Origin of the sequence: Synechococcus sp. UW69 (assembly GCF_900474185.1) — a bacterium.
Classification (GTDB): Bacteria; Cyanobacteriota; Cyanobacteriia; order PCC-6307; family Cyanobiaceae; genus Parasynechococcus.
The window spans coordinates 167,032-221,738 of the sequence record NZ_UCNW01000004.1 but is presented as its reverse complement, the minus strand read 5'-3'; the positions used below and the strand labels follow the sequence as shown (position 1 = coordinate 221,738).

Annotated in this window: 63 protein-coding genes (2 of these 63 only partly in view); 36 read left to right on the top strand and 27 right to left on the bottom strand. The window is 59.2% G+C overall.

Annotation, left to right across the window (positions count from 1 at the left end; translation table 11 throughout):
• On the top strand, positions 1–321 hold the 3' end of the coding sequence (locus DXY29_RS12935) for a hypothetical protein (protein ID WP_136987702.1). 465 nt of this gene lie to the left of the window's left edge; only the last 321 of its 786 coding nucleotides appear in the window; its start codon lies beyond the left edge, outside the window; its stop codon occupies positions 319–321.
• Between the two features lie 24 nt (positions 322–345).
• On the opposite strand, the gene DXY29_RS02125 is transcribed toward DXY29_RS12935, so the two are convergent.
• Positions 346–1,488, bottom strand: coding sequence for a class I SAM-dependent RNA methyltransferase (locus DXY29_RS02125; RefSeq protein ID WP_115022645.1), 1,143 nt, complete (start codon positions 1,486–1,488; stop codon positions 346–348).
• Between the two features lie 841 nt (positions 1,489–2,329).
• Here DXY29_RS02125 and DXY29_RS02115 point away from each other — a divergent pair.
• The gene (locus DXY29_RS02115) at positions 2,330–2,620 is read left to right on the top strand and encodes a DUF1651 domain-containing protein (protein ID WP_371411059.1); all 291 of its coding nucleotides are present in this window, start codon (positions 2,330–2,332) and stop codon (positions 2,618–2,620) included.
• Between the two features lies 1 nt (position 2,621).
• Here the strand turns inward: DXY29_RS02115 and DXY29_RS02110 are convergent, their stop codons facing one another.
• Together DXY29_RS02110 and DXY29_RS02105 are read right to left on the bottom strand one after the other, a co-directional pair.
• A complete protein-coding gene (locus DXY29_RS02110; RefSeq protein ID WP_115022642.1) occupies positions 2,622–2,963 on the bottom strand; it encodes a hypothetical protein in 342 nt (113 codons plus the stop codon).
• A gap of 215 nt (positions 2,964–3,178) precedes the next feature.
• Complete coding sequence (locus DXY29_RS02105; protein ID WP_115022482.1) at positions 3,179–3,448, bottom strand: hypothetical protein; 270 nt, start codon at positions 3,446–3,448, stop codon at positions 3,179–3,181.
• A 122-nt stretch (positions 3,449–3,570) separates the two neighbouring features.
• Here DXY29_RS02105 and DXY29_RS02100 point away from each other — a divergent pair, with 122 nt between their 5' ends.
• The 14 genes from DXY29_RS02100 to DXY29_RS02050 all read left to right on the top strand — a co-directional run bounded on the left by DXY29_RS02100 (position 3,571) and on the right by DXY29_RS02050 (position 14,764).
• Positions 3,571–3,789 (top strand): hypothetical protein, encoded by a 219-nt coding sequence (locus DXY29_RS02100; RefSeq protein WP_115022481.1) that lies wholly within the window; start codon positions 3,571–3,573, stop codon positions 3,787–3,789.
• Positions 3,790–4,739: 950 nt separating this feature from the next.
• Positions 4,740–4,874 carry a hypothetical protein gene (locus DXY29_RS13810; protein ID WP_256377591.1) on the top strand — a complete coding sequence of 45 codons (135 nt, stop codon included), beginning with the start codon at positions 4,740–4,742 and terminating at the stop codon, positions 4,872–4,874.
• A gap of 460 nt (positions 4,875–5,334) precedes the next feature.
• Positions 5,335–5,730 (top strand): hypothetical protein, encoded by a 396-nt coding sequence (locus DXY29_RS12930; RefSeq protein WP_136987701.1) that lies wholly within the window; start codon positions 5,335–5,337, stop codon positions 5,728–5,730.
• A 229-nt stretch (positions 5,731–5,959) separates the two neighbouring features.
• Positions 5,960–7,000, top strand: a complete 1,041-nt coding sequence (locus DXY29_RS02090) for a DUF1214 domain-containing protein (protein WP_244279286.1) — start codon at positions 5,960–5,962, stop codon at positions 6,998–7,000.
• A 189-nt stretch (positions 7,001–7,189) separates the two neighbouring features.
• A complete protein-coding gene (grrA, locus tag DXY29_RS02085; protein ID WP_115022476.1) occupies positions 7,190–7,552 on the top strand; it encodes a GrrA/OscA1 family cyclophane-containing rSAM-modified RiPP in 363 nt (120 codons plus the stop codon).
• 644 nt (positions 7,553–8,196) lie between these two features.
• The gene (locus DXY29_RS02080; RefSeq protein WP_115022474.1) at positions 8,197–8,775 is read left to right on the top strand and encodes a hypothetical protein; all 579 of its coding nucleotides are present in this window, start codon (positions 8,197–8,199) and stop codon (positions 8,773–8,775) included.
• A 362-nt stretch (positions 8,776–9,137) separates the two neighbouring features.
• Entirely contained in the window at positions 9,138–9,344 is a 207-nt protein-coding gene (locus DXY29_RS02075) for a hypothetical protein (protein WP_371411058.1), read from the top strand.
• 243 nt (positions 9,345–9,587) lie between these two features.
• Positions 9,588–9,890, top strand: coding sequence for a hypothetical protein (locus tag DXY29_RS02070; RefSeq protein WP_115022472.1), 303 nt, complete (start codon positions 9,588–9,590; stop codon positions 9,888–9,890).
• Between the two features lie 925 nt (positions 9,891–10,815).
• Entirely contained in the window at positions 10,816–10,962 is a 147-nt protein-coding gene (locus DXY29_RS13285; protein ID WP_170952083.1) for a hypothetical protein, read from the top strand.
• A gap of 54 nt (positions 10,963–11,016) precedes the next feature.
• The gene (locus DXY29_RS13280) at positions 11,017–11,160 is read left to right on the top strand and encodes a hypothetical protein (protein ID WP_170952082.1); all 144 of its coding nucleotides are present in this window, start codon (positions 11,017–11,019) and stop codon (positions 11,158–11,160) included.
• A gap of 61 nt (positions 11,161–11,221) precedes the next feature.
• Positions 11,222–11,359, top strand: a complete 138-nt coding sequence (locus DXY29_RS13275) for a hypothetical protein (protein WP_170952081.1) — start codon at positions 11,222–11,224, stop codon at positions 11,357–11,359.
• 1,294 nt (positions 11,360–12,653) lie between these two features.
• Entirely contained in the window at positions 12,654–12,926 is a 273-nt protein-coding gene (locus tag DXY29_RS02060; RefSeq protein WP_115022469.1) for a DUF3303 domain-containing protein, read from the top strand.
• 714 nt (positions 12,927–13,640) lie between these two features.
• Positions 13,641–14,159, top strand: a complete 519-nt coding sequence (locus DXY29_RS02055) for a hypothetical protein (RefSeq protein WP_115022467.1) — start codon at positions 13,641–13,643, stop codon at positions 14,157–14,159.
• A gap of 98 nt (positions 14,160–14,257) precedes the next feature.
• Positions 14,258–14,764 (top strand): DUF2808 domain-containing protein, encoded by a 507-nt coding sequence (locus DXY29_RS02050; RefSeq protein WP_115022466.1) that lies wholly within the window; start codon positions 14,258–14,260, stop codon positions 14,762–14,764.
• Positions 14,765–14,774: 10 nt separating this feature from the next.
• Here the strand turns inward: DXY29_RS02050 and DXY29_RS13805 are convergent, their stop codons facing one another.
• The 3 genes from DXY29_RS13805 to DXY29_RS02040 all read right to left on the bottom strand — a co-directional run bounded on the left by DXY29_RS13805 (position 14,775) and on the right by DXY29_RS02040 (position 15,757).
• Entirely contained in the window at positions 14,775–14,909 is a 135-nt protein-coding gene (locus DXY29_RS13805; protein WP_255453091.1) for a hypothetical protein, read from the bottom strand.
• A 68-nt stretch (positions 14,910–14,977) separates the two neighbouring features.
• The gene (locus DXY29_RS02045; protein WP_115022640.1) at positions 14,978–15,490 is read right to left on the bottom strand and encodes a PAP/fibrillin family protein; all 513 of its coding nucleotides are present in this window, start codon (positions 15,488–15,490) and stop codon (positions 14,978–14,980) included.
• A 51-nt stretch (positions 15,491–15,541) separates the two neighbouring features.
• Positions 15,542–15,757 carry a Nif11-like leader peptide family natural product precursor gene (locus tag DXY29_RS02040; protein ID WP_115022464.1) on the bottom strand — a complete coding sequence of 72 codons (216 nt, stop codon included), beginning with the start codon at positions 15,755–15,757 and terminating at the stop codon, positions 15,542–15,544.
• Between the two features lie 83 nt (positions 15,758–15,840).
• On the opposite strand from DXY29_RS02040, the gene DXY29_RS02035 reads away from it, so the two are divergent.
• A complete protein-coding gene (locus tag DXY29_RS02035) occupies positions 15,841–16,527 on the top strand; it encodes an SDR family oxidoreductase (RefSeq protein WP_115022462.1) in 687 nt (228 codons plus the stop codon).
• Positions 16,528–16,553: 26 nt separating this feature from the next.
• On the opposite strand, the gene DXY29_RS02030 is transcribed toward DXY29_RS02035, so the two are convergent.
• Genes DXY29_RS02030 through DXY29_RS01995 form a run of 8 tightly spaced genes read right to left on the bottom strand, consistent with a single transcriptional unit; the run spans position 16,554 to position 25,762 of the window.
• Positions 16,554–17,405 (bottom strand): sulfotransferase domain-containing protein, encoded by an 852-nt coding sequence (locus DXY29_RS02030; protein WP_115022461.1) that lies wholly within the window; start codon positions 17,403–17,405, stop codon positions 16,554–16,556.
• Positions 17,389–18,165, bottom strand: a complete 777-nt coding sequence (locus tag DXY29_RS02025; RefSeq protein ID WP_115022459.1) for a sulfotransferase family protein — start codon at positions 18,163–18,165, stop codon at positions 17,389–17,391. The genes DXY29_RS02030 and DXY29_RS02025 overlap by 17 nt, the downstream gene beginning before the upstream one ends.
• Before the next feature lie 3 nt (positions 18,166–18,168).
• Entirely contained in the window at positions 18,169–19,086 is a 918-nt protein-coding gene (locus DXY29_RS02020; RefSeq protein WP_115022457.1) for a hypothetical protein, read from the bottom strand.
• Positions 19,083–21,368: an N-acetylneuraminate synthase family protein gene (locus DXY29_RS02015; RefSeq protein ID WP_170952093.1), complete on the bottom strand. Its 2,286-nt coding sequence runs from the start codon at positions 21,366–21,368 to the stop codon at positions 19,083–19,085. Before DXY29_RS02015 ends, DXY29_RS02020 begins: the two co-directional genes overlap by 4 nt.
• 38 nt (positions 21,369–21,406) lie before the next feature.
• Positions 21,407–22,726, bottom strand: a complete 1,320-nt coding sequence (locus DXY29_RS02010; RefSeq protein ID WP_115022456.1) for a DUF6716 putative glycosyltransferase — start codon at positions 22,724–22,726, stop codon at positions 21,407–21,409.
• A complete protein-coding gene (locus tag DXY29_RS02005) occupies positions 22,723–23,751 on the bottom strand; it encodes a DUF6716 putative glycosyltransferase (protein WP_115022454.1) in 1,029 nt (342 codons plus the stop codon). Before DXY29_RS02005 ends, DXY29_RS02010 begins: the two co-directional genes overlap by 4 nt.
• Positions 23,748–25,055: a DUF6716 putative glycosyltransferase gene (locus DXY29_RS02000; protein ID WP_115022637.1), complete on the bottom strand. Its 1,308-nt coding sequence runs from the start codon at positions 25,053–25,055 to the stop codon at positions 23,748–23,750. The genes DXY29_RS02005 and DXY29_RS02000 overlap by 4 nt, the downstream gene beginning before the upstream one ends.
• Before the next feature lie 26 nt (positions 25,056–25,081).
• A complete protein-coding gene (locus tag DXY29_RS01995) occupies positions 25,082–25,762 on the bottom strand; it encodes a cytidylyltransferase domain-containing protein (protein ID WP_115022452.1) in 681 nt (226 codons plus the stop codon).
• Positions 25,763–25,794: 32 nt separating this feature from the next.
• On the opposite strand from DXY29_RS01995, the gene DXY29_RS01990 reads away from it, so the two are divergent.
• Positions 25,795–27,792, top strand: a complete 1,998-nt coding sequence (locus DXY29_RS01990) for a capsular polysaccharide biosynthesis protein (protein WP_115022450.1) — start codon at positions 25,795–25,797, stop codon at positions 27,790–27,792.
• Positions 27,793–27,832: 40 nt separating this feature from the next.
• Positions 27,833–29,851, top strand: coding sequence for a capsular biosynthesis protein (locus DXY29_RS01985; RefSeq protein WP_115022448.1), 2,019 nt, complete (start codon positions 27,833–27,835; stop codon positions 29,849–29,851).
• Here the strand turns inward: DXY29_RS01985 and DXY29_RS01980 are convergent.
• The 3 genes from DXY29_RS01980 to DXY29_RS01970 are packed head-to-tail and all read right to left on the bottom strand — an operon-like array spanning position 29,802 to position 32,353.
• Positions 29,802–31,082: a beta-ketoacyl-[acyl-carrier-protein] synthase family protein gene (locus DXY29_RS01980; protein ID WP_244279280.1), complete on the bottom strand. Its 1,281-nt coding sequence runs from the start codon at positions 31,080–31,082 to the stop codon at positions 29,802–29,804. The genes DXY29_RS01985 and DXY29_RS01980 overlap by 50 nt on opposite strands.
• A 2-nt stretch (positions 31,083–31,084) precedes the next feature.
• Positions 31,085–31,375, bottom strand: coding sequence for an acyl carrier protein (locus DXY29_RS01975; protein WP_244279279.1), 291 nt, complete (start codon positions 31,373–31,375; stop codon positions 31,085–31,087).
• A gap of 39 nt (positions 31,376–31,414) precedes the next feature.
• A complete protein-coding gene (locus DXY29_RS01970) occupies positions 31,415–32,353 on the bottom strand; it encodes a GNAT family N-acyltransferase (protein WP_115022446.1) in 939 nt (312 codons plus the stop codon).
• Between the two features lie 69 nt (positions 32,354–32,422).
• Here DXY29_RS01970 and DXY29_RS01965 point away from each other — a divergent pair, with 69 nt between their 5' ends.
• Positions 32,423–33,616, top strand: a complete 1,194-nt coding sequence (locus DXY29_RS01965) for a polysaccharide biosynthesis/export family protein (protein WP_115022444.1) — start codon at positions 32,423–32,425, stop codon at positions 33,614–33,616.
• Here DXY29_RS01965 and purB read toward each other — a convergent pair whose 3' ends face one another.
• Complete coding sequence (gene purB, locus DXY29_RS01960; RefSeq protein ID WP_115022443.1) at positions 33,617–34,912, bottom strand: adenylosuccinate lyase; 1,296 nt, start codon at positions 34,910–34,912, stop codon at positions 33,617–33,619.
• A gap of 300 nt (positions 34,913–35,212) precedes the next feature.
• Entirely contained in the window at positions 35,213–35,551 is a 339-nt protein-coding gene (locus DXY29_RS01955; RefSeq protein WP_006851285.1) for a P-II family nitrogen regulator, read from the bottom strand.
• A gap of 125 nt (positions 35,552–35,676) precedes the next feature.
• Between DXY29_RS01955 and queF the strand changes: the two genes are divergently transcribed.
• A complete protein-coding gene (queF, locus tag DXY29_RS01950) occupies positions 35,677–36,066 on the top strand; it encodes a preQ(1) synthase (protein ID WP_115022441.1) in 390 nt (129 codons plus the stop codon).
• Here the strand turns inward: queF and DXY29_RS01945 are convergent.
• The 4 genes from DXY29_RS01945 to DXY29_RS01930 form a co-directional block, all read right to left on the bottom strand.
• A complete protein-coding gene (locus tag DXY29_RS01945; protein WP_115022632.1) occupies positions 36,054–37,364 on the bottom strand; it encodes a cytochrome c biogenesis protein ResB in 1,311 nt (436 codons plus the stop codon). The two genes, queF and DXY29_RS01945, sit on opposite strands and share 13 nt — an antisense overlap.
• A gap of 5 nt (positions 37,365–37,369) precedes the next feature.
• The gene (locus tag DXY29_RS01940) at positions 37,370–38,083 is read right to left on the bottom strand and encodes a cytochrome c biogenesis CcdA family protein (RefSeq protein ID WP_115022440.1); all 714 of its coding nucleotides are present in this window, start codon (positions 38,081–38,083) and stop codon (positions 37,370–37,372) included.
• 54 nt (positions 38,084–38,137) lie between these two features.
• Positions 38,138–39,235, bottom strand: coding sequence for an FtsW/RodA/SpoVE family cell cycle protein (locus tag DXY29_RS01935; protein WP_255618122.1), 1,098 nt, complete (start codon positions 39,233–39,235; stop codon positions 38,138–38,140).
• Positions 39,236–39,438: 203 nt separating this feature from the next.
• Positions 39,439–39,639: a hypothetical protein gene (locus DXY29_RS01930; protein WP_115022436.1), complete on the bottom strand. Its 201-nt coding sequence runs from the start codon at positions 39,637–39,639 to the stop codon at positions 39,439–39,441.
• Positions 39,640–39,736: 97 nt separating this feature from the next.
• Between DXY29_RS01930 and DXY29_RS01925 the strand changes: the two genes are divergently transcribed.
• The gene (locus tag DXY29_RS01925; protein WP_115022435.1) at positions 39,737–40,543 is read left to right on the top strand and encodes a TlyA family RNA methyltransferase; all 807 of its coding nucleotides are present in this window, start codon (positions 39,737–39,739) and stop codon (positions 40,541–40,543) included.
• A 56-nt stretch (positions 40,544–40,599) separates the two neighbouring features.
• On the opposite strand, the gene DXY29_RS01920 is transcribed toward DXY29_RS01925, so the two are convergent.
• The 4 genes from DXY29_RS01920 to DXY29_RS01905 all read right to left on the bottom strand — a co-directional run bounded on the left by DXY29_RS01920 (position 40,600) and on the right by DXY29_RS01905 (position 45,177).
• Complete coding sequence (locus DXY29_RS01920) at positions 40,600–40,800, bottom strand: phycobilisome linker polypeptide (protein ID WP_006851140.1); 201 nt, start codon at positions 40,798–40,800, stop codon at positions 40,600–40,602.
• 5 nt (positions 40,801–40,805) lie between these two features.
• The gene (gene apcB, locus DXY29_RS01915; RefSeq protein WP_115022433.1) at positions 40,806–41,294 is read right to left on the bottom strand and encodes an allophycocyanin subunit beta; all 489 of its coding nucleotides are present in this window, start codon (positions 41,292–41,294) and stop codon (positions 40,806–40,808) included.
• Positions 41,295–41,333: 39 nt separating this feature from the next.
• Positions 41,334–41,819, bottom strand: a complete 486-nt coding sequence (locus DXY29_RS01910) for an allophycocyanin subunit alpha (RefSeq protein WP_006849995.1) — start codon at positions 41,817–41,819, stop codon at positions 41,334–41,336.
• Positions 41,820–42,225: 406 nt separating this feature from the next.
• A complete protein-coding gene (locus tag DXY29_RS01905) occupies positions 42,226–45,177 on the bottom strand; it encodes a phycobilisome rod-core linker polypeptide (protein WP_115022631.1) in 2,952 nt (983 codons plus the stop codon).
• A gap of 146 nt (positions 45,178–45,323) precedes the next feature.
• On the opposite strand from DXY29_RS01905, the gene DXY29_RS01900 reads away from it, so the two are divergent.
• The 14 genes from DXY29_RS01900 to DXY29_RS01835 all read left to right on the top strand — a co-directional run.
• A complete protein-coding gene (locus DXY29_RS01900; protein WP_115022431.1) occupies positions 45,324–46,493 on the top strand; it encodes a bifunctional 2-polyprenyl-6-hydroxyphenol methylase/3-demethylubiquinol 3-O-methyltransferase UbiG in 1,170 nt (389 codons plus the stop codon).
• A 43-nt stretch (positions 46,494–46,536) separates the two neighbouring features.
• Entirely contained in the window at positions 46,537–46,875 is a 339-nt protein-coding gene (locus tag DXY29_RS01895; RefSeq protein ID WP_115022430.1) for a hypothetical protein, read from the top strand.
• Between the two features lie 24 nt (positions 46,876–46,899).
• Positions 46,900–47,625 (top strand): F0F1 ATP synthase subunit A, encoded by a 726-nt coding sequence (gene atpB, locus DXY29_RS01890; protein ID WP_115022428.1) that lies wholly within the window; start codon positions 46,900–46,902, stop codon positions 47,623–47,625.
• A gap of 169 nt (positions 47,626–47,794) precedes the next feature.
• Positions 47,795–48,043: an ATP synthase F0 subunit C gene (gene atpE / locus DXY29_RS01885; RefSeq protein WP_006851467.1), complete on the top strand. Its 249-nt coding sequence runs from the start codon at positions 47,795–47,797 to the stop codon at positions 48,041–48,043.
• A 70-nt stretch (positions 48,044–48,113) separates the two neighbouring features.
• Positions 48,114–48,578 (top strand): F0F1 ATP synthase subunit B', encoded by a 465-nt coding sequence (locus DXY29_RS01880; RefSeq protein WP_115022426.1) that lies wholly within the window; start codon positions 48,114–48,116, stop codon positions 48,576–48,578.
• Entirely contained in the window at positions 48,578–49,060 is a 483-nt protein-coding gene (locus DXY29_RS01875; RefSeq protein WP_115022424.1) for a F0F1 ATP synthase subunit B, read from the top strand. The genes DXY29_RS01880 and DXY29_RS01875 overlap by 1 nt, the downstream gene beginning before the upstream one ends.
• Complete coding sequence (gene atpH, locus DXY29_RS01870) at positions 49,060–49,608, top strand: ATP synthase F1 subunit delta (protein ID WP_115022423.1); 549 nt, start codon at positions 49,060–49,062, stop codon at positions 49,606–49,608. Before DXY29_RS01875 ends, atpH begins: the two co-directional genes overlap by 1 nt.
• Positions 49,609–49,665: 57 nt before the next feature.
• Entirely contained in the window at positions 49,666–51,186 is a 1,521-nt protein-coding gene (atpA, locus tag DXY29_RS01865; protein ID WP_115022421.1) for a F0F1 ATP synthase subunit alpha, read from the top strand.
• Between the two features lie 13 nt (positions 51,187–51,199).
• Entirely contained in the window at positions 51,200–52,150 is a 951-nt protein-coding gene (locus tag DXY29_RS01860) for a F0F1 ATP synthase subunit gamma (RefSeq protein ID WP_115022419.1), read from the top strand.
• Between the two features lie 160 nt (positions 52,151–52,310).
• Positions 52,311–53,015 (top strand): TIGR02466 family protein, encoded by a 705-nt coding sequence (locus DXY29_RS01855; protein ID WP_115022418.1) that lies wholly within the window; start codon positions 52,311–52,313, stop codon positions 53,013–53,015.
• Positions 53,016–53,048: 33 nt separating this feature from the next.
• Positions 53,049–53,378, top strand: coding sequence for a 2Fe-2S iron-sulfur cluster-binding protein (locus DXY29_RS01850; RefSeq protein WP_115022416.1), 330 nt, complete (start codon positions 53,049–53,051; stop codon positions 53,376–53,378).
• Positions 53,375–53,560 carry a hypothetical protein gene (locus tag DXY29_RS01845; RefSeq protein ID WP_115022415.1) on the top strand — a complete coding sequence of 62 codons (186 nt, stop codon included), beginning with the start codon at positions 53,375–53,377 and terminating at the stop codon, positions 53,558–53,560. The genes DXY29_RS01850 and DXY29_RS01845 overlap by 4 nt, the downstream gene beginning before the upstream one ends.
• Positions 53,557–54,612 (top strand): DUF3326 domain-containing protein, encoded by a 1,056-nt coding sequence (locus DXY29_RS01840; RefSeq protein WP_115022413.1) that lies wholly within the window; start codon positions 53,557–53,559, stop codon positions 54,610–54,612. The genes DXY29_RS01845 and DXY29_RS01840 overlap by 4 nt, the downstream gene beginning before the upstream one ends.
• A protein-coding gene (locus DXY29_RS01835) for a YchJ family protein (RefSeq protein WP_115022411.1) crosses the window boundary here: on the top strand, positions 54,612–54,707 show its 5' portion. Its footprint extends 333 nt past the window's final position; only the first 96 of its 429 coding nucleotides appear in the window; its start codon is at positions 54,612–54,614; its stop codon lies beyond the right edge, outside the window. Before DXY29_RS01840 ends, DXY29_RS01835 begins: the two co-directional genes overlap by 1 nt.

The following is a 54,707-nucleotide window of genomic DNA, read 5'->3' as shown; positions in this document are numbered from 1 at the left end:
CCCCGTCAAAATGATTTGATGATGCAAGCTTTTCTGGCCAAAAAACTGTTCCAACGTTTCAGGCAGGTTGCTGTAGCAACGGTTCATTGCAGCTTCGAGCGAAATGCCTCTCAGTTGGCGGCTCGCAAGCGTCGTTCAAGCGGCAAATGGATGAAATATTTTTCTGCCCCTGATCACATCGCTCGAGCGATTCATGCTGAGATTTATCGCTGCTGGGACAGCGCGTTGGTTCAGATGTCACCAGTCGCCAATGTTTCGATCAATGTTGACTCCGATGATGGATTTTCTGTGAATGGAAGCTTTGTCTCCTACGACGACTGAAACCTGTGGGCTCGTGTTGTCGCATCAGCGAATGTCGTATTGCAACCAGCGGCAATCAATTCCGCCGTTGCTCACAGGAATCCGTCGCGATGCTTTGAGCCGTAGTGCACCCGTGAGCTTCGGATTGCCACTCAACAGCCAAAGCTGCCAGCCGGAGGCTTCTCGGCGTACAAATTGCCCCAGAGCGCTGTAGAGCGCATCGAGCTCCTGTTCGTCACCGATGCGTTGGCCATAGGGCGGATTGCACACCAGAACTCCCGGACCATCGGGCAGTGTTTCGTCTTCAAACGGGCTGGTGGAGATGCGGATGATTCCGCTCAGGCCTGCAGCCTCCACGTTGGCGCGGGCCTGATCAGCGATGGCGGGATCCGCTTCGATTCCAAGCAGGAGGGGGACTGTGAGGTCTCGCCGCCTGCGCTGCCTGGCGCGATCGACTTCTTTCTCCCAGAGTTCGGGCTGGAAATCGGCCCAGCCCTCAAGGGCAAAACGACGCTCCAATCCCGGCGCTTGCTGCAGTGCTGCCAGTGCCGCTTCGATCAAGAGCACTCCCGATCCGCAGCAGGGATCCACCAGGGGGCTGCTTCCGTCCCAGCCCGTCAGGCGAATCAGGCCGGCGGCCAGATTCTCTTTCAAGGGTGCGGCCCCCATGGCTGCCCTGTAGCCGCGGCGGTGCAGGCTTCCGCCACTGCCGTCGAGGCTCAGCTGGGCCACTCCGCGGCCAAGGTGGAGATGTAGGGAGAGGTCGGGGTCGTCGAGATCAATGGAGGAGCGTTCTCCCCACAGATCCCGTTGCGCATCCACAAGGGCGTTTTTGACCTGCAAGGCCGTGAAATGGCTGTGGTTCAGCCCAGGTGCTGTTCCGGTTACATCCACCCGGAAGGTCATGGAGGGATGCAGCCAGCGTTCCCAGTCGAGGGCCAGGCGGATGCCGTCATAGAGGTCGTCCCGGCCTTGGCAAGGGAAGCTCGCCACCTGACGCAATAAGCGGAAGGGCAGCCGAGCCTGCAGGTGCATCCTGTAAAGACAGGCCATGTCTGCTTCGAAGCTGATGGCACGTCTGCCGGGCTTCACGGAATGCGCCCCGAGGTTGGTCAGTTCTTCGCTGCCGGCCGCCTCCAGGCCTTGGGGAACAACTGCAACAGCAGATAGCCGGTTTGTTCGACCCAAGGGCGTTGTGCTCCAGGCCACCACTCCTGTCAGAATGACAGGGTCCGGCTTTGTCGGACTAGGTGATCCACACCAGTGTTTCGGACAGCGGTTCGATTCCGCTCAGCTCCATTCCCCCTTCCTGGGGCTGCAATGGTTTCGACGGGGCATAAGGAGGGTGACTGAAGCCTGCTCGGTGAGAGCAAACCCGTAACTGCGAACAACATCGTTCGTTTCTCCCGTCAAGCAGCCCCTGTTGCTGCCTGACCCTTAGGGGAGATGGGGTGAAGTCAGCCTTATCACCCAAATGACTCATGGGGGCTGGAAGGCCCCCTCAAACATTTCAGGGCAATGGATCTTAGAAATTGAGTCCGTGAACGGTTAATAACTTCGCACACCGAATCACTAAATAGTCATTAGTTCGGAATAGAGATAGGCGGTAAGTCCACCTTTGAATGATCCAGATTCTTTGATAGTCCTTCTTTGATTTTGTCCCTGCCTAGGAGGATTGAGCGACGAGCATTTTCTATATCTTTTGCGTCTGCGACAGTGAGAGATATTGATATCTCATCGGATCTATATGACACTTCGTACCCGGTGTCACAGACAGATGCAACCCATTCGCCTTCGCTTGGCATTGATCTTGTCTATTTGATCTTGTCCTGTTTTTAGCTTACTAAGCAACAGCACGGGAGGTGTTTCATGCCAGAAGCCTGCTGCGCAATGAGGACAGTTAACGCCTGCGCCTTGTTTTGACTTTTAAGGATCGCTTGTTGCGCCATACGGCGAGATAACCGCCGAGCCCTAAGCCAACCAGCAGCAGAAGAGGGCTCATCTCACAAGGCTCGCTACGCCACCCAGTGTGGCTAGAAACAGGGGCATGCCCAACAAAGACCGCAGCTTTCACGAAGCGCCAGAAAAGGCTGGTGGTGAGGGGTGGCTGTACTCCGAGCAGCAGCAGAAGCTCTGTCACTTCAAGCCCGACATGGCGACCGTGCATGCGCAGTGGGTAGCGATCAGGACCTACAGCTACGTTCCGCCGCGTCCGCCTGTGCCGATGACACGTCGGCGGTTGCTGCGGCACAACGCCATAGAGGCGCGGGACAAGATGCTGAAAACAGGCTGGCGACGATGTTCGCCGCCGGTGCGGTGATTCAGAACTTTCTTGGGTAAGGGGGTTTTCCTGCCATCTCAACGTTGATCTCCCTGCAGATGTTCATCCATGCCCCCAATCCAAAATTCACGCCATTAGGGCCATCGATGAATTCCTGAAACTCCTCCGCTGTGATTCCTTCGCGGACTTCCCAGATGCAGAAGGCAGGGCCTTCGGGGCCAACGGGACAGAACGAATGGTTGTAGAACCCCGCTTCTAGGTTTTTGGCGACGGCCTCATCCCAGCCGCCACCTGGAGCCATGGCGGCTTGGGCCGTCTTCCACCACTGCTGCGCTTTGCCTGCGCGGAACTCGTGATGAACGTGGAAAAACTTGGATGCCATGAAGCGGAAGGCTTTCGGCACATCCTGGGTTGAGAAGCCAGCCTTTGTTGTCGCTTGCAGTACTCCACGGGAACTGACTATTGCTTGGTTAGGTGTAGGCCGCCCGTTCGATAAATACAAAAAAGCCGGGTCATCACACCCGGCTCATGCGCAGATGAACTTGCCTATCGGCTGATGTTTACAGCGCAAGAGAGCAGCAATATCGATTCCTCAAGTCAGGACGACTGATCGATCTCAGTAATCCAGCTGGACAAGCGCTCATTGATTCCGTCGTGGAGATCATCTCCAGTGTTTTTCGCTGAGTTCAGAAACTCGGCTAGCTTGCCTTTTAAGGCTTGGTTCTTTTTGTCGAGTGCATCCGATTGCTCGTCGGCAAATACCTGAGCAGTTCTGATCTTGTCAGCAATAGCGTCAACACCCCCATCCAGAGATCCCTTCAGGCTGTTCGCAAGCTTTTGGATTCGGTCCTGCTTCTGAAAGGCCATACCAACGACGCAATGCCCTCTCTAATAGCAGCAGAACTACGACCCGTGCCATTTCGAGTCCCTCCTGGGTTTGTTTTTGCCTGCCAAAAGCGGCGAACACTCAAGGCAGTCAAGCCTGACCGTTGCCTCACGACACCGGCATTGCCTTGTTCCTGATGGGGGAACTAGTTTCTGCCCTACGCGCCAATGACCCTGATGCCTTCAGGTGTTGGCTATCTGGTGGGGTGCAAGACCTAGGGGAGCCAGTGGTGGAGGAACTTCTGCTTGACTGGCTTGACCCGTTCCTGACGGTGGAAGAGCAGGACAGGCTGCTGGGTTGGCACCTGGGAGTAAGCCTCTAGTCCTTTTGGGGGATGAAGCCCGCTGAATAAATCACTAGATCGGGGGCAGTTGCTATTGGCAGACGGAGTAAAAGCCACTTCTCCCGCCGTATTCATCCAATAAGTAGTCCCGCGTTTCTTGGCACTGCTTCAGGTTTCGCATTTCGACTTTTTCGGTCTCTCCACCTCTTCTTATGAGCAGTAACCAGACGCTGTTCGAGCGTGCAGCAGGTGCCATCAGTAATAGAAGCAGCAGAGGTATCAGTGTCTTCACAGGGAACTAATCAGTATTGGCAGGTTGACCCAGATAGCTACTGCGCCACATCCCTCGATTGGTGCCACTTACCCCTGAAATCGGGCAAAAAAATGGTCCTTTTGGGGGAGTTGATTCACAGCTTGAACAGCGATGGTGTGTTCAAGGGGTGAGTGACCCACACATCACATAAATCAAATGAACCTCAAATTTGAAAAACTTCTGACTGCTGGTATTGCTGCAGCACTTGGTGCATCATTTATTGCTGCTAATCCTGGCAATGCATCCAGTCAAAACTGCAGGTCAGACGGCATTGGTGGTTATCGATGTTCCGGAGGCATGCGAATCAAAGATAATGGGTTTGGCGGCTACAGGATTCGAAGTAACGACCCGAGTACACGCTGTAGAGCCTCGAGTGATGGGTTCGGTGGAGTCCGGACAACTTGCTATTGATCAGGGTTAACCGTTGGGAAGCCTGATGCCTGGTCTCAAGGGCTGAAAGCTATACAAAACCTGCAAGGGAAAAGCAGGGGGCGCTGATGTTGTCGCTATCCATCTCCCGACAAAACCTTATTCACTATCTAAACAGTCATGATCTCCATTGCCGTTATTGCAGCAGTGATTGGGATAACAGAACTGCTCTTCGAACTTCTTGATAACTACGAACGAAAACACCATGACAGGAACAACAGCAAAAGCCCATCTTTATGACCGACTGATGGAACCCCTCCGAGGCTGCAGAGGGCTCAATGCCTACCGACACAGTCTGATGAAGCGGGTGATGGCGATGCCAGACCTAGAGGTTCGAGAACGACTGGACCACATGGAACAGCTCCGACAGGCACACCATTGATCAGCACCCCTTCAGCAAGACGGGGCTCTGGATTTTCACTAAACACTTGGCTCACAATGGCTAAAAATAATGACATCCATCCAGCACTAATAATTTCCTGCTTTGTAATGCTCGGAATCACTATTAGTACTGCGGTGGCAATGGAAAAGTTCCCTTTCTCCACAAGCCTAGAAACTACAGAACTCGAAGCAGAAGATTTGGTGTACCGAGGCTCATCATCAGGTTCACTACGTCCTGGAATTGAGGTTAAGTAGGAGACAGCGATTGTCGCTACCCATCTCCCGATAAAATCTTACACATTCCACCCGGTCAGCAATGGCGGGTTATTTATGGCCTGCTCCTGCGTGTGACCAGGATCACATGTGCAGATGACTGGGGTCATCATTTGGGTCGTTGATTGCGGAGATGGTGTGTGCATCGAGAGGGAACCACCACCTCACCACCAATCACTCACCGAACCATGACCAACGCCATGTCTCGCCTGATTAAGTCTTTGCAGAAAGGCCTTCTTGGAGGATTCACTGCTACGGCACTTGTTCATGGCGTAGCGATCGCTCACCCCGGTCCAGGCCCGCACTCACTTGTGCTGCAAACAAAGTCTGCCGCTTTCCTCCGCGACTGCGGCTTTAAGACACCAGCTTCCGTTCAGTCGGTGAGCAGGGAATGTCGAAATATTGAACAAGGGCTAGTGGGAACCGGTTCTTCGGTAGAAATTCTTCATACCGTCGACCGTAAGAGTTCCGGGCTGAGAGGGATTTGGTACGAGGTACGCATCGTCCATAACCCAGCAAGCGGGACGGCCTCAGTCAATGCACACCGCGGCATTATTGGCTGGATGCGGGCTGGTGCATTCTGAAGGTCTCAGCCAGCCGATTGGAGCGCTGAACAGCTCTGGCGGTCACTCGTGAACCAGGGTTGGAAGCGCCTGGAGGAGCTGGCGTGGTGGTCAGCCTTAAATCGATAATTATTCTTTAAAAGTATGGTACGGATATAACGCTTTTGCTGCAAGCATCAAGGCAGCAATTTACCGTGAAGATGGTTAATAACTGACAATGAATTCCAAATCTATCGCATCTCTGCTCTTGGTGGGTTCGCTTGGTTTTTTCTCGACAAGTTGCAGTGGCAATAATGGCGATTTTTCAAATTCAGCAAACAAAGAAGCTGGCGTTATTAATGCCAGCCAGGAGAAAGAACAGGCTTCAAAATCATCTCCAATAGTTGTTACAGAAGAAAATTTCCCGCAGGCATACACGAACTTGCGATTTGACGCAATCTTACAGCAAGCCGGGGGTATTAATAAGTTTAAAGAAATGGGTAAAGCGCCCAGCGATCCTTCTAAGCAATTTGTTGTACGGATGAATCGAGACACTCATTACTCAACGGGTGTTTTTGACATGGAAGGAGATGTATACCTGACAATACCTGAAACAGACAAATATATTTCTATACAAGTCGTGGATGAGAATCATGAAACCCATCCAATGATATACGGGCCTGGCAAGCACAAGTTAACAGCTAAGACAAAATATGCATTTATTGCTGTAAGATCATTAGACGACGAGGCGCGCAAGAACCTGGAGGCCGAAACAAATAGTTCGGATGATTTTATTGTTAAAGAGTGGGACAAGGAATCCTTTGACAAGGTAGCTGCTTCTGGTAATAAAATTTTTACTGACGGATATGATCAATCGAAAGCGTTTAGCAATAAAGAAAGCGGGCAAACCCCCTACTGGAACTATGTTGGTGCAGCTGGGGGATGGGGAGGCGCAATGGTTGTAGATAATATTTATCAAACAAGTAAATACATGAGTTCTGAAGGGTGCTATGAGATGAATTTTGTAGACCCTCAGGCAAGAGATTTTTGGTCTGCCACTGTCTACAATGGTGACGGTTACATGTTTAATGACGTTGCCAATATATCGAGCGAAATGAATCCCGAAAAGAACACTGATGGAACCTATACTCTTAGGTTCGGTTGCGATGGCGAGCCCAATAATATTCCTATCCGCGAAGGAAATGAAACAGGTAAATTCAATGTGCTAATGAGGCATTATGGGCCTAGCGATATGGTAAGCAATAAGGAGAAAGGGTACAATCCAGTAGAGGGTATTGGGAAGGTTAGGTGAAATAATCTGCTTCGCCTTGAGTGTGCATTAGCTGGTCATCCCTCAACAAAATATTTGCCCCGTCAGCAATGGCGGGGATTTTTATTGCTTGAGCAAACAGGGGAACACTTCAAGCAGTCACGTCTGACCCATGACCAGCCGCTTGCATCGTGGCTAGTACTTCAGAAGTTCACCTGCTCAATGGCCCTAATGAAGCCAACCACCCTTCTTGGAACACTGATCCTGCTCAGCACGTGGAGCAGTGTTGGCGCCACTGAGGCTGGAACATATTCCGTTCAAAAAGCTGACAACAGCATCGAGCAACGCATTGCTGCTGCACGGAGTGACGACGGCTGGGCACAGCTGTTGAAGGCAAAGCTGCACAAACCGGTGGAGATCGCTGCTTGGGGTAACGGTCGCGGCCGTGGCTGGGCCAACGGCGGTGGCTGGCGCAATGGTGGCGGTTTCGCTAATGCCGGTGGCGGCTTTGCTAATGCCGGTGGTGGTGGCTGGCGCAACGGTTCAGGTGCCTGGGGTAACGGTGGCGGGCGACGTGGCTTTGTGAATTGGTAAAGCTGCAAGCCAACTTCACCCCGCCAGTCATGGCGGGGTTTTTCAGTGCCTATATGGGCGTGTGAACAAGATCACAGCTGCAGATGAGTCAGGTCATCACTTGGGTCGTTGATTGCGGCGATGTTGTGTGTGTCGGAGGGGCGTAAAAGCTTCAATGACAGCTCTCTCACTACTCAAACAAATGGAACAGCAGGAATTTTCTATCGACTCGGAATTGAAACTGGAAGTTTTGAGGAACATAAGCGGTAGTGGTAATCCATTGGGCAAAGAAGCTTATTGCTATTGGCGTGAAAAGATTACAGATGCAGCAGCAGAAGTCTTAGATGCTCTCTGTTCATTGAATCCCTCTTCAAGTGAATCGACAGAATCAGTTGTTATTGATCATATGGCCGACTGTAATGCATGTGGCTGCAGTCCAAAAGCAAAATCCAAAAGTGGATCTACTAGTCGGTCAGAGAGATCTAGTAAATGCTAATTTGTTTGTTAATTTGTGATCAAGGCCTCGCATTGCGGGGTTTTTTATTGCCTGCTTTCATCTGTGACCAACATCACAACGTTGGGTGTTTCAGGTCAATGAGTCGATCTCTGAATTTAGAGATGGTGTGTGCATCGAGAGGGAATAACCCTCCACCGCATTTAGATCCATGCCTCATTACAGAGACTGGTTTGCTGCCTCTGCCAGCAAGGCAAAAACTTATGTCGACGAGAATGTCGATGGCTACATGAAGCTCGGCGACATCAGGGGTGAATTCTCACCTTCCCGCGAAGCCGATGGCGTGAGCGATCAAGTTGCCCAATTCACAACGGGTGGGGGTGGCGACAGTCTCACTGACGCAGGCTTGGGGAACCACTCGTTCAATCAATTTGCAGGCATCTGGACCAATGGTGGTGCTTCGACCTTCAAAGCTGACGCCCTAACCAACTATCGCCCCGAGAGTTTCTCCGAAGTTGAAATGCACTTCGCTACCCCACTGGTTGATGAACCCTCCAAATTCGAGCTAGATAAAAGTTCTACCAAGTACAACCCTGGGAAAGGTGCTTCTTTCGGTACCGAGCAGGCAGAAGGCTGGATCATTATTGAGTCCATGGTGAATCAGGACAACGTCCAAGGGCTTGATGCTGGCGGCATGAACTATGCCGAAGCTGTGGGTCTTGATTCCTCACCACTGGAACTGATCAACAAAATCGGCGGCAGCGCAATCCCTGGTAGTGACGACATCTAGAGCAATACCAGCTCTTCATCACCCCGTCAGCAATGGCGGGGTTTTTTGTTGCCTGCTCCTGCGTGTGACCAAGGTCACAGCTGCAGATGACTGGGGTCACCGCTTGGGGCGTTGATTGTGGAGATGGTGTGTGCATCGAAAGGTCTCAAGCAATGAATGATTTCTTCAGAGGGTTAGGCCGTGTTTGTCTCGGTACTTTTGCTGGTGCTGGTCTGGGTGCGGCGTCGTTTTCGCCATCGAAGCGGTCTTGCCGAAACAAGCCGACGCGGCGCCTGCGCACACCGTTGCCAAAACCCTCAAGCATGAGCCGAAGCTCAGTGCCAGGCAGACCATCCTTGAGGCGAACCGCTACCTGATCGCCAATGGCTGGCGTCCCGCGCCGGAAAAAACCAACGCCGGAGGAGCGGCGCTTGGCCTCTGTAGCGCTCGCAAGCCTTTCGGCCTGTTCCGGCACGGGCGTTGGCTTCTGCCGCTTTGATTATCGCCGAGATCTGCAGCGCCTGTCGGTGGTGACGGTGCCCAGTGAGCCGGGCCGTCCGTCCGTTGCTCGCGTTGACCGTTGGTGGTGATCAAGGATTCAACGGCTGCTCCGTCAGGAATGGCGGGGCTTTTTATTGCCTCCCCAGATGGGGGATGCGAAGCCCTGCAATTGGGCAAAACAACCACTCGGTTGGGGGAGGTGGTTTCCCGGGGGAAACGGCGAGGGTTGGTTCAGAGACAAGACAACCCATGTTTGGTTTTGAACTGGTTATTGCCGCCGCCATTTGGACGCCACTAACCGTGGCCGCCTGCAAGTGGATTGCTGACGCCTGATGACTGACCCCAAAAAGGACATCGACCGCCTGCCAAGACAAATCGATGACGCGCGTTCCGATGCAGATCGTGCGTTCAAGGGAGAACCACCCAAGCCAGTTCTCTACAGACAGCCAAGCCTCGGTCTGGATGCAGTGCTCACAGGCGCGGGAATGCTCGTGGTTCTGGGGCTGTCGGTAAGCCTGGCCAGCGAACTCACCAAGGATCAGGTGACTGCACTAACGGCCGGGAGTGTTGGAGCTGCGGGCGGCCTGGTCATTGGATACAGCGTTGGCCGTAAGAGGCGTAGCTCGTGGAGGTAAGCCGCAGAAGGCTCGTTGATGGGCTCGATTCCGATTCCAAGTCGCCTTGGTTCAGTGGCTAAGGAGTGGGGTCTTCTTTTTGCTTCTTCCCGTCGACCTTGTTCTTCGAGCTTGCGAAATCCGTATGTATGGCGACTTCATACCTTGATGAAACGGCTCTAGTTCCTCTTCTCCACTGGATCCAGCTCGAACAGGACTGCTCCATACTTGCTAAGCACCCTGGTTTTCCTGCCGATCATCCTGGCGATCCTCGTTGCTGATTCAGAGGCAAGCTCCAGAGAAGCTTCAGTCGTGTTGAGGTGCCATTCCAAAAAAGGGTTCAGTTCTTCGACTCGGAACTGTCTTTCTGACATGCCCGTCAGTCGCCCTTATCAGGACTCTTGTAAGGGCTCCCCCTGGGAGATGGAACTGGAGTTGAGAGTCGTTTCGTCGACTCCCTCGGACTTCTGCTCTGCTCTTGTCAGTCTCTCCACCAGGCTGAGGGTGTCATTGGGAGACAACTCGCCGTCATTCCCCCACTTGAGACTCGACAGGTCTGGTGGGCACATGAGGAAAAGACAACTGTTTTAAGGAAGCTATGGGTGCTGAGATGCCTATTGCGGCAATGCTCCCCGAAGATTCACGGAAGAAATTCTGAATTGAGTGCCTTGGCGATACCAAGGGCGCGTCAGCATCAGTGTCGACGAGCGGGAGCTTTAGGGATGGAAGGGAGGAGTGGTCTGCAAGCTCTGGTCATCGATCTGGCCGATGCCCATGGGCTGGCCCCTGAGGGGAGTCAACCCATGTGTTGCAAGACGATGACGTAAGCACTTTTGCTCCCTAGACGTGGGGTGCTGAGCGACTAGGTTTCGTCGGTCCTCAGATCTGTAGGCGCCCTCTCGATCGCATAAGGCCCTGTGTCTGCCGCCGTCGGGAACGCCAATCGATGACTGACCGCACCCTCAGTATTTCTGGCGCACTGCGCGAAGCGCAGCTGCAGCGCTTGGAAGCCTCTCTGGCCTCCAAGGCGGCCGCCAAGCCTCAGGCGAAGACAGAGGCACCCAAAGACAAGGACGTGAACACACGCGACTGATCGCAACAGTCCGAACGCATCGCTTGATCAGAACGGCATATTGAGGGGCATCCGGTGCTTGCCGGTGTCCTCAATAGAAGTGCTTTGGCGACACTGCTCTCGATCGTGTTGGGTGTTGCACTGGCGTGGGGGATCACGCGGGTGATCATTGGCCTGAGCGATCGTGCTCGCCGTCGCAAGCGTTCTGCAGAGGATTGAAGCTGCTCATCAGAGCCCGCAGCAAAAAGGGCGCATGATGTGTGGGAACCAGATGAGCCTTGTGACGACCAAGACGAAATCCTTGTTCAGCTGGAAGTACGCGGGGATCCTGGTGGGGATGAAGCTGGGGATCGTTGCAGTTGTTCTGGGGCTATCCCGTGTGGGTCTTGTCCCCGAGTGGTTTCCGCATTGGGGCTAGTTACAAACAACCCCGGTTGGTATCGAATTTCGCTGAATCGTCTGGCCTCACTGGCTTATTTGTGTTGCGTCCCGGACTCATGCACCTAGCTCGGGACGCGGACCCATGTCAGCGGCAACTGCTGGGTCCGCCTGTCTAGCGCGATTGGCTGGGCTTAGGGAGTTCGCTCCCGTCTGCGGAAGAATTCAGTGATCCAGTCGTCCAAGGGCTCAAAAGTGAGTTCTGATCATCCTCTGGGGAAGCAGGGAGAACTGACGTCGCCATCCATTCATGAATGGCCTGACACTTTGGTTACGGCGGCTCAACAAGAATGCCGACCAAGATCGAGTTGATGGAATCGATTTTGGAGCCAATCAAAAACCTGAAAAGTTGAGTAAGAATTTCACGCACGCCGTTGTGATGACATTCTCTTGTTGGTTGGCTCGTGTCGTTATCTTTTTCACCAAGGGCATAGTTGTTACAGGCTGTCTTCTTGGGTCTCTTGGCTGGCTTGATCGTTGTTGATCTCGAATTTGGATCAGAGAATCGTTGATGTTTTGTTTGAGTGGGGTAGAGCCTTCAGGGTTGAAAAAGAATGAATTGCTACGGCTGATGGTTCAGCAGTGGGTGGAGGGGCTGGCTCATTTCTGAAAGCTTGGTTTATTGGGGCAGCAGCTCAGGCACCGTGGTTCGCACCCTAAAAGACCAATGGTTTGCTTTGGCAGTTGGCGCCACCGCCCTAACCGCATTGTTTTGGCTTGAGTTGATCGCGTCATAACAACGCTTCCGTCAAATATGCGAAGAGTGAGAACGTCAGATCGCCATGTCTGAACCCTGGCCCTTGATGCCCCTGTGTTCACTTGTCATCTCTCCAATTCAGTCAATTGAGTCTTAGGTACCCAACAGGCCGCTTTTCTTAATCAGGACGTAATCAGGCCTTGAATTTCAATCCGTAGAACAGCCTCGCTGAGTTCAAAAAGCAGCTTTGCAAGACCTTCTCGTGAAATCTCCCTTTTGGTCATGGCTGTTTGCAGCGGGGGTCGTATGGGGACCAGGTTTCGTGGCACTCCACTTACAACAGAACGGCATGATGCCGATGCCCACCGATCAAGCTTCGTCTGTGCAGCGATCCGTCGATTGATGTCTCCAGACTCTTTGCCTTGCCGCGCACGGTCTTGGGCCTGAATCCCCTGCCGGAGCAACCGGGCTGTGACGTTTGGCTGGCGGCGCTGTTCACTACCCCTGTGGTGACGTGATTTGACTTGCAGACAAGATTTCGGATGTGTGGGAATCTTCGTCGGCTTCAACCATTTCAATGACTTTTTTGATGCACTGGTCGTTCAAGACCGGCTACCACGAAATTGCTGCCAAGAAGTTCCTGGCGACGGGTGCGCCCTTTCCCGAGTGCAAGTCATGGAAGCGTTTTCATGCGCCTGGCTCCGTAGAGGGGTGGATTCTGGTGGAGTCTGACAACGCTGATGCTTGTTATGAGCACGCTGCGGAGTGGGCAGAGTGCCTCGATTGGGACGTCACCCCCGTGCTGGCAGACGAGCAGGCGGGCCCCCTGATCGCCAAGGCATACAGCTGATCATCAGCGTGGAAGGCTGCCCCTCGCTCATGCGGGGGGCTCCACAAGCCCAAGTCGCACAAAAACCGGCCCCTTCGGACCGGTTGACGCATTCAAAGAGCACTGAGGCTTGGCCTGAGCTCATTCCATTGGCTCCTCAGTTGTGGCTTCAGTGTTCAGATGGATTTATGAGCTGCCTCTGCATGGCGCATTGATGGACAGCCAAATGCAAGTTGAGAGCCAATGCTCAATCAATTGCCCTCAATGCCTGCCTCCGGGTTAATGCCGACATCGTCGATGCAGGCTTGCTTCTCCACCTGGCACAACAGCTGCATCAAGTTCTGATGATCGAGAGCTGACAGCTATCCGGCGATCTCCTACGTCAGGCAAGTTCTGCGTTGGCAGCGGCCAGTGTGTTCCTTGAATACCTCGAACATTGCAGCCTCCTCTGGGCTGAAGATTCGATTCTTATGACGGCTTGATGGTGGGGGTCTAGAGCCTCAAGACCCACTCTCATCCTGTTGTGGTGTGGATCGCCCCTGGTCAAATGAGGTGTGAGAGAGGCGGTAGGTCGTGACACCACCCACCAAATCAAGCAACCACGCCCGAAGAGGTCTCCCTCTCACCTCAGAACCATAGGTCTGCATTGCCATTCAGGCGGCTCTTGGGTGGTGATCTGACTGGAAGCGGGTTTGAGCGCAGGCCTAGGCTCAGCGTGCGTCTGATGCGTCTTGCTTGCTGGGTTTCCGTCTGCTGCTCCCCATTGCGTTGCTGGTTGCCTGGGGCGCTCCTGCCCATGCGGTTTCGCTGTCAGCTCGGACGGATCATTTGATCGATCGGCTTCAGCAGCTTGGTGTTGTTATTGATCGCCTTGATCGTTGTGGCCCCGGAGCCGAACGAGCTGCTTACAACATGGGCGTGAACCGACTGTGTTTGTCGCAGGGGCTGCGCGATGAGCCAGGGCTTCAGTTGGATGTGCTGACCCATGAGGCCATCCATGTGGTTCAGGACTGTCTGGCTGGTTTGGACACGCCGTCCTCGTCCACCATCAGCTTGATGTTGGAGGCGCAGGGTGGCTTCAGCCCTGCTCAGGTCGACAAATTTTTTGCCCACCATCTCGACCCGTCCACGGTCGACCATGTGCTGCAGGTGACCCAGTCGCTGGGGCCGCTGCAGCGTCGGCGTGAAGTCGAGGCCTATGCCCTTCAAGGCCACACCGGCATGGTCGAATCCTTGTTGGCCAGGCATTGCTGAAGCCGGTCGATGGCTGACATTTCGGCCTGCAATGTTGACCTGATCACCCTGGCTAATCTTGTTTCATTCGTTGGCTCAATCGGGTGAAGCAACAGTGGATGGCGATGCTTTTACTGGCTCCGATGCTGTTGCTGGAGGCGCCGTCGCTCGCGCAATCGTTGTTTGATCGACCCCCAACGCGGGTCACGATTCATAACCCTGAAGCCACAGAAGGTTTGCGCAATCGCACGACAATCACTGTTGTAGTTCCTGAGGATGCAGGCAATGCTTTGAGATCGATTGTTTTGCGTCAGTTGCCCAACATTGATCAGTGGGACTGGGGGCGCTCAGAACCTCGGGTTTATTTTGGCGACTACTCACTTCGCGGGAGAGGAGCAACCGGTTTGGCCTCTGCTGTGGTCTCAGATTCGGAAGGGGTTTTGAACATCCAACTCACTCCGGCGGTTCAGCCGGGGCAGACTCTGAATGTTGTGTTCCGTGGTTTTAATCCCGACTCCAGTATTTATCAATGGTCCACGGAACTCCTGGCAGATGGTGAGGATCCCGTTCGTTATGTAGGCCCCACCTTGCGTTCGACTGTTTACGAGCAGGACCCATTTCGCTAGTTGGTACCGCCTAAAGCATGTTGGGGTAAGCATTGAAAAGACCCCAGATCACAAGTGCGGTGATCGAGGCAAAGATCACGGCAGTCCATGCCGCCAGATCGGCACTGTTGCTGGATCCCTGCAGAATCTGAAGAAGGCGTGCCATCAGGACGAATTCAAGCCCTTCGGTTCTGGCTCAGTTGGTTGGCAAATTCCAGCCTTGTTTGCGACTCCTCATACGCCCAAGAGTTCACTCAGGTTCAAGTCGTTGCGCCTCAGCAGCGCGAATGTTGTTCCTGCGTTACCGCGGCAGATCCGCAGCTTTTGATCCAGCACGGTGATGTCGAGCCAGGTCGGAGTGCTCTGCTGAACCTGTCGCATCAGGCTCAACTGTTGCCGGTTCGGCAGGAATGGCCCCATCCAGCCTCCCCGTTGAAAGCGCACCTCGACCCTCTTGCTGTCGGCGATCTGCAGCTCGGCTTGCAGATTGATGCCGCCGAGTGCGTCGAAGGGGGCGCGAAGCCGCAGCAGATTGCAGCCGCGCCCCTGCTCTGGATCCAGCACCTGCAGGTTCTCCAGCCCGGCGGTCTGTTTCAGCCAGGGTTGTTTGGAACTGCTCCAGCGCAATTCCCAGACCCCCCGCAGCAAGCTCGCTGAGGTTGTGAGGTCGGCGGGATCCTCCTGTTCCACCCGGTTGATCAGCCTCTGGAGGCCTGGATCGCTGGGTCTCTTCTGCAGCAAGCGCATCAGTTGGTCGCGGTGATGCCCCACGGGATGGCTTGAACTGCTGCAGCTGTTCTAGTGGTATTCGCCGGGGTGCTGAATCTTGGTGACGCTGACGCCCGACGCGCTCTTGCCGGAAAACCGCAGCAGTTCATCGCCAGAGACTTCGTAGCCCAGCTTTTGGGCAATTTGGGCGGCAGCATCGGCACTCACGGCCTGCAGTACCTGCTTCTTCAGGGATGGATCCCTGGAGATGTGAGCAAAAAATTGCCGGAGTTGGTCCGTACTCATGCGGCTAGGGCTTTCGAGCTGATTCTGACCGGTCTGGTCTTGACGCTGGTCTGTTGACTGGTGCGGAGACGAGTTTTGATGGGATGACTCAACTGGCGGTGTCAGGCGCCTCTGGCAAAACCGGATGGCGGGTTGTCGACGAGGCACTCAACCGGGGGCGATCGGTCAGAGCCATCGTTCGGCCCGCTTCCGTGCTGCCCCCTGCCCTTGCCCAAGCCGAGCAGGAGGGGCGCCTTGATGTGCGTCGGCTGGAGCTGGACACGGCGGAAGCGCTGCTCCATGCGCTGCAGGGCTGTACGGAGTTGGTGATCGCCACCGGTGCTCGCCCTTCGATCAACCTGGCGGGCCCCTTGCAGGTGGATGCCTGGGGGGTGCAGGCCCAGCTGCAGGCCTGCAGCTCCTTAGGTTTGCAGCGTGTTGTGCTGGTCAGTTCCCTCTGTGCCGGCCGTTGGCTGCATCCCCTCAACCTGTTTGGCTTGATCCTGATTTGGAAGCGGGTTGGTGAGCGCTGCCTCGAGCGGAGCGGTTTGGATTGGACCGTGATCCGGCCTGGAGGCCTCAGCGAAGACGACAGCCGCAGCACCACGGAGGGCGTGCTGGTGACGGAGGCGGATCAGCAGCAGAGCAACAGCATTTCTCGGCGCCTCGTAGCCCAGGTGTGCCTAGATGTTCTGGAGCAGCCGCGTGCCTGTGGTCGCATCCTCGAAATCACCAGCTCGCCTGCCCAGCCTCAGCAGCCGCTGGGCCAGTGGCTGGATCAGCTCTGTTGATCTGAGGATTGATTCAGTGGATTGATTTAGTCCCACTCCCATGTGGTGCTGGGCCGGTCTGTGCTGGCTAGGAACTTTTCGCTGTCGGGGCGAATTAAGGCAATCGTCTGCTGTTTGAGCTCGTCGTTCCAGCGGGGGGCCGCAACCTCGCGTCGCCCTTTGGATCCCGCCGGATTCATCAATGGCAGTTCGCCTTTTTCCAGCAGACTAGAGCAATCCGGGGTTGCCCTAATGAAGCTCAGGATGCGTCGCAGGCTGGTTTGCGGGTGAGCGCTGAGTTCTTCGGTGGTGATGCTCAGCATCGACTGCTGCGGAAACCAGCGTCGGTAGCGCTGCCATTGCTGGTGATAGAGCGAGGCCTCCACAACGCGTTGCCTGAGGCGAGGCGAGCGGAGGAGTTGATCAAATGACGGGCAGTCCTTGATGCGTCCGCGCCAGTGCCGCCAGTGGGATTCAATCCGTCGCAGGGGATGGCGCACCAGGTAGATCAGCGGAATGGGGCCGAGGTGGTGGTGGATCAGCTCCGGCGTTCTGGCGTAGGAGCCATAGGACGAGGTGTACATCGTGCTGGCTTCACCCCGTAGGGGCCGCCTCGGATCCGCCGCAAATTGATTCGCATACCATTCCCAGCCCCGCAGATAGTGCCGGCCGAAGAATTTCGGCTCCATCGACTTGCTGATCTGAATCTGGGGATGGCGTCGCAGCGCCGTGGCCAGACTTGTTGTGGCCGATTTGGCCGCTCCAATAATGATGAACGAGGGCAATTGAGAGCGGTAGACCGCCGCTATGTGGTCGTGCCGTCCCTGCAGGCTGCGATTGATCTGATGCCTGCAAAGCCAGGACTCCAGCCAACCTCTCCGATCAGCGCCCGAAGCCATGGGTCCGGAGCCAGTTCGACAGCTTCAATCCCGTACTGCGCAAGGGATTGATCGTCGGCAGGGGGGAATTTTTGATCAATTGATCCACAGACACATCATTGTAAAAAAGACGCACATCATCCCCATAAATTTGCATTGTTTTTTCGATTAGAGCATCGCTGTTGAAGTAACTCTGCAGGCCCCCGCGATCACTCCGTCGCACATTTTTCTGAGGTAAAGATTCCATCACGTCGATCCCATTCCGGGCCAGGATGTCGCGCAGTTCAGACCAGTGTTCGTTGATCTGTTCAACGCGTCCCACAAACTTCGGCACGATCTGATTGCCGATGCAAAGCAATTGGTTCTGGGGCAAAACGTGAACGTCATAGTGCTTGAACGGTGTCTCGATTAAGACATCGAGAAAAGCGTCAAACGACATGCCATGGGTGATTCCCATGTTCTGCATCGGCAGAGGTGGCTCCTCGATTTCGATCACTTTGTTGTTGTAAGCCGCGATCAGTCGGTCGAACGGGTTGCGCACGAAGCTGAAGCTGAAATGGCTGCGCCGGTACTTGCGCGCACGGCGCAGGGTGATCAGCTCCGTTTCCTGATTGGTTTCGTGCTGCCAGAACTTGTCAGAGGTCGTTTTGGTGCCTTTGGGAGGCCTTTCGCTGAGCAAGCGGCATAGTGCCGCTTTGATCGAGGAATTTGCCGCCTTTGGAACCCGCCCATAGAGAAGGTTGTGGCGTTTCATCCGGATGAAGTGATGCGGTTGTGCCATGGATTAACGGACTTTGGCGAAATTTTTTTCGAGGAATTTGCGAAATAGCTTCCATTCGCTGCGGCTGAACAGTGGTCGCGCCTGGATCGCCAGTTCAACCCCTCGTTCGTTCAGCCCTGGATTGGTGGTTTTGTTCAGGTTGACGTTGTCCGTGTTCGCTTCCAGCTGCTGTCTGAGCCGGTCGGCTTGCTCGGGCAGGGCCAGCTTCAGCACATTCCACAAAAAGGTCCTGGGCTCATGAGGATCGCTGGCTTGTTCATAGTTGATGCTCACGAAACTAAGGTCGCGTTTCCCACTCAGCTTTGAGAGGGTCTGCCCCAGGTGGTTGGGGTCGGTGTAAGAGAAATCGGCTGTTCGTCGGAACGTGTCGAAGTGGCTTGTTTCGGGAGTGTGTCGCCCTTCCTTGAGCAGCTGGGTATGGCATGAGCGGATAAACGCTTCATGGCTTCTGCTGGCAAACAGGATGGTCCACGCGATCGAACGTTCTTCAAGACTGTCTTCCAACCCGATCATCAAGCGTTTGGTGCGCGACTTGGCATAGCGATACAAGCCCGTCCTGTGTTCCTTATTGCGAGGTTTTCTGCGTGGGGGCTCCGCAAGGCCGCTGCGCAATGTGCCAAAAATGGCCTCGAAAGACAGAACAATGGTGTGGATCGATTCCGGATGGTCCCCTGCCAGCTCAAGCAGAGTGGTTCTGGTCTGTGACGTCAGGCTTGTGGACGTTTTGCGATCCCAACGGCCCCATTGCAGGTGACGCCATAACTCGGAGCAACGCTTTTTGAAGGTCTTGGGTCCGAGATACAGCACCCCATGCTCCAGTAGCAGCTCGCGGTTGGTTTGAAGGTTCCGCTGGATGTAAGTGCTGCCGGTTTTGTGCAGCCCGCAATGCAGAACAATCCGGCTCGGTTTGAGCTGAATCACGCGACCTGCCGTTGCGGGCTGGGCTCAATACAGCCTTCCAGACGTTCGAGGGCAAGCCAGGCGCCTTCGCCGTTGTTTTTGTGGCCCTGCCAGATTTCGGGAATGAAGCTTGCCTTGGGGGCGAACTGGTCCATCAGGGCAAACAACTGGACCCAGTCGATTTCACCATCGTGGATCTGTAAGCCTTCACCATCGACGCCTTTCGCATCGGCCAGGTGCATGTGCGCAGTAAAGGGAAGGATCGCCTTGAGGAAGGTGCTGAAGGAGGCATTGAGGTGGGTGCAGGCGAGCTTGGAGTGGGACACATCCAGGCAGACGCGCATGCCCGTTTCTTGACAGAACTTTTGGATGAAGTCGGTGTCGACAAACAGGTTGTGATAGCGCTGCCCACCGAAGTGCCAGGGGAAAGGAGGCATGGTCTGGGGAATGATCTCGACTTCGCCAGCTGTGTTGATCTGCTGAAGGCTGTCAATCAGCCGTTGCCGTAGCGGTTGCAACTCAGTGCGCTCGAGATGGTGGTGCTCTGAGAAGCCACCAACGTTGGTCACCAGAAGGACGGGATCGGGGCAGTCGAAGCGACGGCGCAGGTCACGGGAAATGTCGACCACGCGCTGGAGTTCCTCAATCGAGTGACGCCGATAGTCGTGATCAGCGCTGCAGAGGTCGAGGGTGTGATCGCCTGCAAAGAGTTCAGGGGCGTGCACCACCAGGCCGAGCTGTTGTGGTGTCGGCAGCACCTGATCAAGGTTGACCTCGAGGTCCTTGTAGCTGAGGTGGATTTCAACGAGGTCGAGATTGCTGGTGGCGGAAAAACTCTCAATGTCGTGATACCTGACCGGAACACCGAAGTGATGTTGGAAGCGGTACGCGCGCGGGGCAGCGGCGGGGGTCTCGAGGTCTGAGGGGAAGAAGAAGTCCCCGGAGGTTTTGCTCACCGGCAACGTCTTCCCAATCAGATCCTCCAGACGGTTGGGCTGCAGCCCCTGCCCCGGGCTTTGGATGCCGACCATCGTTTCGGTGATCTCCATACCGGCGGGGATGTCGCAGGTCGCGACCAGGCTCTTGGCGAGTACCTCGCGGTTCATCATTTCGCCCTGGCTGATGCTGCGTTCGCCGCTGCTGCCCATCGATTCCTCCACCCGGCGGATGCCGTGGATCATCTGGGCGAATTCATCGGGCAGCAGGCTCACCTTGTGATCGTTGCCTTCCATGGAGCGATCGAGGGTGATGTGTTTCTCAATCACCACGGCGCCAAGGGCGGCGGCGGCAATGGGCACTTCGATGCCCCGCTCATGGCCGGAATAGCCCACGGGAGCCTCGGCCAGGTCACGCAAACGCTCGAGATAGCGGAGGTTGACGTCCTTGAACGGGGTCGGATAGGTGGAATTGCAGTGGAGCAGCACGTACCCGGCTCCCTCATTTTGGAGATGACGGATGCCGGAGCGGATCTCCACCTCGGAGGCCATGCCGGTGGAGCAGATCAGGGGCTTGCCTGTGGCCGCAAGGCTGGAGAGCAGGGCGTGGTTGGTGAAATCTGCCGACGCCACCTTGAATCCTTCCATCCCCCAGCGGTTGAGCTTGTCGAGGCTGGTTTCATCCCATGGGGTGCAGAGGGGTACCAGCCCCTTGCTGGCGGCGTGATCAAAGCAGCGGAACAGCTCATCGTCGCTGAGCTGAAAGCGCTCCAGCAGATCCAGGGTGTATTGGGTGCCCAGATCCGACGCCATGTCGTTGCTGTCGCCCGCATTGCGGTACAGCCGACTCATGTCCCGCATCTGGAACTTGGCGCAGTCCGCTCCCGCTGCGTGGGCTGCATCGATGAGTTGGAGAGCGGTGTCGAGATCGCCGTTGTGGTTGTTGCCGATTTCGGCGATCAGGAAGCAAGGGGCGGCATCGCCGATGCGATGGGAGCCAATTTGGAGCCCATCGGTGGCACGTCGGGCCACCGCGACAATGCGGCCATGGCTGTCCAGCAGGGGCAGCGCGATGATGCGTGAGTTGAGTAATGCGCTCAGATCACCTGCGCTGGTGCCCTCGGCAGCCGAGCGGCAGTTGGCGTTCATGGCGGCGGTGACCGGCCGGTTCAGGTCGATCTCGCCGCAACCGGCAATCCAGCGGCGGAAGTCGCCATCCGTGAGGACACCCTGGAGGATGCCGCTTTCCGAGACAACAAAAATCAGGCGTGACTGGTTGGCCGTGATCTTGCTCAGCGCCGACAGGATGCTGTCTTCCGCGAAGACAACAAACTGGGTGAAATTTCGCTCAATCAGGATGCCTCTCACCGTTCTGTCGGCCACCTGGGTTGAGTCAGTCGTCGAACTTACTTCAGATCTCTGTAAGAGATCACTAGTGCGATCTGCCGGAGCAGTGCGTTGGGCTGGCGGACAGCCCAATATCGACGGGCGACGCCGCGGTGGAGCGGGCGCATCAGGGCCGCCTGGCACAGCAGCTCCTGAGCACTGCTCCAGTCGCCAGTGGCGATGGCGGCTTCCGCTCCCAACCGCAGTTGGTTGAAGCTGGACTGGGCATTGCCCGGGTAGCCGATCGTGCTGGGGAGGGATTGCGGTGGCTGGCCTTTCTGCTCCTGCAGGGCCTGGAGCAGGGCGGAGGGGCTGAATTGCTGCCCGTAGCCCATCCAATCCAGCCAGCGCGGATCTGGGGATGGCCCTTCGGCATCAAGGGCATCCAGGTTGGGGATGGCTTCCAGGGAGCGCCACACCCCGCTGCCCGCATAAACGTGGCCTCCGTAGTCCGGTTGCAGGCCCAGATCGCTAATGGCAATCGTCCGGCAGCCGAAGTCGAGGGCGTCGAAAAAAGCTGTCGAGGAAAGGGTGGCCAGCAGCCTGGCTTGCTTCAGCAACACCGGCAGCGGGCGATAGTCCAGCCGCAAATTGGCGGGAGGCACCCCCAGGGTCTGCTGCAGGGTCGTGCTGATGTGGGTTTCGACGTCATGAAAGGTGGCGTCCCCCGGCGCGATTCGGGGTTTGATCAGCACCTCCCAGTTGGGCGAACGGATGGCAAGATCGCTGAGCAGACGCACCAGCCGGGCCCGTTCGGGGGGCGATGCGGGCATGATCACTTGCTCGGCAAACACCAGGCGCCGCGGACGCTGGGCGACAGGAACCAGGTCTGAGCTGGGGGCGTTGCGCCGCAGACCGGTGAGCACGGTGCGCTGATGTGTAAATGGGGTCCCCTCCACCAGCTGGGCCAGGGCCTCCTGATCACGCGGTCCGCTGAGGCAGATCAGGTCGTAGCCAAGCCGCCAGCTCACCCCTTCGATGAAGTGGTCCAGCACCACGCCGTTGAAACCACAGAACAGCAAGGGGCGTTTGGGATGCCGTTGCAGGGCAAGACGGATGTCATTGAGCTTGCTGCCCGTCAAGAACACGCCGATGGCATCAAAGCTCTGCAGACGCTGATCGCTCAGCAGCCGAGCCAGGCCCTGGTGGCGCAGGGTGACGTGCTGACCGAGGCGTTGCAACAACCCCTGGGGTGTTCCATCCCGTGGAATCACGTTGAGGGTCCAGTGCACGTTCAGCGCGGTCGGAGCGCCGCAGAGGGCCTCGCAGGCCAGCAGTTGGCTGTCACTGTCAGCGATCAACAGCACGTTGAGCGTGGGCCGGGTCGGTGTCGCTGTCATCTCACGTCCCGGCGGGCAAGCTCGCTCAGGGCTTCGATCAGGCGTTTCGGTCCGTCTTTGATGTCAGCGCCCATGCCATCGAGCCAGGTTCGGTTCGCCGTTGGCAGCGCGTTCACGGCATCGAGGTTGGGGATGCTGCGCAGGCGATGCATGGCACCGCAGCCGAAGAAGCCCGTCGTGTTCTGTTCATCATGGATGCCGTAGTCGCCCACGATGATTGGGATGCGGCCCCAATCCATAGCTGCCAGGCTCCAAGGGGAACTCACCGTCAGGCAGGCGGTGCAGGATCCCAGCAGTGGCAGTAGCTGGCCTGGTGAGGCTTCCACCAAGTTCTCGGCGAGGGGTGCGTCGCCTGGCATGAGCGCCGTCGTCGAGCTCCAGCTGTGGTCGCGTTGCAAGATCACGGTCCATTTCGGCCGTTGCCGCGCCCAGGTGTTGAGTTGGCGCAGCAGTTGATCGCGGGCTCCAATGTGGGTAGGGATCCTCTCTTGGATCAATGCGAGCAGCAGGGGCTGCTGGGCTGGAGCGCAGGGTGTGGTGTGGGGAAACCAGAAGCCCGTGCTGATCACGGGCGGCGTCGGCAGGCTGGTGGGCCAGTTGAAGGTGAGTGATCGAAGTTGACGGCGCTGGTGTTCGCCGCTCACCAGAAGAAGATCACAGCCCATGCGCAGCGTGAGATCGCGGATCAGGGCATCGCCCACCAACGGCACGAGTGGGCCACTGAATAGCTTCGCCGCGCGCCGACCGCGCGCGTTACAGAGGCCTTGATAGGTCTCGATGAAGTGCTGAACCTGCTCTGGCTTCTCCAGGAACAAGCCAATGGCTGAGACCTGATCCAACAGAGGGTGTGCGGGCAGATGCTGCAGATCGATGTTCAGCTGCTGTGCAGGTGTGGCCAGGGGCTGGTGTCCATGAAGTTTTGGCCCAGCCGTGATGCAGCGCTGACCCTGGTGTTCCAGCGCCTTTGCCATCAGCAAGCAGGCGGAACGCTCCAGCCCTCCGTCGCTGACCAGCAGAAGGGTCATCGTTCCCGCAGCAGTTTCGACAGCCAGCCGAACCCCACCACACTGTCCCGCAGGCTGCGCAGCATGCGCCGGGTGCGGTGCCGTTTGCGCTGGCTGGAGCGGGCGCCACCACTGCTCAGCATCCTTCGGCCCCCGTTGCGCAAGGCAGCCTTCTGCCAGTCACTGCTGCCCCAGCTCAGGGGACCATGGTTTGAGGTTCCAAGGGGTGTGGCCGGTCTGTTCAGTCGGTCGACTAAGGCCGTGATGAAGCGATCCTCACCGTCCCGCTGCAGGCCTTGCTGCTCGAGCCATTGAGCGTCATGGGTGACGTCGAAGGGGTTGGCCTTGATCGCAGCGAAGCTGGCAATGGCGCCCGAACTGGCGAAGAAGTGGTTGCCGAGGGTTTCGGTTACGCCCAGATCACCAACGATGCGTGTGCTGATCCCCATCGCCATCGATTCCATGGCGGCCGTCGAGGAGACGGTGATGGCGCAACCGCACTGGCGCAGCAGTCGGGTGGCGGGCTTGAAACTGAGGCGAAGATTCGGCTGATCGCGCGTCATCTTGTCGATCACACTCGCCATCTCCCCATGGCGCCGGTGCAGGGTGCTCTCGATGCTCGACGTTCGCGGTTTGAAGATCACGGGGTGATCGGGCCAGGCCTCGGCTAGCTCTTTGATCTGCTCACAAAGGAACCGGCGCTGTAGGGGATGCACCGGAATCGAGGGCTGTTCGAAGAACACGATCGAGGGGGTTTCCGGGGCTGATGTGCGCGGTTTTGTATGCCAAAGAATCGGCAGGCCCGTCACCACGGCATTGCTGCTGTCGAGGCCGAGGGCCTTGCGACCTCGCCCATAAAGGGCCAGATCGTCAGCACTGTTGAGACAGAGCAAGTCGGCGCCCGACCGATCCATCATCCCTTCGAGACCAAACCGGAACAGGATTCCCGGGTAAGCGCTGATGAGGCGTGGCCGTTGCTCTTGATGCGCCCAAATGTTCTGGAGTTGCAGCAGAGCATCGCGGCTGCGCTGACCATCCAGACCCAAGATCAATCCATCGACGTCCCCAGCCATGGCGCCACAGAGCTGGCGCAGATCGTTCCAGTTGTGTTTTTCAATGCGGATCTTGGGATCGATCCGCCGAATTTCGAGGCGCTGCCGCCTGGACAGGGCCCGGTTGTTCAGCTGAAGCAGCAACAGGGTGGTCTCAGCTCCCTCCCGCCGGCAGGCAGCCAGCATGGTCATCGCCAGCTTCCCGAAGGAGTCGAAGCAGGCAACGGCTGTGACCTTGCGGCCGAGGAGGCGCTTGGATTCTGCGGGCGCCATCGACTCCGACACTTTGCCGAGCAAAATTACTCGGCTTTCTGTGCCGCGATGCTGCGGCATAGGGCCAGATCGTCGGGCGTGTCGATTTCTGGCCCCATCTGCTCCAGCACCACCGGGATTGACGGACGGCAAAAGCGGCTGCCGCAGCGCCGGAAGGCGGCGACGCGCATGGCGTAGATCGCACCGGTTTCGAGAAAAGCCGGTTCCAGGTCCTGGCGGCGTTGGCGGGGTTGCTCAGGGTCGTGGTTAATGCCCCGCCCATCGGCGCGCCAGAGGAAGCCATGCCATGGGGCGACGGCGAAGCTGCTGTTGCAGCGTTCTGGGCTCAAGGCAGTCAGCACCGCATCGATTTGAGCCCCAGTCGTGAACGGGGAGGTGCATTGCAGGAAAACCAGCTCGGTTTCCAAAGGACCCTCCAGTTCCAAGACGTCGAGAGCATGCAACAGCGCCGATTCCGAACTGGCCGTGTCGCCAGCGATGGCTGCGGGGCGCCGAATGACACCCGCGCCCTCGACTTCGGCGGCTGCCGCGATGGCGTCATCGTCGGTGCTCACCACCACCCGGCCAACGCCGTGGCTGGCCTGGGCAGCACGAATGCTGCGGCAAACCAGAGGCACGCCGCCCACCTTTTGTAGGTTCTTGCCCGGAATTCCCTTCGATCCACCGCGGGCGGGGATCAAGGCCAGCGCGCCACGGGGGACTGCCATCGGTGAGGATTCAGTGCGTCCTGTCTTACCCGATGACCAGGCCTGCTGCTCTGCGGCTCGGTGTTCCTGCCCGGGGCATGCTTGCGCACCGCTCACTGCCGCAGCTGATGGCGCCGGATCGTTTGGTGCCGGGCCGTCGCCGTGATGTAGACGTGCTGCTGGCCTGGGGGCGGCGGCCCAGTGCGCTGCGGGTAGAGCACCTCGCCCGCCGTTGGGGCCTGCCGGTATGGCATCTCGAGGACGGTCTGCTGCGCTCCATGGCCAAGGGCCGGGCTCACCCACCGCTGGGTCTGCTGGTGGATGAGCTGGGGGTGCACTTCGATGCAACGGCCCCCAGCCGAATGGAGCAGTTAATCGCGGCGCCGATTACCGCGGCTGAGGCCGATCGTTCCCGCGCACTGCAGAGGCTCTGGCGCGAGCAGCGGCTCAGCAAGGTAAACCCTCCCGTGGAGGCGGAAGCTCCCCAAGAGCCCTATGTGCTGGTTGTGGATCAATCCGCCGGGGATCGATCGATCGCTCTCGGACTGGCCGATGCCAATTGTTTTCAGCGGATGCTTCAGGCCGCCTTGGTCGAACATCCCGACTGCACGGTGGTGCTGAAGGTGCATCCGGATGTGATCTCCGGCCGCGCCCGGGGCCATTTCAATGCCCGGGATCTGGCCCAGCCCCGCGTTCGCTTGAGTGCGGATGGTGGTCATCCCGCGCAGCTGCTCGAGGGGGCTCGGGCGGTGTATGTGGTCACCTCCCAGATGGGATTTGAGGCTTTGCTGTGGGGGCGCCCTGTTCACTGCTTTGGCATGCCCTTCTATGCCGGATGGGGGCTGACCCATGACCGATGTGAAGCCCCGGCCCGGCGACGCCAGGGAGCCAGCCTGGAGGCACTGGTGCATGCCGCACTGGTAGGTGCCTGCCGCTGCATCGACCCCCACCGGCATCAGCCCTGCAGCATCGAAACCTTGATGGATGCGATTGGTTTACAGCGGCGCCTGCAGAGGCAACCGCCGCGGCGATGTGTGGCCTTCGGCTTCACGCCCTGGAAACAGCGCAGTTTGCGTCGTTTCATGGCGGGCGGTCAGCTTCGGTTTCGCGCTCCATGGCGGCGGATTCCGCAGGGCGTTGATGCTGTGGTGGTCTGGGGTCGCCGCGCCAGGCCGCGGCTGCTCGAGGCCGCTGCGCGTCGGCAGCTGCCTGTGCTGCAGGTGGAAGACGGCTTTCTCCGCTCGGTCGGACTGGGGGCTGATCTGGTGGATCCGGTGTCCTGGGTGGTGGATCACCAGGGCGTTTATTACGACGCCACCAGACCCAGCGATCTGGAAACACACCTGGCAACGGGGCAGTGGGCCTCTGCACAACGGCAGAGGGCTTCAGCATTGCGTCAGCGGTTGGTGGAGGAGGCGATCACCAAATACAACCTCCAGGCCGAGCCTTGGCTTCGTCCTGCTCGTCAGCGCCGGGTGGTGCTGGTGATCGGACAGGTGGAAAGCGATGCGTCAATCCGCTATGGCGCCCCTGGCCTGCGCAGTAACCGTGCCTTGCTGGCGGCGGTGCGGGCGGCGGAGCCGGAGGCTTATCTCGTTTACAAACCGCATCCGGATGTTGTGGCCGGCCTCTGCCGTGCCGGTGCTGGCGAGGAAGATGCCGCCGAGCTCTGTGATGTTGTGCTGCCGCAGGGCTCGATTCAGCAGCTGTTCACTCAGATCGATGCTCTGCATGTGCTCACATCGCTGGCGGGGTTTGAGGCGTTGCTGCGCGGCCTGGAGGTGCATTGCTGGGGCTTGCCGTTTTATGCCGGCTGGGGACTCACCCACGACCGCGAGCATTGCGGCCGCCGTCAGCGGCCCTTGTCGCTGGACGAGCTGGTTCATGCCGCACTGATCGACTATCCCCGCTACGTCAGCCGCGACAGCGGCTGGTTCATTACGCCGGAGCAGGCCATCGACGAACTGGTGGCCTGGCGCGCCGCTCCACCGCAGCGGCGCACGCTTGTGCAGGCCCTGTTCCGCCACTGGGGCCGGCTCCGGCGCCGTTGAGGCGTGCCAGGATTTTGCTCATTCATGGGCGGGATGCAGTTTGGCCAGGGGACGGGCGCCAGCTCTAGTGCAGGTGCGGATCGACGGACCGGTTCTGCTGTTGATGGGCCCCATCGGTCTGTTCTTCGCTCGCTTCTGTCGCTACCTGCAGGGGTGCGGCATTCCGGTCACCAAGGTGGCGTTCCCCCTGCGGGAATTCGGCTTCCCGGCCGATGTCTGTGTGCCGTACGGCAAGGGCATGGAGTCTTGGCGGCCCTTCCTTCGCCGGCTGATCGAAGAGCGGGGAATACGCCACATCTTTATGTATGGCGACTTCATCATTCCCCACCGGATCGCGATTGAAGAGGCGCAGAACCTCGGCATTGAGGCCTGGGTCTTTGAGCTGGGTTACCTGCGCCCGAACTACGTGACCCTGGAAAGGGACCGGGTGAATGCTCGCTCCAACCTCAACCAGCCAGCAGCCTTCTACAGGGCGTTGCCCCAATGCGACCAGCTGCCGCAAAACATCGTGCTGGATCCGGGCTGGCGCTGGCGCAAGGCTTGGAAGGCTCCGACATTTATTCAGCACGCCTTTACCCGCTACCCGATTATTGAGGGGGAGCACAAGCTTCAGCCCTCACCAGGCTTCCTCTGGTGTCAGGTGCGCGGCACCTGGCGTTATTGGCTTTATCGCTGGCAAGAACGATCGGTGAAGCAGCGGTTGCTGGAACACCTCTCTTTTTTCCTTGCTGTTCTGCAGGTCTCGAGTGATTCGCAGATTCAGATGGGGTCGCCTTATCGCGGCATGCATGACTTCATTGAAGATGTCATCCGCTCTTTCGCCGGCCATGCTCACGCTTCCGACCATCTGGCCTTTAAGCACCATCCTCGGGATCGGGGCTACAACAACTACGCATCTCTGATCCGGCTTCTCGCCAAGCAATACGGCGTCTCGGGCCGGGTCCATTACATCCACGATGGCCCCCTCAGCCGATACCTGCGGACTTGCCGCGGGGTGATCACGGTGAACAGCACCGTGGGTCTGCAGGCTTTGTTCCATGCGGTGCCCACCAAAACGATGGGGAACACCTTCTACAACTTGGAGGGGCTAACGGATCAGAAACCGCTCAATGCGTTCTGGTGTGATCCTCAGCCCAGTGATCGAGCTCTGTTTTATCGCTTCTACAACCATTTGGTGCTCACCACGCAGGTGAATGGAAATTTCGATGGAGATTTCCCCTTCCGCACCACGTTCCCGATCGGTCCGGAAGCCCGTCAGCTCCCCCCCAGCCCCAGACTTCCGATCCCGAAATCAGGGACGCTGAGTAATCCCGTGCTGTTGCTCGGGCGACTCATGGCACGGCTGGCTTGGGCCGCTCTGGGTTTCACGCTTTACGGGTTGCAGCTGCCGGCCATGCTGCTGCGACGACCGGACTGGGCAGCAGCCTTGATGACCCTGGCGTCCTCTGTGGCTCTTCGGGCCCTGGGCATTCAGGTGGTGGTGGATGACAGCCAACCCTCGGAACCGGCCGACATTCCCTTAGTGCACATCTTCAATCACCGCAGTCCCTGTGATGGCCTTGTGACTCAAGGGGTTCTGCGCTTGCCGGGCTTGACCACCGCGCAGCTGCACCTGCGCTGGGTGCTGCCCGGTTATGCCGCTGCCGCGCGCAACGCAGGCTCGGCTGTTCTGGACCATCGCCAGCCCCAGTCCCGCCTCGCCGGGATGATGAGTGCCTCAACCTTGTTGAGGGATCACGGCGAAATCATGATTGCCCCCAACGGCTCGCTTGTGACGCCGATTGAGGAGCGGGTGTCGCCGAGTGCTTTCATGCTCGCCCAGCATTACGGCGGCCGGGTGGTGCCGTGGTTCTTTAGCTACGACGGATTGGAGGGCGCCGTCGGCGCTCGCTACAAACCGCTGCAGCTGTTGCTGGGTCGTTTGACAGCGCCATTGGGCACGATTTACTGCCGCCGTGGGCGGGCGGATGATCTCCAGCTGCCCGCTGACCCCCGAGACCGGGAGGGTTTCAGCGCTGCTGTTCAGCAGTACTACCGGGAGCAGACAGCACAAGGCTGATGTTGTGTCCGCCGAAGCCAAAGGCGTTCTTGAGCATCAGTCGTTCGGCACCTGAGCCAGAAAGCTCGACTGGCCCTTGGCTGGTCACGGCGAGCTCCACTTCAGGGTCGAGAGGATCGGAATTGATGCTGCGGGGCAACGTTCCCTGCCGAAGCGCTTGCAATCCAAGAATTGCTTCGACGGCTCCCGCGGCTCCAAGCAGATGCCCCAGCTGCCCCTTGGGTGCAAAGACCGGGATGTGATCGGCGGCAGAGCCCAGGCTGCGCCGCAGCGCTCTTGCTTCGGCGAGGTCTCCAAGGCTGGTGCCGGTGGCATGGGCCTGGACGGCACAGAGATCGCCAGGCTCAACTCCAGCCCGACGTAGGGCATCCTCGATCGCCAGGCTGGCCTGGGTGCCCTGAGGTTCAGGCGCCACGATGTGATGGCCGTCACTACTGCTGCCGCAGGAGAGTTGCCAACCCAGGGCAGCACCGCACGGGGTGTCTTCCTCCCGCATCATCGCCAGCACTCCGGCACCCTCTGAAAGCACAAAACCGTCCCGGTCTTTGCTGTAGGGCCGAGAGGCCTGCTCAGGGGCATCATTACGGGAGGAAAGGGCCCGCATCGCGGAGAAGCCCACGAGCCCCAGTCGGTTCACCGGTGCTTCGGTGCCGCCGGCCAGGACGAGATCGGCCCGCCCATCATTGAGCAGCATCTGGGCCAGCATCATGGCCTCGGCCCCCGATGCGCAGGCCGAAACAGGGGTGTGCGCACCACCATGCAGGCCCAGGTCGATTGCGACTTGGCCGGCCGCTGCGTCGGGGATCAGCATCGGCACGGTGAGGGGATTGACCCGGCTCGGTCCTCCGGCGGTCAGCTGGGTGTGCTGTTCATGCATTGTGTGGAGCCCGCCGATGCCGGTGCCCAGCACCACAGCCACGCGCGCAGGATCAATGCCTCCGATGGCTGCGGTGGCCATGGCCCAGGCCTCCCGGGCGGCAAGAAGTCCGAGCTGGGCGCAGCGATCGGAGCGGCGCAGCAGGAGCGGCTCCAGGGACGCTGTGGCGGCATCGGGCACGCAGCCCGAAATGCGTACCGGCAGATCGTCGCTCCAGGTTGCGGTCAGGGCGCGGATGCCGGAGCGCTCTGCTAAGACGCCATCCCAGGTTGATCCTGCGTCACAGCCCAGGGGTGAGACTGACCCCCAGCCCACGATCGAAACACGCTGGGAGAGCTGTTGCAGCGCTGCCACGGTTAGGCGGTTTTGGAGCTGGTCAGATCGATGTCGAGAGATTCCAGATGGCTCTGGATATCACCAACTGTCTTGAATTGCAGCAGCTGCTCCTCTTGGATGCGAATACCGAAACAGGTGTCGGCCTCGATCAAAATTTCGTAGAACCCCAAGGAGTCGATCCCGATGTCCTCCATCAAGCGCGCATCACGGGTGATGACAGATGGATCGGCGCCGGAAATGCGATGCAGGATCTCGACAAGGCGTCCCTCCAGCTGTTGCTTATTGGAGATTCCCTCTGTCAACTCCCGCACCCTTTTGATCCAGCCAAAGTACCAGCGCCGCTTCGTTTATCACTCCCCCCGGTACCAGCTGAATTGCTGGTAGACGGGTTGGTGGTCAACGTCGATGAAGAAAGACAGGCGATCTTTCGGCAGCTGAGAAAGGTCGGCGGCCATCAGGATTTCAGTGATCTGGTTGAAATCCCTCGCCAGAGATAGGTCACAGACCTTGGCTTCCATCAGATTGAAGTATTGACGCAACAGAACCGGCAGCCGGAAGTCGTCGCTGTGTTCTTCTCGGATCGCTACTTCCAGGGCCTGAACATTGCCGATCGGGTGGATGTTGTCATCGGGCTGGATGTCGTTGATCGGGTGACGCGGAGGGGGCAGCACCGGACTGATCCTGCGGTACGGAGGCCGCATCAATGCAGTCAGAAAGGCTGTATTAACGGCATCGCTGTGGGCGAAGTGGTTGTAAGAGACCAACCCATGCAGAATGCTGAATCCCGATCGAGCCGCGATTAGGAGCCCTCCGCGGAAGAGGGCCATTAGGGAATGCGGTTGGCGTTGAAAGCGGCGGGCCAACGCCACCCGGCCAATTTCCACGTGGTGGGTTTGCCCAGCCAGCATCGCCTTGATGCCGGGGTAGACATGCTCCAAGTAGGACTGCTGGCTGCCGGGAAGGTCCTCAGCGGCTGTGAACTGAGGAATGAACTGCAGCCTGGCGGAGCCCGCCAGAGCACTGCTGCCGGCCTCCAGCAGGATTAAGTGGTCGTAGGCCGCGTCACGGCCGTCGAGGTCCCGCGTACTGCCGGAGCCGGAAAGCTGCTGGCGGTAGGTGGATTCCCTCAGGGTGCCGACGGCATCGGCGACGGCCTCAAATCTTGATCCAGGGATCAGATGCAGCTCAAGGCCGTCGAGGCGGAACAGGAGGCTGCTGTCGTGGTTGGTTTCGCTCCAGCCCTGAGGAAGCAGGACGTCTTCCTGCGCGGCTGGTCCGGTCTGCGTCATGGGCCATATCCCTGAATCGCATTATGCGGGAAGATTGGCGTCAAATTGGCTGCTGTCTGAGTTCCACCCATGCTTGTGCCCTCAAGGACCGGTCTCTCCGCAGGCGTTGCTGCAGCGGTTGTGCTCATGGCTCCTGTGTTCCTGGGCGGTGGGCTGAAGGCTGAAGAGCGGATCAACTGGCTGAAAACACCGGCGAGGGGCACCACGCCGCTGCAGGCGCCGCCGCCGTTGCCATCCACTCCCAGGCTGCCGCCCCAGACCTATCGCTACCGCCTGGCTCCTGGGGACAGGCTGGTGACCTCGGTGTTCAAGATCGAGGGTTATGAGGCTCAGGTTCAGGTCTTGAGCGACGGCACCATCAACCTGCCGCGGCTTGGCACGGTTGAGGTGTGGGGGTTGACTCTGGAGGAGGCGCGTCAGCGGATCACCGATGGCTACAACCAATTCCTGCGGCGACCTCTGGTCTATCTCGACCTGGTTGAGCAGCGTCCGGTCCGTGTCACGGTGACTGGCCAGGTCCTGCGCTCGGGAGTTTTCACCCTTCCTGTCAACAGTTCGGGATCCCTGGGGACGAGTGGCGAGGTCACCGGAGTCGGCAGCGACGGGGGCGGCTGGCCGACCATGGTGGATGTGATTCAGAAGGCTGGGGGGATTAGCGCTACGGGGGATTTGGCCCGTTTGGAGCTTCTACGCCCTTCCGCAACCCCTGGTGGACCCACCCGGAGCTATGTCTTCGACTACCTCACTGTGCTGAAAAACGGAGGGTTTGCTCCCAACCCGTTGATTTATGACGGCGACAGCATCCGCGTTCACAAGGCGAAATCGCCAGTCAATGTGGACCTGCTGACGACTGCTGCCTCAAACTTTTCCCCGACGGCGATCAATGTTCAGGTCATTGGTGAGGTCTTTTCTCCGGGAGTGGTTGAAATCCGTTCCAACGCTCCGTTGTCCGGTGCCATCCTGGCTTCCGGTGGAGTCACCCGCCGCGGCAGTGTGAAGCGGGTGGACTTGATCCGCATGGATGGCCAGGGCCGCACCACGGTCAAGCAACTGCGTTACGACCCCAATGCTGTGCTCAGTAGTCCCAACAACCCGCCACTGCGTAATGGTGATGTTGTGGTTGTGAACCGCAATACCTTCACCAAGGTCACTGACACGATGACTGATGCCATGTTGCCGCTCGAGCCGATTGTCGATGCGGCCTCGGTCTTCCGGCTTCTCGGCCTGCCGACGGGATTTGGATCATCCTCTCCCAGGCGCTGATTAGATCCCCAATCGCTCCCAGATCACGCCCAGGTGCTCCTGGTGCAATGCGGTGCTGAAGCAGTCGGCCAGCTCGGCTGCGGAGAGCCTGCTGGTGACATCGCCATCCGCTTCGAGGTTGGCGCGGAAGTCGCCGCCGGCGGTGTTCCAGGCCGTGTGGGCATTCCGCTGAACGACCCGGTAGGCCTCTTCACGGCTCATGCCGGCGCCCACTAGGGCAAGAAGCACCCGCTGGCTAAACACCACGCCGCCGTACACATTCATGTTGCGACGCATGTTCTCGGGATAGATACCGAGCCCCTTCACGACGCTGGTCATTTCCCGCAGCATGAAGTGCAGGGTGACCGAGCAATCGGGGAGCATCATTCGCTCCGTGGAACTGTGGCTGATGTCGCGTTCATGCCAGAGGGCCACGTTCTCCAGGGCAGCAATGGTGTAACTCCGCAGCACCCTGGCCAGACCGCTGATCCGCTCGCTGCGGATTGGGTTGCGTTTGTGGGGCATGGCTGAGCTGCCCTTCTGGCCCTTGGCAAAATTTTCCTCCACTTCGAGCACATCGGTGCGCTGCAAGTTGCGGATTTCGGTGGAGAAGCGTTCCAGGGAGGCGCCCACAAGGGCGAGGGTCTGCACGTAGTCGGCATGCCGATCGCGGGAGATCACCTGGGTGCTTGCAGTGTCGGGTGTGAGTCCGAGAATCTCGCAGGCGATCGCCTCCACCTGGGGATCGGTGTTGGCATAGGTGCCCATGGCACCGCTGACCTGGCCCACGGCCACATCCTGCTCAAGCCGTTCCAGGCGGGTGCGGTTGCGCTCGGTTTCCGCTAGCCAGCCGGCCACCTTGAACCCGAAGGTGATCGGCTCACCGTGAATGGCATGGGACCGACCGATCATCTCCGTGCTCTTGTGGGCCCTGGCCAGTTCGCGCAAGGCCTCAGCCAGCAGATCGAGTTCGTCCCGCAGCAAGGCAACAGAGCGTTTTAGCTGCAGGGCCACGCCCGTGTCGAGGACGTCGCTGCTGGTCATGCCCACATGGATGTGGCGACCGGCATCGCCGACGTGCTCGTTCACGTTGGTGAGGAAGGCGATCACGTCATGACGAACCTCGGCTTCGATCTCGAGGATGCGTTCCACCTCGAAGCTTGCCTTGGCCTTGATGGTGTCGAGGGCCTCCTGGGGAACCCGGCCGAGCCGGCAGTTGGCTTCGGTGGCGGCAATTTCCACATCAAGCCAGCTCTGGAATTTCGCCTGCTCACTCCAGACGGCTCCCATCTCAGGGAGGGTGTAACGCTCAATCACCGGCGCGCTCGGTTGAACAACCCAACAAATCTATGGGGCTGCCCCTGCGCGACAGCTACAACATCACACTCCTCTGTGCCTGTATGGGCGGTGTGCCCGACCTCTTGTAGAAGCAGCCGAATCCCCAAGGAGGCTCAGCTCCGGTGATTCTGCGTAGAAACATTCGACCCGGAGCGAGTTGCAACAGGGTCTGGTGTCAGGTAGTCGAATTCGCCGAAGAAGTCGGTATTTTCGCCAGATTTGAATAGCTAAGCCTTGGAGAAGGCTCGGGGGGCTGGGAGCTTTTTTGACTTCAGCAGCTCAGAGCGCTGTGCTGTCGCGGTCGCCGGTGCGGATGCGCACCACCGATTCAACGGGGCTGATGAAGATTTTGCCGTCGCCGATTTCGCCGGTACGGGCGGCATCGGCGATCGATTTGACCACCTCTTCCACTCGGTCGTCTTCGACCACAACTTCGATCTTCAGTTTCTGCAGAAACTCAACGGTGAATTCCGAACCGCGGTAACGCTCTACCTGACCCTTTTGGCGACCGAATCCGCGGACCTCGCTCACGGTCATGCCGATGATTCCGGCTTCGACCAACGCCACCTTTACGTCTTCCAGCTTGAAAGGACGAATGATCGCTTCGACCTTTTTCATGGGGGGAGTACTGATCTGGTCTCAAGGATGCCGCGGTTCTCAGAGCTGTGCGTGGCCGCTGTTACAGAACGCTGCCGAAGCTTGACTTCCTAGGGTCACTGCTCAGAACCGGCCCCTTGAGCCCTTTGACCCAGACCCCCCTCTACGGCGAACGCGCCATCGCGGAAGCCGAGCTGATCTGCTTCGACAATCCCCGGCCCGGGCGACCCTATGAGGTATCGATTGAATTGCCCGAGTTCACCTGTAAGTGCCCTTTCTCCGGGTACCCCGACTTCGCCGTGCTGCGCTTGATCTACCAACCAGGGCCCCGCGTAGTGGAGCTCAAGGCCATCAAGCTCTACGTGAACAGCTTCCGCGACCAGTCGGTCTCCCATGAGGAGGTGACCAATCGGATCCTTGACGATCTGGTCGCGGCCACCGATCCGGTTTGGATGCAGTTGGAAGCCGACTTCAATCCCCGTGGCAACGTTCATACGGTGGTAAGGGTCAGTCACGGCACCCGTCAGCCCTGCTGATGTCGTTGCCCAGGGTCGGCCGATGCAGCCACCACCTGCTGCACCAACTGGGGTAATTCATTGGCGAAGGCGGCCAGGTTGCGGTTGCAGAGGCCGCCCACACTGAGGGTTCCATCGGTTGCGATGGCCCAGAGCTGACGGGTGGCCACGAGGCTCAATCCACCGCCCACCAGCAGTACAGCGAAGCCCAAGTAAACCAGTGGAACGCCAGGATCCCGTTTGAGCAGAAGGCCGCTGGCCGGTAGAACCGAGTCCACCCGCATTGGTAATCCCTTTACCTCAGCGGCTGGACCGCCAGGCTGCAGCCGAGCGATCTGTTGGCCGTCCGCATCGAACACCGTGGCGGGCCCTTGTTCACTGTCCAGGCTCAGGAACACCGGTTCCGTCCCATCGGGGCGGGTCGGCAGCACCAGTCCCCAGATCTGATCACCCAGCTCCGGATAGGTCTGCAACGGCAGCTCCAGAACGGGGCTGCGCCCGATCTGCAGGCTGATTGTCGCCAATGACCAGTCCGCCTGGTAAATCGTGATGCCCCGATGCCGCAGCGGGTGATTGACGCTGATCTCGACATCCAAGCTTTGGTTAGGTCCCTGCAGCTTCAGAGCTGAGCGGAATTGTTCCGTTCGGCCGGCCGGGTCCCGATCAATGGCGAAGCGGTCCAGGGTGATCGTCAACTGACTGCTGCCATCGCGATCCAGCAGATCGAGGCTGCGGCCTGGGGCCAGGAAGCGCTCCAGGCGGTTCCCCGCCAGTGCCCCCCAGGCCGCGCCCAGCATCAGCAGTACCAGGCCGGTGTGCACGAGCAAGGGTCCCACCCGACCGATGGCGCCGCGCCGGGCCGCCAGCCGTTGTGACTTGCGTTGCACCTCCCATCCGCTGGCCCGCAGCACCGTCTCCAGCTGCGTCAGCCCCTGGCTGGGGTCCGGGCAGGCCTGGCTTTCGGCGATGGCCAATTTGCTCAGTTGGCGCGTGGTTCGGTAGTCGATCCAGCGCCGGGCTGCCACCAGGGCTGGCCATTGACGTCTCCAGCTGCAGAGGATCAGGGCGAGGCCGAGCCAGGCCAGCAAGGCCAAAAACCAACCGCTGGAATACACATGATCGAGCTGTAGTCGCAGTACTTCCTCGCCGTGGAGCAGGCCTAGCCAGGGGCTCGTGGCGTAAGCATCGATGTAGCTAACGGGGGGATCCCCCTGGGGGATGGCGGTTCCCACGGCACTGGACAGGGCGATCAGCAGCAGCAGCACGATCGCCAGCCGCAGATCGCTGAGCCAGGCCGCCAGGCGTTTAAGCATCGCCATGGCCATCAGCTCCAGCGGGCCAGCAGAGTGAGCAGGCCGGTGGTGAGCAGTACGACGCCACTGGCCGGCGGCACCCAGCGGCTGATGCCCCGCAACGCCAGCAGTTTGGGAATGGCGGCTGCAAATGTGCCGGCCAGCAGCAGAGGCAGCACCTGGCCGATGCCGAAGCTGCTGAGCAGGGCCACTCCCGCCAGGGGACGTCCGCTTTGGGCGATCCAGCCCAGCAGAACCGCCAAGACTGGTGTGGTGCAGGGGGAGGCCGCCAGGCCGAAGGCCAGTCCAGCCGCGACGGGTGCCAGTGGGGCCGGGACCTTTTGACGCCACAGCTCCGGATCCGGACCACTGGGCAGCGGAATCCGCAGCACCCCCAGCAGGTTCAGCCCCATTGCCACCGCGAGGATCGCCACCAATGTGGGAATCAGTGCCGGCACCTGCCCGTAAATTCGGCCCAGCAGCCCGCTGACGCTGCCCAGCACCACCAGAGCACCGACGATGCCGCCGCAAAAGGCCAGGCTCCGCTGCCAGGCCGGTTGGCCATCTTCAAAGCCCGCCAGATAGGCCAGGGTCACCGGTAGCAACGACAGGGAACAGGGCCCCAGGCTGGTGAGTGCGCCGCCACCAAACACCAGTGCCAGGGTCAGCGGACCGGGATCCGCCAGGGCACGCTGCAGCAGCTGTTCGCTGCTCTGGGCCAGATCGGAGAGCAGCAGCAGGTCCACAGAAGCCCACGAGTTTCCAAAGCCTATCCAGGCAAGCCGGTTGGCTCGTCAAGCTCAGCGTTGGCGCACTGGCCTTGGTCGCGTGCTCGATCGTCCGCCGATCAAGCCGGTGGATTCCAGCGAACAGCGGATCAGTAGCCCCAGGATCACCAGGCTCGACATCAGCGAGTTGCCTCCATAGCTGATCAAGGGCAGCGGCAGACCGGTCGTTGGCATGGCCCCAGAGGCCACTGCAATGTTCAGAATCGATTGGCCCACAAGGATCGTGGTGCAACCAATCGCCACAAGCCGCGCCTGGTTGCTGCGGCAGCGCAGGGCCACTCGCAGCCCCACCCAGGCCACCAGCATGAGGAACAACAGCAGCAGCACTGAGCCGACAAATCCAAATTCTTCGGCGAACACCGCATAAATGAAGTCGGTGCTCTGGATCGGCAGATACTGCAGCTTTTGGGTGGAGAGGCCGTACCCCTGGCCCATCCAGCCTCCCGATCCGATCGCCAACAGGCTCTGCACCAGTTGGTAGCCATCCCCCATCGGATCGTTCCAGGGATCCAGAAACGACACCACCCGCAGGCGTTGGTACTCGTTAATCAGGATGCTTGCGGTGCCCAGAAGCGATCCGGCTAGGGCCGTGCCCACCAGGCTGCGCCAACGCAGGCCAGCCGCCATGGCCACCATCCACAGGGTGAGTCCCATCAGGGCGGCGGTGGAAAGGTTGGGCTGTTTGAGGATCAGCAACAGCAGTCCGCCAAAGCTGCCGAGCCAGAGAAGCTTCTGGTCGAGACTCATCCGGCTCCAGGGAGCGAACAGGTTGGCGGCCTGCAGAACCACGAAGGGTTTGACAAGTTCTGATGGCTGCACCTGCAGGGGCCCCAGCACCAGCCAGCGGCTGGCGCCGTTCACGGTGGTGCCCATCACCAGGGTGGCGGCGATCAGCAGGCAGCCCATCCACAGCCCCGGGCCTGACCAGCGCAGCCAGCGCCGAAGGCTGGTGGAGATCGTGATGCCGAGCAGGCTCCAGCTTGCCATCAGCCAGATCGCCTGCCGTTTCAGGTAGAAGGCGCCATCACCCATTTCCCGCAGGGCTACCCACCAGCTGGCCGAGGCCAGGATCACCAGTCCTGCAACACTCCAAAACCCGGCCAATCCCATCAGTAGGCGGGCCTCTGCCGGCCAGAGCTGCCAGGGCAAGGGCAGCAGCCTTTGAAACACTCCGTTGTTACGTCCCCCGGTCTTTTCACGCCTGGCAGAAATGGACTTAGGCGCTGTCGCGTTCACCGGTACTGGGCAGAGGGACTCTCGATGCTCCATTGAGCCGTGAAAGCTGGGCTTTGCCAAGGCAAAGATGCTGTTGTTCAGGCGGCACTGAGGCGCTCGTGCTCCACTTCCCATTGCACGTGGGACCCCCAGGATTGCTGGCGCACCCAGCAGCGGCCCCCACGGCAGTGCAGCACCTGGAAGGGAGGCAGGTCGGACGGCTGGTTGTCGAGCCGCACAAAGCTGCCGGGCCTCAACAGAGGCACCACGTTGGCGGGTTGGGGGCGGTGGGTGGACACGTCCCTCGACGCAGATTGGGGGAAATCCTCACGGCAGAACCGGCTTCAGGCTCTGGATCGCCGGTTTTCTTCGGGATCGGTCTGCTTTTATGTCGCAATGGCGTCCAAACAGCGTCTGGATCTGGAACTCCTGACCCGTGGCCTGGTCAGTTCACGGCAACAGGCGCAGCAGCTGATTCGTGCTGGCAAGGTTCGGGATGGTGCCGGCATGCTGCTCGACAAACCCGGCACGGAAGTCACGGCCGAGCGTGAATTGCGGGTGGAACAGCCCCCTCGCTTTGTCTCCCGTGGCGGCGAAAAACTGTTGGCTGGATTGCAGGCCTTTTCTGTACGGGTGGAGGATCGCGTCTGCCTGGATGGCGGCATCTCCACTGGTGGCTTCACCGATTGCCTGCTGCAGCATGGAGCCAGCCGTGTCTATGGCGTGGATGTGGGCTATGGCCAGACGGCTTGGAGCCTGCGCACCGATCCCAGGGTGGTGCTGCGTGAACGTACCAATCTGCGCCACCTCCAACCCGAGGTTCTCTACACGGCAGATGACCCCTGGCCCAGTCTTGCGGTCACCGATGTGTCGTTCATTTCGCTGCGTCTGATCCTTCCTGCCTTGCGCCGGCTGTTGCAGGGTCCAGGTACCGAGGCGCTGGTGCTGGTGAAGCCGCAGTTTGAGGTCGGTAAGAACAGGGTCGGCAAGGGGGGTGTGGTTCGTGATCCGGCGGCCCACCGTGATGCCATCGAATCCGTGATCACAGCCGCTGGGGAGTCGGGTTGGCAGCCGCAGGGCCTCGTGGCCTCTCCGCTCACAGGCCCCGCCGGCAACCACGAGTACGTGCTCTGGTTGGGTGAGGCCGACGCGGCTGATTTGCCGGATCTAGAGCTTCTGGTGGCGAAGACGCTGAATGGTTGATGGGCCATAAAAAAGCCCGGTGTTGAACCGGGCTTGGCCTTGAATTGGAACGGAGTTCAGTTGCCGACGTTGACCTGCTGACCCCCGGTGCAGAGTTCCACCTTGATAATGCGTCCACCCTGTTTCTGGATGCGCTGTTGCTCAGCGAACCAGCTGTCATAGGGAACCCATTTGGTGAAGAAGGTGTTCTGCAATTCGCGCTGCGTCCGAACCTTTTCAGGGCTGGGGATGCAGGCTGTGACTTTGAACAACCGCATGGGGCTCAGTTGCCGAGGCCGGAGCAGATGTAGTCGAAGTAGACGCCCATTTCCTTGCCGGCGTCAGGGCCGACCAAGCCAGCGGTGACTTCTTTCATGGCTTGGATTGCCTGAACAGTGGCGCCGATGGGAACTCCCAAGGAGTTGTAGGTCTCCTTGAGGCCGTTAAGCACCCGCTCATCGAGGATGGAAGTGTCGCCGGCGAGCATGGCGTAGGTGGAATACCGCAGGTAGTAGTCCAGATCGCGGATGCAGGCTGCGTAGCGGCGGGTGGTGTACATGTTGCCGCCGGGACGGGTGATGTCCGAATACAGCAGAGCCTTGGCAACGGCATCACGGATGATGGCTGAAGCGTTGGCGCTGATGGTGGCGGCAGCGCGCACGCGCAGTTCACCACTGGCGAAATACGACTCGAGGCTGCTCATCGAGGACGTATCCAGGTACAGGCCCTGGACGTCCGACTTGTTGATGACGTTGGTGATGGCGTCTTGCATGGATCCGTGAGGAGACGAGGGAGAAAATCAGCGAGCGGTTCAGGCGAGGGCGCCAACCACGTAGTCGAAGTAGGTGCCGGCTTCCTCTGCGTCGGCCCCTGTGAGGAGGCCCATGGCGACGATCTTCATCTCGCGCACGGATTCAGCCAATGCTTCCAGAGGGGTTCCCAGGGAGCGATAGAGCTCTTTTGCGCCGATCACACCGATCTCTTCAATCGGAGTTACGTCACCGGCAACGATGCCGTAGGTGACAAGGCGGAGGTAGTAATCCATGTCGCGCAGACATGTGGCGGTCATCTCCTCGCCGTAGGCGTTACCGCCAGGGGAGATGACGTCGGGACGCTTCTGGAACAGCTGACCTCCAGCCTGCTTGACGATGCGCTCGCGGCTCTCGCACAAGACCTGAGCCACGCGCAGACGGCGTTGACCGCCGGTGACGAAGGCTTTGATCTGGTCGAGTTCGCCAGGGCTGAGGTAGCGGGCTTCGGCGTCCGCGTTGATGATCGAGTTGGAGACGATGCTCATGCAGTTCTGCCTCGAAACAAGCGGCCGCCCGTAGGAGACCGGTATCCGGTGAATAAGGGGTGATCCCGAAGGATCGAGTCTCAGACTAAAGGCTGGGACAGGGGGTCGAAGCGTCGGGAGTGAGACTTGTTCACATCGGTCAACACTGACCGCTGTGAGCTCGCTCCGTTGGATTCGGCTGAGGCATTCTGCGCTGACCATGGCCGGGGAGTTTTGCCCGGGTAACAGTTCTTCATGGCTGATTTGTTGCGCAGAAAAGTGCTGGCATAACTGCGATCTGCGACTTCGCTCCGGATGCGTCTTAGACGCACAAAATGATCCCGAGGAAGCTGTACTTCACCGGGATCGAATGAGAACAACCGTCGCGAATGTGGCGGTTGTTTGTCACTGAAATGGGCCTTACGGCTTAGATCGCCTCGCTCGAGGGGGGATTCATGCCGGCGTTTCCGCTGTACAGCGATGCTGTCCGCTGAATTGTGGCCTGTGGAACCCCTGAGCTGGTGTTCATGCCATCAACGCGAGGCACCGCTGTACCGATGCGATCTGCCAGCAATTCGGTCACCGCAGCACCATGGCCTGCCTGGGCTCGTGTGATCAGGAAGCGGCTGGTCTCAGCAGGTGTGGTCGCTCGTCCCAGCAGGGCTAAACCAGCAGCGGAAGCGGCCCGAAGCGGTGCCATCGAGGAGATCCGGTTCTGGAACGCCTCGCTCATCGCCACTTCAGCGATGAAATCAGCCAGGTCGATGTCCTGATTGCGCAGACGTGACTCCGCGCTGATCAGACGCTCACTTCCGGTGGGGACACGGTTGAGCAGTTGCTTGTAAGTCGCATCGAGAACGGTCTGCAGCTCATCTTCGCTGCAAGGCTGTTTCAGCTCGAGCATCGCGGGAAGTCCACCCCGCAGGCGGAACCCTGAAGCTCCTTCCGTGACAAGGGCCATTCCCATGCGTGGGAGTGCCTGTCCACTCCGCGCGTTGGAAGAAATGAGCTCAACGCTCCAAGTGCGACCACCGATGCTGGTCGGCGTTGAGTTGCTGGCTCGACGCATTGGGAAGCCAGTCTTGTTGGATGCAAGACCTTGTCGACGCACCACCGACAGCCAACTGGGCCCCGCGGCGTTTGCGTTGGTTGTTGTCGTGAAGTCTTGGCTGGTTGCCTTTTGCGTGTCAGGCAGGTTGCGTGGTGTTACATCGCCACTGCTGCGGAATGCTTCGGATCGCTGTGTTTCAGGACGGCTGCCAAGGGTCAGATCAGCGGCAGCTTCAATCTTGAGAGGACGTGACCAGCCGGGAGCACGGCGAGCAGTCACATCACCGGGTGTGATGAAACGTTCGTAGGGGACTGTGTCGGCTCCAAACGCTTGGCTGTATTCCTTGCTGTCGATCAGTGCGTCCACCACTCCATAGAAACCGTGTCGTGCGGCTGTATCGAAAAGGGCATCTATTTCCCAGCGTCCGAAGGTGGGTCGTCCAAGCAAACGGCGATGCATCACTTCGATCGCCTTCACGATGTAAAGGCCGCTCCAGTAGCGGCGTCGGAAAGCATCGGATTTGGCGACGGCCCGAACAAAATCCTTGAGCGGAATATCCCCGTTTTCGAGGCGGGCTTCATCAGAGCTCATTCGCTCTCCCGCATAGCCGCCGTTGCCTAGCACTTGCACGTAAACCGCCTTGATCACGGCTTGGGTGCTGGCCTCAGTCGTGCGCACGCTGGGCTGACCACCACGGCCTGGATTCACAGTGCCACCCGTGGCGATCTGCTGAAGTCGCATGACGCGCGGACCACTCTTGCGTGGGCGGCTCTTGCGGAAACTGTCGCTGTCCAGCTGGCCGGGGCTGTTGAGCCCATTGCTCACGAGCAGGCGGCGGCTGTCGTAGCCGTAGGGGGCCGGTCGGGTGGCCACTGAAGCTGTGCCGCTCGGGAAGATGGCTCCGAATTTGTTGGCCACCGGATCATTGCCACCGCCGTAGACGTGCTGGTCGGCAAACGGTTGGCGGTAGGAGGCGTAGAGGGTGACGTATTGCGGTGCGCCATCGAAGGGGGCGCTGAAGTTGAAGAGCTTTCGGTTGGATCCCCAGCCGGCGCTTTCCTGGGCTTCCGTGCCGAGATCACGCAGGTAGGGAACTGTTTCTTCACCAAAGGCCTGGGCGTATTCCGAGGAATTCACCAGTACATCCACGAGGCCATTGAGGCCCTGGTCACTGAGGATGGCGAACGACTTTCGGAATTCCTCGAGGGAGCTGATGCCCCGTCCGAGGAAGTGGCGATAGGCCAGTTCCACAACACGGCTGTTGACGAAACCGTCGTGGAACTGCTGGCGATATTCCTTGCTGCGGCCGAGGGCGCGAACGAATTCGCGCATCGAGATCTGGCCTTGGGCGACCGCGCTGGCTTTGTCTGCGCAGGGGGTCTGGGAGTAACCCTTGGCGATGTCGCGCTCAAACACCTGGCGGTAAGCGGCGCGAATGATTTCTGCTTTTTCTGCTCCGGAGAGGCCCGGCCGCATCTCAAAAAGCTGGCGGCCTTCTGAGGCAAGGGCGTAGATCGCCGGGAGTTGCAAGCCTTGTTGAACTGCACTCCCCTGTCGCTGCTTGGTGCTGGGGGTGGGTATGGCCAGCTCCTGCAACAGCACGTTGAAGCAGTCGATGGTCATCTGACGGGCTTCAGGACGGTCCCGTAGCAGTTCGGCGGAGGCTGCCCGCATCTCCTGAAGGGCCACGTTGGTGGCAGCCAGGGAGCAGTTTTCCAGAAGGATGTCCCGCAGGCCGCGGGTGTTCACCGCGAGGATGCTGGGGTCACCAGCCACCAGGGCGTAACCCACATAACGCAGGAACCAGCCCATATCGCGCACCGACTTGCGCATGAACGCCGGGCCGTACTTGGCAACACTGATGGCGTTGAAGCCTGTCGGAAGCACCACACGAATATCAGCATCCCCACCGGCTCCTTCCAAAAGACGGGTCAGAAAGTTGCCTCTCTTTGTGCTGCCGCTGTCGCCGGTGAAGGTGCGTACCGACTGTTCAAAGGCGGCTTGGTCTGCTGCCAGTGGTGTGCCCCCCTGACCACTAATGCGTCCGGTCTCGCCTGTTGTTAGCGGCGATTCAAGGAAGGAGAGGGGCGTGCCCCCCACAAAAATTCTGTTGGCGGCGCGGGCCACGATGGCCTCGGCATTCGCCGCAATGATCCTGGACGCCTCGATCCGGTCCTGACCAGTTCGGAAGAAGGTCACAAGACTGTTCAGTTCCCCGTTGTCAGGGAAACGGTCCTGCTGCTCTGCCTGACGGACGCTGGAGAGCGGCAGCGTGTCGAACAGTTGGGGAGACACGCGCGGGCTGCCGCTGCTGGCGGTCACTGTCATCGACGAAAGCAAGCCGGATCGCGCCACGTTACGGCTGTCGGGATGGTGCTCCGCGGCCCCATGAACAAATGTTTGCAGGCCCTGCGGTGTCGGAGTGTCTCGCTGGGTGTGACGTGAAAAGCTCGCAGGCGCCGAATCTGCACTCCATGGCCCACCCAAAGCCCAGTGATGCTGCGACCCCCGTGGTGAGTGCGTTCTATGACCGCTTCCCTTTCCCGGGCGACCCGCTTCAGGACGGACCGCCCCCGGGATACAACTGGCGGTGGTGTCACCGCAGCGTTCTGGCCGCAGTCCACGGACTGATCCCATCTGGGATGGAGCGGCCGCGGATTCTTGATGCCGGCTGTGGCACCGGCGTCAGCACTGACTATCTCTGCCATCTCAATCCGGGTGCGGATGTGCTGGGGGTGGATATCAGTGATGGGGCCCTGGCGGTGGCGCAGGAACGGTGTCAGCGCTCCGGGGCGGCCCAGCAGGTGACCTCCCTGCGTCAGGAGCAGCGCAGTCTTCTGGATCTCGCTGACGAAGGACCCTTCGATTACATCAATTCGGTGGGGGTGTTGCACCACCTGGATCAGCCGGAAGCGGGCCTGCGCGCTTTAAGCGGTTTGTTGGCCCCCCATGGTTTGCTCCATCTCTTTCTTTATGCCGATGCAGGGCGCTGGGAGATTCACCGGACCCAGAAAGCTCTCACTCTTCTGCAGGCCGGTACCGGGGCTGAGGGGCTGCGCCTTGGTAGGGATCTCTTCGACACCCTGCCCGAAACCAATCGTCTCGCCCGTCATCACCGTGAACGCTGGGCCGTGGACTGTGCTGCGGATGCCAACTTCGCGGACATGTATCTGCATCCGCAGGAGACCAGCTACAACCTCGAGCGGCTGTTCCAATACATCGCCACGGCAGGCCTTCATTTCGCCGGCTTCTCGAATCCGGAGGTCTGGGATCCGGCACGCTTGTTGAACGGGGAGTTGTTGGAGCGTGCCCAAGCGTTGCCCCTTCCTCAGCAATGGGATCTTGTGGAGCAGCTGGATCCCGACATCAGCCACTTCGAGTTTTTCCTTTCTGCCCAGCCGATCGAACCGGCAGTGCTGAGCGATGAGGCGTTGCTGCAGTCCCATGGGTTGCGCCAGCCCTGTCTGTGGGGTGAGCCGGATCCGATCCTTGGCACCGATATGGAACCGCTGCAGCTTTCGAATGAGGAGCGGGAGTTGCTGCAGAGGCTGCAGGAACAGCCCGATGCTCCGCTGGGAACCCTGGCTGAGCCGACGGTGATTCGCCGCCTGGTGGATCGGCGGCTGGTGCTGCTGAAGGCTTAAGGAAATACGCGTGATAGATTCCGCGCGCCATTTCAGGCAGCGCTTGGAGGATTTCTACCGTCTTCAGCGTCGTCTGCTGTTGGCCACCGTTCTGGTGTCCGTCGTCACGATTCCGATCGTGGCTCTCACCATGAACCTTTCGGTGGCTGGCAGTGTTTTTGTGGGCTCCTGCGCCGGACTTTTGTACGTGCGCTTGCTTGCCCGCAGTGTGGCCCGGCTCAGTGACCAGTCCCGTGGACTGGGGCGTTTTCAGCTCATCGTTCCAACCTTGCTTGTGGTTGGTTCGGCCAAGCTGCCCCAGCTCGATCTGTTGCCGGCTTTCCTGGGATTCCTTCTCTACAAGCCCGCCCTGATTCTTCAGCACGTTTTCGACGACCGCTGAAGCTGAGCACTTTTCTCTGCACCCATGGCTTTGCTGCCCCTACCACTTCCGTTCGCTGAACTGGAAGTGGGCCACCACCTGTATTGGCAGATCGGCGATCTGTACCTCCATGGCCAGGTTTTCCTGAGCTCTTGGATCCTGATTGGCATCCTGCTTGCCCTGGTGCTGGCTGGCACCCGCAACATGCAGCGCGACCCTTTGGGGCTGCAGAACCTGATGGAGTTCCTCTGGAACTTCATCCGCGACATCGCCCGCGACAACATCGGCGAGAAGTACTACCGCGATTGGCTGCCATTCATCGGCACCTTGTTCCTGTTCATCTTTGTGAGCAACTGGGGCGGTGCCCTGATCCCTTGGAAGATCTTCGAACTACCAGAGGGTGAACTCGGCGCTCCCACGGCAGACATCAACACCACGGTGGCGATGGCTCTGCTGGTGTCGCTGGCGTACTTCTATGCCGGCTTGAGCCGCAAGGGTTTGCGTTTCTTCGAGCTGTACGTGGAGCCGACTCCAATCATGCTCCCGTTCAAGATCATCGAGGAATTCACTAAGCCTCTTTCGCTCTCGTTCCGTTTGTTCGGCAACATCCTCGCCGACGAATTGGCGGTGGGTGTGCTGGTCTACCTGGTTCCGCTTTTAGTGCCTCTCCCCGTGATGCTGCTTGGCCTGTTCACCAGTGCCATTCAGGCTTTGATCTTTGCGACCCTCACCGCTTTCTACATCGGTGAAGGTCTTCACGAAGCCCACTAAACGCCCCCTTTTCTTTCGCCTTTTATCGGCGATCTGCTAAACACATCCGCGCGCAGGTCCGGCAATGCACCCGGGCCCATTCCTTCGGGAATGTCCCTGCGCGGGGGGAACCGATCCCCAAGACCATTCCGTACAGCGCTTACCAGCGCTTCCCCTTACACCACTCAAAATGGATTCCATCACCTCCGCCGCTTCCGTTGTGGCCGCTGGCCTGGCAGTCGGCCTCGCCGCCATCGGCCCTGGTATCGGTCAGGGCACCGCGTCAGGCGGCGCTGTTGAGGGCATCGCCCGTCAGCCCGAAGCCGAAGGCAAGATCCGCGGCACCCTGCTGCTGTCCCTGGCGTTCATGGAATCGCTGACCATCTACGGCCTGGTGGTGGCTCTGGTGCTCTTGTTCGCCAACCCCTTCGCCGGCTGATCAGTGCCGGGGGATCTCTGATCCCCCCTTCTGAACTCCTTGTTTCGATTCCTTTCCAGCGCACTTTTCCATGACCTGGCTTCTGCTCGCTGAAGCAGGTGTTCCGGAGGGAGGTCTTTTCGACCTCGATGCCACCCTTCCGCTGATGGCGGTTCAGGTGGTTCTCCTCACCTTCCTGCTCAATGTTCTCTTCTTCCGTCCGGTCGGCAAGGTCGTGGAAGATCGTGAGGGCTACATCTCCACCAGTCGTGCTGACGCCAAGCAGAAGCTTGCCCAGGTTGAACGCCTGGAAGCTGATCTGGCTGAACAGCTGAAAGGTGCCCGTCAGGCCGCTCAGGCCGTGATCGTTGAGGCGGAACAAGAAGTCGATCGGCTTTACCGCGAAGCACTGGCCCAGGCGGAAGCTGAAGCCAACCGCACGAAAGAGGAAAGCCGTCGCGCCATCGAGGCCGAGCGTGAATCCGCCCGTACCCAATTGAAGGGTCAGGTGGATCAGCTGAGCACCACGATCATCAACCGTTTGCTGACCGCGTGATGACTCTCAATTTCAATCCGCTTGAGACCAATCTGGTCAACCTGGTCATTGTGATCGGTGTCCTGGTTTGGTTCCTACGTGGGTTCCTGGGAGGAATCCTGGAACGCCGCCGCGCTGACATTCTTCAGGACCTGCAGGATGCTGAGTCCCGCCTGAAGACTGCCAGCGAAAACCTGAGCAAGGCCCAGTCCGAATTGGCTGCTGCCCAGCAGAAAGCCGAAAAGATTCGTGCCGATGGTCAGGCCCGCGCCGCAGGTATCCGTGCCGAAGGCGAGAAGCGGACCATCTCCGTGATGGCTGCCATCAAGGCCGGTGCCGATGCTGATGCTGAGGCTGATGCCGCTCGAATCAAAGACAGCCTTCGTCGTGAGGCCGCTCTTGCTTCGATCGACAAGGTTCTTGCCGAACTACCCGGCCGTCTCGATGCCAAAGCTCAGGCCAAGTTGATCGATTCCACCATCAAAAATCTGGAGAACGCCTGATGCCTCTCCTTAACTCCCTGGCCACCCCTTACGCCGAAGCATTGCTTCAGGTGACAGAGGCCCGTGGCGAGTCTGAAACCGTTGCGGATCAATGCAAGCAACTGCTTGAGATCTGGAACGATTCCGCGGACTTCCGTGACGCCATGGTGTCTCCGGTTCTTGAGCCCGACGCCAAAAAGAAAGCTCTCAAAGCTCTTGTTGGTGAGGATGTCACTCCTTCAGTTTTCAATTTGCTGAAGGTGCTGGCTGATCGCCAACGTCTCATTGCTTTTGATGCGGTCATGCTCCGCTACCTCGAGCTCTACCGCGAACAGCAAGGCATCACGCTGGCCCAGGTCCGTTCTGCTCAAAGCCTCACCGAGGATCAACAGGCGGCACTGTCCAAGAAGGTGCAGGCCATGGCCGGCACCAACAAGGTCGACATCGACCTCAGTGTGGATCCGTCCTTAATTGGCGGCTTCGTCGTGAGTCTCGGATCTCAGGTGATCGACGCCAGCTTGTCTGGCCAGGTTCGTCGCCTTGGTCTGGCACTCGCCAAGGCGAGCTGACCTCACTCTTTCCTCCAACGCTCCTTCCTCCCCAACTCCCACCTGGGATCACACGCCATGGTTTCCATCCGTCCTGACGAGATCAGCGCCATCCTCAAACAGCAAATTGAGGACTATGACAAGTCGGTTTCCGTCAGCAATGTCGGTACCGTTCTGACTGTGGGCGACGGCATCGCCCGCGTCTACGGCCTGCAGCAAGCCATGGCTGGCGAACTCATTGAATTTGAGGACGGCACCGAAGGCATCGCCCTGAACCTCGAAGACGACAACGTCGGCGCGGTGCTGATGGGTGAGGGATACGGCATTCAGGAAGGCAGCACGGTCAAGGCAACAGGCAAGATTGCCTCTGTTCCTGTCGGTGAAGCCCTGCTGGGCCGCGTGGTGAACTCCCTGGGTCGCGCCATCGACGGCAAGGGTGAAATCGCCACCAGCGAAACGCGCCTGATCGAGTCCATGGCGCCCGGCATCATTCAGCGCAAGTCGGTGCACGAGCCGATGCAGACCGGCATCACCGCGATCGACGCAATGATCCCCGTTGGCCGTGGCCAGCGCGAGCTGATCATTGGTGACCGTCAGACCGGTAAAACCGCCATCGCGATCGACACGATCCTGAACCAGTCGGATCAGGACATGATCTGCGTCTACGTCGCGGTGGGACAAAAGGCTGCCTCCGTGGCCAACGTTGTTGAGGTGCTGCGTGAGCGCGGTGCCCTCGACTACACCGTGATCGTGGCTGCGAACGCTTCTGAGCCCGCTGCACTGCAGTACCTGGCTCCTTACACAGGTGCCACCATCGCCGAGTACTTCATGTACAAGGGCAAGGCCACCTTGGTGATCTACGACGATCTTTCCAAGCAGGCTGCCGCCTATCGCCAGATGTCGCTCTTGCTGCGTCGTCCGCCCGGTCGTGAGGCTTACCCCGGTGACGTCTTCTACTGCCACAGCCGTTTGCTGGAGCGCGCTGCCAAGTTGTCTGATGCGATGGGCAAGGGTTCGATGACCGCTCTGCCGATCATCGAGACTCAGGCCGGCGACGTTTCGGCTTACATCCCCACCAACGTGATTTCAATCACGGACGGACAGATCTTCCTCAGCTCTGACCTGTTCAACTCCGGTCTACGCCCAGCTATCAACGTTGGTATCTCCGTGAGCCGGGTGGGTGGTGCTGCCCAGACCAAGGCCATCAAAAAGATTGCCGGCACCCTGAAGCTGGAGCTTGCTCAGTTCGACGAGCTGGCTGCCTTCTCTCAGTTCGCCTCTGACCTGGATGCCTCCACCCAGCAGCAGCTCGAGCGTGGCAAGCGCTTGCGTGAACTGCTCAAGCAGCCTCAGTTCAGCCCCCTGATCCTGGCTGAGCAGGTCGCCATCGTTTATGCGGGTGTGAAGGGCCTGATCGATGCCGTCCCCGTCGACAAGGTGGTCGACTTCTCCCGAGAGCTTCGTGAGTACCTCAAGTCCAACAAGGCTGAGTTCATCTCCGAAATCCAGGAGAAGAAGGTGATGAGCCCTGAGGCTGAGGCCATCCTCAAGGATGCCATCACCGAAGTCGTGTCCACCATGGTCGCTTCTGCGGCCTGACGGAGCTGCCGAAATGGCGAATCTCAAAGAAATCCGCGACCGAATTAAGTCGGTCAAAAACACCCGCAAGATCACCGAGGCCATGCGCCTCGTGGCTGCGGCCAAGGTGCGCCGCGCCCAGGAGCAAGTGCTCCGCAGCCGTCCCTTCGCGGATCGGCTGGCGCGAATTCTGGAAAATCTCCAGTCCCGCATGCGTTTCGAAGATGCGGCATCTCCCCTGATGCAGCAACGCGATGTGGAGACCATCACCCTGGTAGCGATTACTGGTGATCGCGGTCTGTGTGGTGGCTACAACGCCAACATCATTAAGCGCACGGAACAGCGTTTCGCTGAACTGAAGGGCAAAGGCTTTGATGTGAAGCTTCTGCTAGTTGGCACAAAAGCCATCGGCTATTTCACCCGTCGCAACTATCCGATCCAGGCCACCTTCTCCGGTCTCGAACAGGTGCCCACCGCCGATGAGGCCAACACGATCTCCACGGATCTTTTGGCTGAATTCCTGGCAGAGAGCACCGATCGAGTGGAGTTGATCTTCACCAAGTTCATCAACCTGGTGAGCTGCAAGCCTGTGGTTCAGACCCTCTTGCCTCTGGATCCTCAAGACATTGCTGATCCGGAGGACGAGATTTTCCGTCTCACCACCAAGGACGGTTTGTTGACAGTTGAGCCAGGTGCTGGTCCTGCCAATACCGAGCCGAAGATTCCTTCGGACATCGTGTTTGAGCAGACCCCTGAACAGTTGCTGAATGCACTTCTTCCTCTGTATCTGCAGAACCAGATGTTGCGTTCACTGCAGGAATCGGCAGCGTCTGAGCTGGCCAGCAGGATGACGGCCATGAACAACGCCAGCGACAACGCCAAGGAATTGGCGAAGACTCTGACGCTGGATTACAACAAGGCCCGTCAGGCTGCGATCACCCAGGAGATCCTGGAAGTTGCAGGTGGTGCCGCCGCGGTCGGCTGATCTTTCCGATCAATCCACCCTTGAAAGCCGGTCCATTGGGCCGGCTTTTTTGTGTCTTCTTGAAGCTGCCGTCTCTCCGACTGGTCAAGGCTCTGCTTGGACAGAGGCCACCACTTCAAGCCTTGTTTACGGTTGAGCTGAGGGGTTTGAGGTTGTCGGCGTGCTTCAGCTGCATCAGCTCTTTCCCACAGTGGTAGGCACAACCCAACTCCCCCTGGACCCACTGCAGCAGGCCGCATGCCTGCAGGCTCTGCTGGACGGTCGAGGCGAAGCAGAGGGAAACCCCAGCGAGGGCTGCGCCTGGACGGGTGATCTCCATGGTGTGTGGCAGCTCCATCAAGACGAACGCTTTCAGGCCTTGGTGCAACAGGTGAATGATCAGGTGTGGAGTTACCTCGATTCAATTGGGTTCGCCCGAAGCCAAGTCGCCCTGCATCTGCAGCGGTGCTGGCCTGTCATCAGTGACTGGGATCAGGCGGTTGGACGGCACCATCACCCCAATGCTCATCTCAGCGCTGTCCTCTATCTCACCGGCACCGGCTCCGGTGAGGAGGGCGTTTTACGTCTGCATGCATCCCATCAACCGAATGAGTTGGTGGCTGGCTTGGCGGTGGGTTATGGCGGTCCGATTGCACCAAACCATCCTTTGAATCAATCCCATTGGGATCTAGCTCCACGACCAGGTTTGCTCGTGCTTTTCCCTTCGAGTCTTCAGCACAGTGTTTTGCCGAATGCCGACCCGGATGAGCTGCGCTGTTCCATCAGTTTTGATTTTGTTCTGACGGCTCAAGAGCAGGGTGGATCTCCGGAGTACCTCGCACCCCACCCCCGTCATTGGACATCCCTGGATGAGCCCATTGCCTGAGAGAATGCGGCCTCTTCTCCCCTGACATCCGGCATGACCGACGTGGCCACCTACACCGTCCGCGCCGAGTTCGAAGGCGAGATCCGTACCTTTCCCTGCCGCGCCGACCAGACGGTGCTCAATGCAGCGGAAGCTGCTGGCGTCATGATCCCAAGCTCATGCTGCTCCGGGGTCTGCACCACCTGTGCCGCGGTGATCACCGAGGGCAGTGTTGAGCAGCCCGACGCCATGGGCGTGAAAGGCGAGCTTCAAGAGCAGGGCTACAGCCTGTTGTGTGTGGCCTTCCCGCGCGCCGATCTCACCCTTAAAACCGGCCAGGAAGATGCGCTCTATGAAGCCCAGTTCGGGCAATATCAGAAGTGAGGCTGACCAGCCTGCAACGCCAATTCCTCTGGCCCGCTGATGTGCCGCTGGTTGAGCTGCGCAGCTGGATTCGTCAGCAATTGGCGCCAGAGGGTGATGTGTTGCGTTGGGCCCTCACTGAAGTGCGTCCTGCCCCCGATGGTGGTCGAACCATTCAGGTGGAGGCCGTGATCAGCGCATGAGCTCGGCTCCGATGCCAACGCTGATGCTGGTGCCGACGGGCATTGGTTGTGACATCGGAGGCTATGCCGGTGATGCCTTGCCATCAGCACGGTTGTTGGCCGCAGCGAGCGGCTGTTTGATCACCCATCCCAATGTGATGAATGGGGCTTCGCTCTATTGGAGCGATCCCCGCGTTCACTATGTGGAGGGCTATGGCCTCGATCGTTTCGCCGTGGGCGAGTGGGCCTTGCGACCGGTGCGGAGGCAACGCATTGGGCTGTTGTTGGATGCCGGGATCGAGCCCGAGCTGGCTCAGCGCCAGATTCAGGTGGCCGAGGGCTGCCACGCCAGCTTGGGTTTGGATATCGGCCCGGTGATTTCAACGGATGCGCCGCTCGATGTGACGCTGGAGCGCGGTGCCAGTGGTGCCAGCTGGGGGCGATTGGGTTCTCCAGATGCCTTGTTGCGAGCTGGTGAACGGTTGAAGCAAGCAGGGGCGACGGGGATCGCCGTGGTGGCCCGCTTCCCAGAGGATCCGGAGAGTGAGGAGCTGGCCGCCTATCGCCAGGGCAGTGGCGTGGACGCTTTGGCCGGCGCTGAAGCGGTGATCAGTCATTTATTGGTGAAGCACCTGCAGATCCCCTGTGCCCACGCGCCAGCCTTGGATCCGTTGCCCCTGGATCCAAGGCTCGACCCGAGGGCGGCGGGTGAAGAACTGGGTTACACCTTTTTGGCTTGCGTGCTGGTGGGGCTGAGCCGGGCGCCGGATCTCGTGGCCGCTGGGCGACACAGGCCCGGAGACCTCAGTGTCGAGCAATTGGGGGCGGTTGTGGTTCCCGAAGGAGCCCTGGGGGGCGAGGCGGTGTTGGCCTGTGTGGAGCGGAATCTGCCCGTGGTTTGCGTGGCCAATCCATCGGTGTTGTCGGTCACTGCCGATGCCCTTGGCTTGAGCCAGAGCGTTTTTCATGTCAGCAGTTACAGCGAGGCAGCAGGTCTGTTGCTGGCTCTGCGGGAAGGATTGACTCCGGCGTCTCTGGTCCGCCCACTGCCAGCATTGCAACGGTTGGACTGATGCCTGGCGGTTTCGGTGGAGCCCTTGATCAGAGTCTTTGTCCCTGTGGGGGTGGTGCTTATCGCAGCTGCTGTGGGCCCATGCATCGCGGCGAA

What these genes read in the sequence shown, in the direction of transcription:
- DXY29_RS02110 (WP_115022642.1), bottom strand. Translation starts at nt 2,963, where the DNA reads ATGGCATCCAAGTTTTTCCACGTTCATCACGAGTTCCGCGCAGGCAAA.
- DXY29_RS02105 (WP_115022482.1), bottom strand. Translation starts at nt 3,448, where the DNA reads ATGGCCTTTCAGAAGCAGGACCGAATCCAAAAGCTTGCGAACAGCCTG.
- DXY29_RS13810 (WP_256377591.1), top strand. Translation starts at nt 4,740, where the DNA reads ATGGAACCCCTCCGAGGCTGCAGAGGGCTCAATGCCTACCGACACAGT.
- DXY29_RS12930 (WP_136987701.1), top strand. Translation starts at nt 5,335, where the DNA reads ATGACCAACGCCATGTCTCGCCTGATTAAGTCTTTGCAGAAAGGCCTT.
- grrA (WP_115022476.1), top strand. Translation starts at nt 7,190, where the DNA reads ATGAAGCCAACCACCCTTCTTGGAACACTGATCCTGCTCAGCACGTGG.
- DXY29_RS02080 (WP_115022474.1), top strand. Translation starts at nt 8,197, where the DNA reads ATGCCTCATTACAGAGACTGGTTTGCTGCCTCTGCCAGCAAGGCAAAA.
- DXY29_RS02075 (WP_371411058.1), top strand. Translation starts at nt 9,138, where the DNA reads ATGGCTGGCGTCCCGCGCCGGAAAAAACCAACGCCGGAGGAGCGGCGC.
- DXY29_RS02070 (WP_115022472.1), top strand. Translation starts at nt 9,588, where the DNA reads ATGACTGACCCCAAAAAGGACATCGACCGCCTGCCAAGACAAATCGAT.
- DXY29_RS13285 (WP_170952083.1), top strand. Translation starts at nt 10,816, where the DNA reads ATGACTGACCGCACCCTCAGTATTTCTGGCGCACTGCGCGAAGCGCAG.
- DXY29_RS02060 (WP_115022469.1), top strand. Translation starts at nt 12,654, where the DNA reads ATGACTTTTTTGATGCACTGGTCGTTCAAGACCGGCTACCACGAAATT.
- DXY29_RS02050 (WP_115022466.1), top strand. Translation starts at nt 14,258, where the DNA reads ATGGCGATGCTTTTACTGGCTCCGATGCTGTTGCTGGAGGCGCCGTCG.
- DXY29_RS13805 (WP_255453091.1), bottom strand. Translation starts at nt 14,909, where the DNA reads ATGGCACGCCTTCTTCAGATTCTGCAGGGATCCAGCAACAGTGCCGAT.
- DXY29_RS02045 (WP_115022640.1), bottom strand. Translation starts at nt 15,490, where the DNA reads ATGCGCTTGCTGCAGAAGAGACCCAGCGATCCAGGCCTCCAGAGGCTG.
- DXY29_RS02040 (WP_115022464.1), bottom strand. Translation starts at nt 15,757, where the DNA reads ATGAGTACGGACCAACTCCGGCAATTTTTTGCTCACATCTCCAGGGAT.
- DXY29_RS02035 (WP_115022462.1), top strand. Translation starts at nt 15,841, where the DNA reads ATGACTCAACTGGCGGTGTCAGGCGCCTCTGGCAAAACCGGATGGCGG.
- DXY29_RS02030 (WP_115022461.1), bottom strand. Translation starts at nt 17,405, where the DNA reads ATGGCTTCGGGCGCTGATCGGAGAGGTTGGCTGGAGTCCTGGCTTTGC.
- DXY29_RS02025 (WP_115022459.1), bottom strand. Translation starts at nt 18,165, where the DNA reads ATGGCACAACCGCATCACTTCATCCGGATGAAACGCCACAACCTTCTC.
- DXY29_RS02010 (WP_115022456.1), bottom strand. Translation starts at nt 22,726, where the DNA reads ATGACAGCGACACCGACCCGGCCCACGCTCAACGTGCTGTTGATCGCT.
- DXY29_RS02005 (WP_115022454.1), bottom strand. Translation starts at nt 23,751, where the DNA reads ATGACCCTTCTGCTGGTCAGCGACGGAGGGCTGGAGCGTTCCGCCTGC.
- DXY29_RS02000 (WP_115022637.1), bottom strand. Translation starts at nt 25,055, where the DNA reads ATGGCGCCCGCAGAATCCAAGCGCCTCCTCGGCCGCAAGGTCACAGCC.
- DXY29_RS01995 (WP_115022452.1), bottom strand. Translation starts at nt 25,762, where the DNA reads ATGGCAGTCCCCCGTGGCGCGCTGGCCTTGATCCCCGCCCGCGGTGGA.
- DXY29_RS01990 (WP_115022450.1), top strand. Translation starts at nt 25,795, where the DNA reads ATGACCAGGCCTGCTGCTCTGCGGCTCGGTGTTCCTGCCCGGGGCATG.
- DXY29_RS01970 (WP_115022446.1), bottom strand. Translation starts at nt 32,353, where the DNA reads ATGACGCAGACCGGACCAGCCGCGCAGGAAGACGTCCTGCTTCCTCAG.
- DXY29_RS01965 (WP_115022444.1), top strand. Translation starts at nt 32,423, where the DNA reads ATGCTTGTGCCCTCAAGGACCGGTCTCTCCGCAGGCGTTGCTGCAGCG.
- DXY29_RS01955 (WP_006851285.1), bottom strand. Translation starts at nt 35,551, where the DNA reads ATGAAAAAGGTCGAAGCGATCATTCGTCCTTTCAAGCTGGAAGACGTA.
- DXY29_RS01945 (WP_115022632.1), bottom strand. Translation starts at nt 37,364, where the DNA reads ATGGCGATGCTTAAACGCCTGGCGGCCTGGCTCAGCGATCTGCGGCTG.
- DXY29_RS01935 (WP_255618122.1), bottom strand. Translation starts at nt 39,235, where the DNA reads ATGGGATTGGCCGGGTTTTGGAGTGTTGCAGGACTGGTGATCCTGGCC.
- DXY29_RS01925 (WP_115022435.1), top strand. Translation starts at nt 39,737, where the DNA reads ATGGCGTCCAAACAGCGTCTGGATCTGGAACTCCTGACCCGTGGCCTG.
- DXY29_RS01920 (WP_006851140.1), bottom strand. Translation starts at nt 40,800, where the DNA reads ATGCGGTTGTTCAAAGTCACAGCCTGCATCCCCAGCCCTGAAAAGGTT.
- apcB (WP_115022433.1), bottom strand. Translation starts at nt 41,294, where the DNA reads ATGCAAGACGCCATCACCAACGTCATCAACAAGTCGGACGTCCAGGGC.
- DXY29_RS01910 (WP_006849995.1), bottom strand. Translation starts at nt 41,819, where the DNA reads ATGAGCATCGTCTCCAACTCGATCATCAACGCGGACGCCGAAGCCCGC.
- DXY29_RS01905 (WP_115022631.1), bottom strand. Translation starts at nt 45,177, where the DNA reads ATGACAGTGACCGCCAGCAGCGGCAGCCCGCGCGTGTCTCCCCAACTG.
- DXY29_RS01900 (WP_115022431.1), top strand. Translation starts at nt 45,324, where the DNA reads ATGGCCCACCCAAAGCCCAGTGATGCTGCGACCCCCGTGGTGAGTGCG.
- atpB (WP_115022428.1), top strand. Translation starts at nt 46,900, where the DNA reads ATGGCTTTGCTGCCCCTACCACTTCCGTTCGCTGAACTGGAAGTGGGC.
- atpE (WP_006851467.1), top strand. Translation starts at nt 47,795, where the DNA reads ATGGATTCCATCACCTCCGCCGCTTCCGTTGTGGCCGCTGGCCTGGCA.
- DXY29_RS01880 (WP_115022426.1), top strand. Translation starts at nt 48,114, where the DNA reads ATGACCTGGCTTCTGCTCGCTGAAGCAGGTGTTCCGGAGGGAGGTCTT.
- DXY29_RS01875 (WP_115022424.1), top strand. Translation starts at nt 48,578, where the DNA reads ATGACTCTCAATTTCAATCCGCTTGAGACCAATCTGGTCAACCTGGTC.
- atpH (WP_115022423.1), top strand. Translation starts at nt 49,060, where the DNA reads ATGCCTCTCCTTAACTCCCTGGCCACCCCTTACGCCGAAGCATTGCTT.
- atpA (WP_115022421.1), top strand. Translation starts at nt 49,666, where the DNA reads ATGGTTTCCATCCGTCCTGACGAGATCAGCGCCATCCTCAAACAGCAA.
- DXY29_RS01860 (WP_115022419.1), top strand. Translation starts at nt 51,200, where the DNA reads ATGGCGAATCTCAAAGAAATCCGCGACCGAATTAAGTCGGTCAAAAAC.
- DXY29_RS01850 (WP_115022416.1), top strand. Translation starts at nt 53,049, where the DNA reads ATGACCGACGTGGCCACCTACACCGTCCGCGCCGAGTTCGAAGGCGAG.
- DXY29_RS01840 (WP_115022413.1), top strand. Translation starts at nt 53,557, where the DNA reads ATGAGCTCGGCTCCGATGCCAACGCTGATGCTGGTGCCGACGGGCATT.